The 52088-nt window shown below is 44.2% G+C and carries 47 protein-coding genes and 1 other RNA gene; 27 read left to right on the top strand and 21 right to left on the bottom strand.

What is annotated here, in order from left to right:
- The 9 genes from B3O12_RS07055 to B3O12_RS07015 all read right to left on the bottom strand — a co-directional run.
- On the bottom strand, positions 1-2256 hold a 2256-nt coding region (locus B3O12_RS07055; protein WP_422662580.1), incomplete at its 3' end, for a DUF7467 domain-containing protein.
- Positions 2257-2505: 249 nt separating this feature from the next.
- Positions 2506-3816 carry a DNA recombination protein RmuC gene (gene rmuC / locus B3O12_RS07050; protein ID WP_286755782.1) on the bottom strand — a complete coding sequence of 437 codons (1311 nt, stop codon included), beginning with the start codon at positions 3814-3816 and terminating at the stop codon, positions 2506-2508.
- Positions 3817-3858: 42 nt separating this feature from the next.
- Positions 3859-4440, bottom strand: a complete 582-nt coding sequence (locus B3O12_RS07045; protein ID WP_189628202.1) for a mechanosensitive ion channel family protein — start codon at positions 4438-4440, stop codon at positions 3859-3861.
- A gap of 111 nt (positions 4441-4551) precedes the next feature.
- Positions 4552-6915 (bottom strand): hypothetical protein, encoded by a 2364-nt coding sequence (locus B3O12_RS07040; protein ID WP_286755781.1) that lies wholly within the window; start codon positions 6913-6915, stop codon positions 4552-4554.
- Between the two features lie 28 nt (positions 6916-6943).
- Positions 6944-7282, bottom strand: coding sequence for a VOC family protein (locus B3O12_RS07035; protein ID WP_189628200.1), 339 nt, complete (start codon positions 7280-7282; stop codon positions 6944-6946).
- A gap of 44 nt (positions 7283-7326) precedes the next feature.
- Entirely contained in the window at positions 7327-7740 is a 414-nt protein-coding gene (locus tag B3O12_RS07030) for a RidA family protein (RefSeq protein WP_189628199.1), read from the bottom strand.
- Complete coding sequence (locus tag B3O12_RS07025) at positions 7737-8174, bottom strand: GNAT family N-acetyltransferase (protein WP_286755780.1); 438 nt, start codon at positions 8172-8174, stop codon at positions 7737-7739. Before B3O12_RS07025 ends, B3O12_RS07030 begins: the two co-directional genes overlap by 4 nt.
- Positions 8175-9464: an aminopeptidase P N-terminal domain-containing protein gene (locus B3O12_RS07020; protein WP_286755779.1), complete on the bottom strand. Its 1290-nt coding sequence runs from the start codon at positions 9462-9464 to the stop codon at positions 8175-8177.
- A 473-nt stretch (positions 9465-9937) separates the two neighbouring features.
- On the bottom strand, positions 9938-10945 hold the full coding sequence (locus B3O12_RS07015; RefSeq protein ID WP_286755778.1) for a glycosyltransferase family 9 protein: 1008 nt from the start codon (positions 10943-10945) through the stop codon (positions 9938-9940).
- A 190-nt stretch (positions 10946-11135) separates the two neighbouring features.
- On the opposite strand from B3O12_RS07015, the gene B3O12_RS07010 reads away from it, so the two are divergent.
- From B3O12_RS07010 to B3O12_RS06995, 4 genes are all read left to right on the top strand, one after another.
- Positions 11136-12371, top strand: coding sequence for a M16 family metallopeptidase (locus B3O12_RS07010; protein WP_189628195.1), 1236 nt, complete (start codon positions 11136-11138; stop codon positions 12369-12371).
- A complete protein-coding gene (locus B3O12_RS07005; protein WP_286755777.1) occupies positions 12371-13015 on the top strand; it encodes an O-methyltransferase in 645 nt (214 codons plus the stop codon). The genes B3O12_RS07010 and B3O12_RS07005 overlap by 1 nt, the downstream gene beginning before the upstream one ends.
- Positions 13012-14889: a LysM peptidoglycan-binding domain-containing protein gene (locus B3O12_RS07000; protein ID WP_286755776.1), complete on the top strand. Its 1878-nt coding sequence runs from the start codon at positions 13012-13014 to the stop codon at positions 14887-14889. Before B3O12_RS07005 ends, B3O12_RS07000 begins: the two co-directional genes overlap by 4 nt.
- Before the next feature lie 84 nt (positions 14890-14973).
- Positions 14974-15885 carry a DUF3078 domain-containing protein gene (locus B3O12_RS06995; protein WP_189628192.1) on the top strand — a complete coding sequence of 304 codons (912 nt, stop codon included), beginning with the start codon at positions 14974-14976 and terminating at the stop codon, positions 15883-15885.
- 22 nt (positions 15886-15907) lie between these two features.
- Here B3O12_RS06995 and B3O12_RS06990 read toward each other — a convergent pair whose 3' ends face one another.
- The 4 genes from B3O12_RS06990 to B3O12_RS06975 form a co-directional block, all read right to left on the bottom strand.
- Entirely contained in the window at positions 15908-16528 is a 621-nt protein-coding gene (locus B3O12_RS06990; protein ID WP_286755775.1) for a hypothetical protein, read from the bottom strand.
- Positions 16529-16587: 59 nt separating this feature from the next.
- Entirely contained in the window at positions 16588-17703 is a 1116-nt protein-coding gene (gene dnaX / locus B3O12_RS06985) for a DNA polymerase III subunit gamma/tau (RefSeq protein WP_286747203.1), read from the bottom strand.
- Positions 17704-18070: 367 nt separating this feature from the next.
- Positions 18071-18439, bottom strand: a transfer-messenger RNA (tmRNA) gene (gene ssrA, locus B3O12_RS06980).
- Positions 18440-18591: 152 nt separating this feature from the next.
- Positions 18592-20781 (bottom strand): helix-turn-helix domain-containing protein, encoded by a 2190-nt coding sequence (locus B3O12_RS06975; protein WP_286755774.1) that lies wholly within the window; start codon positions 20779-20781, stop codon positions 18592-18594.
- 116 nt (positions 20782-20897) lie between these two features.
- Between B3O12_RS06975 and B3O12_RS06970 the strand changes: the two genes are divergently transcribed.
- The 10 genes from B3O12_RS06970 to B3O12_RS06925 all read left to right on the top strand — a co-directional run bounded on the left by B3O12_RS06970 (position 20898) and on the right by B3O12_RS06925 (position 30598).
- Positions 20898-21116, top strand: coding sequence for a hypothetical protein (locus B3O12_RS06970; RefSeq protein WP_189628188.1), 219 nt, complete (start codon positions 20898-20900; stop codon positions 21114-21116).
- A gap of 50 nt (positions 21117-21166) precedes the next feature.
- Positions 21167-21745, top strand: coding sequence for a helix-turn-helix domain-containing protein (locus tag B3O12_RS06965; protein ID WP_286755773.1), 579 nt, complete (start codon positions 21167-21169; stop codon positions 21743-21745).
- Positions 21746-21828: 83 nt separating this feature from the next.
- A complete protein-coding gene (locus B3O12_RS06960) occupies positions 21829-22392 on the top strand; it encodes a helix-turn-helix domain-containing protein (RefSeq protein ID WP_286755772.1) in 564 nt (187 codons plus the stop codon).
- A gap of 66 nt (positions 22393-22458) precedes the next feature.
- Positions 22459-24720, top strand: coding sequence for a heavy metal translocating P-type ATPase (locus B3O12_RS06955; RefSeq protein WP_286755771.1), 2262 nt, complete (start codon positions 22459-22461; stop codon positions 24718-24720).
- A gap of 15 nt (positions 24721-24735) precedes the next feature.
- Positions 24736-25764: a ferredoxin--NADP reductase gene (locus tag B3O12_RS06950; protein WP_286755770.1), complete on the top strand. Its 1029-nt coding sequence runs from the start codon at positions 24736-24738 to the stop codon at positions 25762-25764.
- A gap of 82 nt (positions 25765-25846) precedes the next feature.
- A complete protein-coding gene (locus B3O12_RS06945; RefSeq protein WP_286755769.1) occupies positions 25847-26068 on the top strand; it encodes a heavy-metal-associated domain-containing protein in 222 nt (73 codons plus the stop codon).
- Entirely contained in the window at positions 26065-26523 is a 459-nt protein-coding gene (locus tag B3O12_RS06940; protein WP_286755768.1) for a DUF3347 domain-containing protein, read from the top strand. Before B3O12_RS06945 ends, B3O12_RS06940 begins: the two co-directional genes overlap by 4 nt.
- Positions 26524-26530: 7 nt before the next feature.
- A complete protein-coding gene (locus B3O12_RS06935) occupies positions 26531-28657 on the top strand; it encodes a multicopper oxidase domain-containing protein (RefSeq protein ID WP_286755766.1) in 2127 nt (708 codons plus the stop codon).
- 161 nt (positions 28658-28818) lie between these two features.
- Positions 28819-29646, top strand: coding sequence for an alpha/beta hydrolase (locus tag B3O12_RS06930; RefSeq protein WP_286755765.1), 828 nt, complete (start codon positions 28819-28821; stop codon positions 29644-29646).
- A gap of 97 nt (positions 29647-29743) precedes the next feature.
- On the top strand, positions 29744-30598 hold the full coding sequence (locus B3O12_RS06925; protein ID WP_189628179.1) for a lysophospholipid acyltransferase family protein: 855 nt from the start codon (positions 29744-29746) through the stop codon (positions 30596-30598).
- 16 nt (positions 30599-30614) lie between these two features.
- Here B3O12_RS06925 and B3O12_RS06920 read toward each other — a convergent pair whose 3' ends face one another.
- The 3 genes from B3O12_RS06920 to htpG all read right to left on the bottom strand — a co-directional run bounded on the left by B3O12_RS06920 (position 30615) and on the right by htpG (position 36306).
- Positions 30615-33113 carry an ABC transporter permease gene (locus B3O12_RS06920; protein WP_286755764.1) on the bottom strand — a complete coding sequence of 833 codons (2499 nt, stop codon included), beginning with the start codon at positions 33111-33113 and terminating at the stop codon, positions 30615-30617.
- A gap of 217 nt (positions 33114-33330) precedes the next feature.
- Complete coding sequence (locus tag B3O12_RS06915) at positions 33331-34302, bottom strand: TlpA family protein disulfide reductase (RefSeq protein WP_286755763.1); 972 nt, start codon at positions 34300-34302, stop codon at positions 33331-33333.
- 111 nt (positions 34303-34413) lie between these two features.
- Positions 34414-36306, bottom strand: coding sequence for a molecular chaperone HtpG (htpG, locus tag B3O12_RS06910; protein ID WP_189628176.1), 1893 nt, complete (start codon positions 36304-36306; stop codon positions 34414-34416).
- Positions 36307-36504: 198 nt separating this feature from the next.
- On the opposite strand from htpG, the gene B3O12_RS06905 reads away from it, so the two are divergent.
- Positions 36505-37026: an FKBP-type peptidyl-prolyl cis-trans isomerase gene (locus B3O12_RS06905; protein ID WP_286755762.1), complete on the top strand. Its 522-nt coding sequence runs from the start codon at positions 36505-36507 to the stop codon at positions 37024-37026.
- 268 nt (positions 37027-37294) lie between these two features.
- Here the strand turns inward: B3O12_RS06905 and B3O12_RS06900 are convergent, their stop codons facing one another.
- Complete coding sequence (locus tag B3O12_RS06900; protein ID WP_286755761.1) at positions 37295-37789, bottom strand: DUF4293 domain-containing protein; 495 nt, start codon at positions 37787-37789, stop codon at positions 37295-37297.
- Between the two features lie 153 nt (positions 37790-37942).
- On the opposite strand from B3O12_RS06900, the gene B3O12_RS06895 reads away from it, so the two are divergent.
- From B3O12_RS06895 to B3O12_RS06880, 4 genes are read left to right on the top strand one after another with little or no spacing between them, the layout of a single operon-like run.
- Complete coding sequence (locus B3O12_RS06895) at positions 37943-39142, top strand: acetyl-CoA C-acyltransferase (protein WP_286755760.1); 1200 nt, start codon at positions 37943-37945, stop codon at positions 39140-39142.
- Positions 39143-39186: 44 nt separating this feature from the next.
- The gene (gene truA / locus B3O12_RS06890) at positions 39187-39930 is read left to right on the top strand and encodes a tRNA pseudouridine(38-40) synthase TruA (protein WP_286755759.1); all 744 of its coding nucleotides are present in this window, start codon (positions 39187-39189) and stop codon (positions 39928-39930) included.
- 2 nt (positions 39931-39932) lie between these two features.
- Positions 39933-41711, top strand: a complete 1779-nt coding sequence (locus tag B3O12_RS06885) for an ABC transporter ATP-binding protein (RefSeq protein ID WP_189628171.1) — start codon at positions 39933-39935, stop codon at positions 41709-41711.
- Positions 41708-42235, top strand: coding sequence for a hypothetical protein (locus B3O12_RS06880; RefSeq protein WP_286755758.1), 528 nt, complete (start codon positions 41708-41710; stop codon positions 42233-42235). The genes B3O12_RS06885 and B3O12_RS06880 overlap by 4 nt, the downstream gene beginning before the upstream one ends.
- An 82-nt stretch (positions 42236-42317) precedes the next feature.
- Here B3O12_RS06880 and B3O12_RS06875 read toward each other — a convergent pair whose 3' ends face one another.
- On the bottom strand, positions 42318-44105 hold the full coding sequence (locus B3O12_RS06875; protein WP_286755757.1) for an ABC transporter ATP-binding protein: 1788 nt from the start codon (positions 44103-44105) through the stop codon (positions 42318-42320).
- Positions 44106-44251: 146 nt separating this feature from the next.
- On the opposite strand from B3O12_RS06875, the gene B3O12_RS06870 reads away from it, so the two are divergent.
- From B3O12_RS06870 to coaE, 7 genes are all read left to right on the top strand, one after another.
- Positions 44252-45355 carry a Glu/Leu/Phe/Val family dehydrogenase gene (locus B3O12_RS06870; protein ID WP_286746151.1) on the top strand — a complete coding sequence of 368 codons (1104 nt, stop codon included), beginning with the start codon at positions 44252-44254 and terminating at the stop codon, positions 45353-45355.
- A 99-nt stretch (positions 45356-45454) separates the two neighbouring features.
- Entirely contained in the window at positions 45455-46600 is a 1146-nt protein-coding gene (gene nusB / locus B3O12_RS06865) for a transcription antitermination factor NusB (protein ID WP_189628167.1), read from the top strand.
- A gap of 1 nt (position 46601) precedes the next feature.
- Positions 46602-46907, top strand: coding sequence for a YtxH domain-containing protein (locus tag B3O12_RS06860; RefSeq protein WP_189628166.1), 306 nt, complete (start codon positions 46602-46604; stop codon positions 46905-46907).
- A gap of 94 nt (positions 46908-47001) precedes the next feature.
- Positions 47002-47532: a DUF1573 domain-containing protein gene (locus tag B3O12_RS06855; RefSeq protein ID WP_189628165.1), complete on the top strand. Its 531-nt coding sequence runs from the start codon at positions 47002-47004 to the stop codon at positions 47530-47532.
- Positions 47533-47545: 13 nt separating this feature from the next.
- A complete protein-coding gene (yajC, locus tag B3O12_RS06850; RefSeq protein ID WP_189628164.1) occupies positions 47546-47866 on the top strand; it encodes a preprotein translocase subunit YajC in 321 nt (106 codons plus the stop codon).
- A 2-nt stretch (positions 47867-47868) separates the two neighbouring features.
- Positions 47869-48837 carry a hypothetical protein gene (locus B3O12_RS06845; protein WP_286755755.1) on the top strand — a complete coding sequence of 323 codons (969 nt, stop codon included), beginning with the start codon at positions 47869-47871 and terminating at the stop codon, positions 48835-48837.
- On the top strand, positions 48830-49429 hold the full coding sequence (gene coaE, locus B3O12_RS06840; protein ID WP_286755754.1) for a dephospho-CoA kinase: 600 nt from the start codon (positions 48830-48832) through the stop codon (positions 49427-49429). Before B3O12_RS06845 ends, coaE begins: the two co-directional genes overlap by 8 nt.
- On the opposite strand, the gene B3O12_RS06835 is transcribed toward coaE, so the two are convergent.
- Complete coding sequence (locus B3O12_RS06835; protein WP_189628161.1) at positions 49418-49678, bottom strand: hypothetical protein; 261 nt, start codon at positions 49676-49678, stop codon at positions 49418-49420. The two genes, coaE and B3O12_RS06835, sit on opposite strands and share 12 nt — an antisense overlap.
- Before the next feature lie 32 nt (positions 49679-49710).
- On the bottom strand, positions 49711-50088 hold the full coding sequence (locus B3O12_RS06830) for a hypothetical protein (protein ID WP_189628160.1): 378 nt from the start codon (positions 50086-50088) through the stop codon (positions 49711-49713).
- A gap of 288 nt (positions 50089-50376) precedes the next feature.
- Here B3O12_RS06830 and B3O12_RS06825 point away from each other — a divergent pair, with 288 nt between their 5' ends.
- Entirely contained in the window at positions 50377-51192 is an 816-nt protein-coding gene (locus B3O12_RS06825) for a pentapeptide repeat-containing protein (RefSeq protein ID WP_286746142.1), read from the top strand.
- Positions 51193-51261: 69 nt separating this feature from the next.
- Here the strand turns inward: B3O12_RS06825 and B3O12_RS06820 are convergent, their stop codons facing one another.
- Positions 51262-51798, bottom strand: coding sequence for a YceI family protein (locus tag B3O12_RS06820; protein WP_286755753.1), 537 nt, complete (start codon positions 51796-51798; stop codon positions 51262-51264).
- Positions 51799-52088: the final 290 nt, after the last annotated feature.

Here is a 52088-nt window from a genome sequence, read left to right as displayed (position 1 = left end):
GAGAGTAAGGGCTACATCCTGAACTTCCACTACAGGAGCGGCATTATCTACGACCTCTACAATGGCTGTGGTGGTTGTGGTATTGCCAGAAGCATCTCTTACGGTAACGGTTACTGTGTTTTCACCAAGATCAGAACAGTTGAAAACTGTTTTAGAGGTTTTTATCGAAATAATCTTGCAGTTGTCTGTAGTACAAGAGGTAAACTGGCTGAGGTCAGAGGTTACATCGAAATCGGCATAAGGGATTTCTTCTGTGTTAACAGTTGTAGATGTGGTACTGAATGAGCTCAGGCCGCCACCCAAGCCTCCCCCGAGTCCACCGCCAAGGCCTCCTCCGAGTCCGCCACCTAAGCCACCGCCCAGGCCGCCACCCAAACCTCCTCCGCTATCAGGGGCGTCTTCAATTACTGCGTCTTCGCATATGTACAGTACGTCTTTATGGTGAATCTTGGCATTACCGTTTTCATCCAGATATACTCTAATGTTTTGGGCTACTACCGGTGGGGCAGTATTGTCTTTAACCGTTACAGAGGCTGTTTTTGTAGTGGTATTGCCAGAGGCGTCTTTTACAATGAGTGTAACCGAATTACTCCCCAGGTTGGAGCAGTCGAATGCTGTTTTGGAGAGTTCCAGGCTTACCGGGCTGCAGGCATCGTAGGAGCCGTTATCAACCATTTCAGGGGTGATGTTCACGTTGCCTGTCTCGTCAAGGTAAACAGTAATGTTTTGAGTAAGTGCAATTGGTTTGGCACTGTCCATAATGGTTACGATGGCAGTAGCTGAGGTGCTATTACCACTCTGATCGGTTACTGTTACTGTTACTACATGTTGCCCTGCGTCTTCACAGGTAAAGGTTTCTTTGTCTATTTCATAAGTAACAATGGAACAGTTATCATAAGTACAGTCACTACCTATCCATAGTGTATTGTCTCCACTTCCTGGAACAGGCTCAGGTTCGGAAATTCCGCCTCCGGCACAGTTCATAACCAACACATCCTGCGGGGTAATGGTAACTGTACTTCCTGAGGTGATTACTTTATAAATGTCTTTAGTGACTACCACAGGCGCAATAGTGTCCTGAACATTGACCGTAATATCTTTTGAGCAGGTGTTGCCTTCGCTGTCAGTTGCAGTTACGGTAATAGTTTTCTCACCCAGATCGGAGCAACTAAAATTGGTTTGAGAAGCTGTATAAGTAACTTCTCCTACAGGTATATTAGACTGTTCACCACAGAAGTTGCCTTCCCCATCGGTATAGCTAATCACAGTAAAAGGGCCATATACATTACCTATAATCTGCTCTGAGCAAGAGGTGTGTACCTGATGTAAGGCACCATTGTTGAGCTGAATGTATGTTTTTGGACCTAGTCTTCCCTTAAAGTCAAAACCTTCTATGGTTATTTTGTCACCATTCTGGACATTGGTGTTGGTTTCCAAAAGGTTATTGTTCTGGTCGTAGGCCTTTACGGTTGCTCCAGACTCACCCACGTATGTAAAGGTAAAGTTCTGCATTTTACCTTCGCACTGGCAGTCGGCAATATCGGCCGGCCCGCAGTTGCTAAGGTCAAGATTGAAGTCGCCCTGATGGTAATTCACTCCATCCCAGCTGTAGGAAAACCAACCGGACAGGCCGTATTTAGAGTTCTTATTGTTAGCGGCATTTCCTACCTGAAAGCCAAAGTTATAGTTGGCAGGCATGTGGCTAATGGTGACTGTTTTTCCGGCATTGGCTTCAAGCCCAATAATCTGGCTTGTTTGAGACGGATCCATGATGTAGTAGCTCCAGTCTTTGTAGTGGTCTCCGGCTAAACCTTTTTCGTTTTTATAATCTCTACCTAGGGAACTCCAGGTAGTCCAGTCCATTTTTGAAGAAAGATATACGATTGCTTGCCATTTATCCGTTGGGTTAGAAGTGTTGTAGAGAATACCGGAGAGCATGGCCGATCCGTCTTCGAATTCATTGAATTCTGCACCTTCGGCAAAAATAAAATCAGTGGAGCTGCCGGGAAAAGGGTTGTCGCTTAACCACATGGCATGGCCATCGCCTGTAGCGGCAGAAGGAGTGCAAGCTCCGTTGTCTTCGAAGCAATCTAAATTCAAATTGCTGAAGTCAAGGGTAGCTTCACCATTGGCATCTAAGAAAAGCTCTTGTGTTTGCGCAATAGCACTGGCAGGCCAGTTGAGCACAAAGGCAACCAGGCCAATAGAAAAAAAATGTGTGGCAACCTTCAATAGCTTGCCAATAGGTTGTTGCATCACTCTCGTGTTTTGGTCAAAGATGTAGTTAGCTTAATGCTCACCTAAACCTGTAAATGGTTTAGCATACACCTTATTTATGACCACAATGCACGCGGTTTCTAAATTAGGTTTAGGTGATAGGACTTGGTGAAAGGACTGCAAATATACATAAAATTGCATTTCGTGGTCAATTTTATGCTTTTTATTTCCTTTCAAGTAGCTGTAATCAAATATGTTAAGTCTATTTGACCAAAGGAGAGATTCAAACTAATCTTCAGATCGGTCGAGCAGACGGTTGTCTATTTGTTTACTGGCCTTCGCCCCTAATTTTTTAAGCTTTTCGGCCCTCCTAATGAGGTTGCCGCTCCCCTCAGCCAGCTTTTTCATCGATTCCTGATAAGCCTTTTGAGTACCTGCCAGATGTTTACCAACATTCATCAAATCTTCGGTAAACGCCTGAAACTTGTCGTATAGCGCTCCGCTTTGTTGCGCTATTTCTATTGCATTTTTATTCTGATATTCTTGCTTCCAGATGCTTGAGATTGTTCTCAGTGTTGCAATGAGTGTGGTAGGACTAACTACCACAATGTTTTTGCTGTAGGCATCATTGAACAACTCCTGGTCGTGTTGAACAGCCAGTGTAAAGGCTGGTTCAATGGGTATGAACAGAAGCACAAAGTCTAAACCGTCAAAGCCATAGAGGTTTTGATAGTTTTTTTCTCCCAGGCCCTTTACATGGGCTCTCACTGAATTGATGTGGGCTTTGAGCTCACCAGCTCTTTCGGTTTCTGAGCTCGCAGTAGTGTAGCGTTCATAGGCCGTAAGGCTAACTTTGGAGTCTATTATAATGTGTTTGTTTTCAGGGAGCCTGACCACCACATCGGGCTGATATCTGCGTCCGTCATTTCCTATTTCAGACACCTGAGTTTCGTACTCCCGGCCCTTTTCCAAACCTGATTTTTCCAGAATTCTTTCCAGAATTACTTCCCCCCAGTTGCCCTGGGTTTTGGTGTCGCCTTTCAGTGCTCTGGTGAGATTTTCTGCTTCTTTGGTTATTTGTTTGTTCAGTTCACTAAGGTGCTGTATTTGCTGAAGAAGGGTAGCGTTGCGTTCGGCCCCTTCTTTATTGGAGTCTTCTACCTTCTTCTGAAAGTCAGAAATGCGTTCTTTTAGTGGGGTCAGAATTTCTGACAGATTCAGCTTGTTTTGTTCAGTAAACTTTCTGCTTTTTTCTTCCAGAATTTCATTGGCCAAATTTTTAAACTGAATAGAGAAACGCTCATTCATTTGCTCCATTTCAAGTTTTTGTTCAGCCAGTCGTTGTTGCAGGTTCTTAAACTCTGCCTGTGAGGTGGCCAACTGCTTGCTCAAGTCAACCCTCTTCTCTCTTTCTTGAGATAGCGTAGGTTTTAACTCTTGCAATTCAGTTATCAGCATTTTATTTCGTTCCTCAGCTAATTGAAGCTGATTCTTTAGTTGGTCAATGTTTTGGTTTGGCTTAGATGCAGTCTGTTTAGTCAGCAACCAGCCTATTATTATTCCTAATACTGTGCCCGTAATTAACCAGAGTATTTCCATGGTTTACCTGTTGTTTTGCAACAAATATAAACCATGCTTTCTCTATGCCATTAACTTGGCAGCAGCAGTGTTTTCGCTCGCAACTTTCACTCCCTGGCTTATTAGAAATTGATTAAGAAGGAGCTCAGTTTCTGCATCTACTTCTAAGTATTTTTCTAATGAGCACCATACTTTCACTCCCAGCTCTACGTGGCTATTCTTCATTTTCTTTACCACTACTTTTGGCGAAGGATTTCTGAGCACAAGCTTATTGTTGCTCAGATAATCGTTGATGAGCTTTTTGATTTTAGCCATGTTTTCTGAATAGCAGACTTTAGTTTCGAGGTCTACATTCACAATATTCTGATGGCTTAAATTGTGTAGATGCTTGGTGAAGAAGAGGGTGTTGGGAACGTGAACGGGTTCGCCATCGATGCTCCTCAGGATAGTGAACCTAATTCCCTTGTGTTCAACGGAACCGAGACGACCATCAATTTCGATAAAATCGCCTTTTCTAAACGGGCTCGTAGCTCTAATGAGCAACCCGCTAAACACTTCGAGCATTGGCTGTAGTGCTTTTCTGATTTTCGATTCTATTTGCCCCATAGTAGTTAGGTTGTTTGGTGGATTTAATTCAATCCACATACCAACTACGTATTTCGCCTATAATACCCTACCAACGGCAAAAAAAAAGATGTGAACAACAGTTGTGTTGTCCCATTATGGGAAGATGGTCTAATTGTTGGAGGAATTTCTTTACTTATGATAGCTTATTTTATCCATTATGATTACCCCTTGAGGCGACTGATCGAAGATGAAGCTTAATGATTGTATAGACTCTGTGTTGAATTGGCTATTCACTTTCTGAAGGTCGCTTAGCGAAATAAAGAAGGTGTTATAAACAGCTTCCGATGTTTTGTTGTCCTGAAGTTCAGGATTTTTGAATACATCTACCGTGAGCTGTCTCTGAAGGTAGCTGTAATCGCTCAACTTAATTCTCACCATTTGTCCGTTGGAGTCCTGGAATTCAATGCTAAAGTCAATGGGTTCCTTGGCTTTGGGTTCTTCTTCTTTGTCATCGGCCTGTTCTTCCGCTTCGGGTTCCTCTGCGTTGTTCGTTTCATTATTATTCTGCTCGTCTTTTGCCGATTCGTCTTCTTTTTCTTTGTCGCGATCTTTCTCGGGGTAGGTGTTTTCTTTAGACTCAGAAAGCTCAAAAGTGAGGTATGAGGCACTCTGAATCGATAGAGGTTTGGCCAGTGCTATTGTGTATCGGGCTGTATCTACAGGGTGAGCCAGGCTATCCCAGCCAATATAGACGGCCCGGGTTCCCCGGTTTCCCCACTTCATGCTTACCAGTTGTTCTCTCCAAACGGTTAGGTTTTGGGTAGTTATTTTACCGCCTTCTGAAGTAGTAGTAAGGTCTAGGTCTTCTTCAAAATTGGCAATGGTTTGCCAGTTGCTGTCTTCATATTGATTGAGGTAAATGGTTTGAGGTAACCATTCCAAGCCACTGCGAAAGTCTTTAAACAGGGAGCGGTATTCATTCTTACCGAGTAATGTGGCTTGCAGAAAAGCACTGATATAGACTTTGCCCACGGTGAGTTGCTCTTCCATGGGCATCAGGGCATCTACATTAAGCAGCGAACCATAAGGGTAACCAGCATCTCTATTGCCCCAAGACGTATTAAACTGCCCATGGTTGGCTCCATATACATAAATGGCCGATTTAAAGAAGTCGGAACTATCGGAAAACTCAACCCGCTCATACTGCCTCAAGCCCGCAAATGACTGAACGTCTCCGTCATTAGCTCCGTGAATAACCAGATAGTTCACATCTTTTAGCGGGGTACTTGTTTCTCCCGGTTTGTATTGGCCATCTACAGGAGCAATGGCCACCACTGCTTTGATGTTAAAACCAAAGTCGAATTTCTGATTGGCATTGTCCGGATAGTAATCCAGGGTGTTGAAAAATCCGGCAATGGCGGCTGCCTCCCCCCCTCGGGAGTGACCCATTACAGCCACATTGTTCATATCTACTTTGCCAAAAAAGGGATTTTCGGGGTCTTCATTCCATTTTCTCCAGTTTCTGAGGTGCTCTAGCAATAACCAGCCCCGAGCATCATTTTCCTCATCCAGTCCATTTCCAAAAATATCGGGCCAGCCACTGTTTATAAAGTTTTCGTCTACACTGGCTAAAATTATTCCCTGGCTAGCCAATAGTTGTCCAAGGTATTCGTAGCCGGGATCGGAGTAGTCGAACATGGAATGATTGCCATGTACAATTAGTGCAATTGGAAAAGGGCCATCGCCTTGAGGATACCATACTCGGCCATTTATGGGCAGGGCTTTGTCATCGTGGCCCCAATACCAGCTTCTTATTTTCCCGGAGAGTTTATTCCAGTCGTCTATTAGTCTTGAACCATCAACCGAGTCAGTCACTATATTTACATTTTCTCCAAATTCCGGGCGGTGTTTGTCTTTGCCGCTGCCATAGGTAAGAAATTCTACCGGGTATGGACCAGCTTCTGCAGGGTTGTTTAGTTCGATATGCTTTGGGCGATAGTCTGATTTTAGTGCGGCATTAATATGTTCAACTTCTGGTTTAAAGCCCGTGTCGGCTACCCATATTATGCCCCAAACCAGCCCGGCCAGTCCGGCCAATAGGCCTAGTGCCGCCACTATGGTTTGGGCTTTTGTGTTGTGCTTCCTCGTTTTTTTGAGCAAAGTGTATAGCCCGGCCCCGGAGAGGCCTGCAAAAAGTATGATGAACAGAGGAAATTGAATGCTGAGGCTACCACCATTGAAAATAAATGTGCCAAGAAAAAAAGCTCCCGGCACATACCAGAAAAATTTCTTTGGAAGAAGCTTTAGCAAGTTTACTACTAAAACAGTGCTTGCACTTACCAAAAAAGCAAGAATAAGCCCCAGAACCACGGGTGCAATGCCAAAGTAGGTATTGCCGTCCAATACAAACACCAAAAGCGATGTAATGAGCCAAATAACAATGGCTGTTGTGGCAATGGCCTTAAATGCACCGTCTTGGGCTATTGGACCCGGTTTTATAGTTTGAAAGAATCGGACGATACGATTCCAGAGGTTTTTAAAAAGTCGTTTCATGGTAGAAGGTGGTTGAGTGTTGTGGGTGTTAGTGCTGGTCCATCAATATTTCATTGCCATCCGGGTCTTTGAGCATAATATAGGCCGGCCCGCTGCTGTTTTCATCGCAGGTGCGGCTAAGGGTAATGCCTCGGCTCTGAAGGGCTTGTTGTACCGCCCGAACATCGGGAGGATTGAAGGTGATCACGTTTTTACTAAACATGTCCTGATAAAGGCCCAGTTGAATGTTTCCGTTTCGAACAATGAGCCATTTATCTTCTATGCTTCCGCAATTAGGGAGTGCTTCAAAGCCGAGTTTTTGATAAAAGGCATAGGAAGCCGCAATGTCTTTGACGGCTAAGGCGAGATGGTTTTTTCCTAAATTCATGGAAATCAGCTAAAAAGTGTTTCCTGAATATAGTCAATGCACGGCTAAATAGTAGCAATACACTTTAACTCAATGGCAATTGGGGTAGGGAGAGAGCTTATTTCTACGGTCGTACGGCACGGTTGATTGTCTTTGAAATACTCCGCGTAAATTTTGTTGTAAATGGGGAAGTCGGCCTTCATATTGGTGAGAAAAACGGTCACATCAACCAATTGATCCCAGCTGCTTCCCGATGCCTCTAGTATAAGTCGAACATTTTTAAACACCGAGTGGCATTGTTCTTCAATATCGTAAGACAGAATTTCTCCATCTTCTGACAACTGAACTCCAGGAATTTTGGAAGATCCGCGTTCTCTGGGTCCTACTCCGGAAAGAAAGAGCAGGTTGCCTACTTTTCGGGCATGAGGGTAAAGCCCTACAGGCTCAGGGGCTTGTTCACTATTAAAATGTTGGCTCATAGCAGGTGTTTAATGAGTGTTATCCGATAATTTTCCAGTTCGTCTTTAGGCTTTACCTGGCTTATTTGAAAGCCATTGTTTATGGCAAAAGTTAGCATGGCTTTGTGGCGATTGAGGGTTTTAAACCTAATGCCCCTGTAGCCATTTTTCAACGCCCAGCTTTCCTGATAGTCGGCCATGCGCCTGGCCAGGCCCTTTTTTCTATGCTGCGGTGCTACACCTCCCAGCCAGCTGTACAGCATGCCATCGTTGTCTCTGTCATAGGCCACTTTACATCCTGCCAACTCGCCATTTACTTTGGCTAGTAGAGTGAGTTGCTGCTTGTTTTTTACCCGCTCAAGGTAATGTTCTGTAGAGAGCAAAGGGTCAAATTCAGGTAATTTGCCCAGCACTTGCAGGGCATCGGGCAAACTACCTTCTATAATCTCAATCATTTACTGATTCATTATGTCTTCAATCTCCTCAGCTTCAATAGGTATGTTTCGCATAAGGTTGAACTGACCATTCTCTGTAATCTGAATGTCATCTTCCAGGCGAATGCCAATTCCTTCTTGCGGAATGTAAATGCCGGGTTCTACAGTAAACACCATACCGGGTTTGAATTCGGTGTAAATACTGGCAACATCGTGTACGTCTAAGCCAATGTGGTGAGAGGTGCCATGCATAAAGTATTTCTTGTAGGCCGGCCAGTTGGGGTCTTCATTCTTTACATCTGTTTGGTCGAGAAGGCCCAGACCAATGAGTTCGCTGGTCATTATTTTGCCAACCTCTTTGTGATATTGGGGAATACTATTGCCGGGAACCAACATTTCTGTGGCTGCTTTTTTTACCCGAAGTACAGCATTATATACCTCCCTTTGTCTTTTGCTGAATTTTCCGTTTACGGGAATGGTTCGGGTAAGATCTGAGGCATAGTTGGCATATTCTGCTCCAATGTCCATAAGCAGCAGGTCACCGTCTTTTAGTTGATCTTTGTTCTCAATGTAGTGCAATACACAGGCATTGGCCCCTCCGGCTATGATGGGCGTATAGGCAAAACCTTTTGATCGGTTTCTTACAAACTCGTGAAGTATTTCTGCTTCAACCTCAAACTCCCAAGCCCCCGGTTTGGTAAAAGCCATTGCCCTTCTAAACCCTTTTTCGGTAATGTCGCAGGCCTTTTGCATTAGCTCTATTTCGCGAGGCTCCTTTACAGTGCGCAGGTCGTAAATTACAGGAGCCAGACGCTCGTATTCATAGGTAGGGTATGTTTTGCGTATCCACTGACTAAAGCGATCGCTTCGGGTTTCTACCTCGGTTGAGTTTCTAATGTGTTCGTTATGGTATAGGTATATATGCTCGGTTTCGGCTAATATCGTTTTAAGAGTTTGCTCAAATTTATCGTTCCACATTATGGTTTTTATGCCAGAAGTGTTTTCGGCTTCCTCCTGGGTGTATTTGTGGCCTTCCCATACGGCAATGTGTTCGTTGGTTTCGCGAAGAAACAGTACCTCTTTCATGCGTTCATCAGGAAAGTCAGGGGCTATAATGAGGGTAGACTCTTCCTGGTCTATTCCTGATAGATAAAGCATATTACTGTTTTGCCTAAAGGGCATGGTGCCATCGGCATTGGTGGGCATAATATCATTTGAGCAGACTATGACTGCCGAATTCGGCTTGAGTCTGGCCTTTAGCTTTTCTCTGTTTTTTATGAAAAGTTCTTTACCGATGTGTTCGTATCTCATAAGCTCATTTTCGTTTGTAGCGAAGTAAGCAGGAAACAGGGAGAAAATAAAGAGAAGTGAGAGGAGTTAAGTCAGAACGAGATAGATTCAGCATTTTGGCCAATGTTTCGGAACCTTAGAAGATTGGTTATTGCAGAAAAGGCTGGTCTGCTTTAAATCTTTGGACGGAGGCCCTTAACCCTATTTAACTGAACTGACCGGTTTTGATCACTCTTAAATCATCAAGCCCCGCGAGCCATCGAATTAAATCGAGTTTTTCTGACTGAATATCTCTAGCATCAATTTAATAAGAGGTTAGGGTTACTCACTTAAGTCGCAAGAAGTGTATTTCTGAACCTTGCCTCCATTTGTGTCTTCACAAATGCTTATTAAAAGAAAGACACGGTGAGGGCACAGCTTGTGGCTAGTATGCTGGATCTAACAAGTAGAATCTAAATGAGTAACCCTATAAGAGATTTTAGCGAAATCAGCCTTTAAGGGGTATTGTATGCAGCACCGGTTAACCTATCGGTTTTAACCTCAAAACCACACTTAAAATGTCCTTCCGGGCAAGCTTTTTTGCCATGCAGTCCGCAGGGTCTGCAGGTGAGAGGCTCTTCGATTTGTATTACGCTTGAATGATCAGAAAGAGGCCCGAAACCAAATTCTGGAATAGTAGAACAGAAGATGGCTGCGGTCGGTGCATTCATGGCGCTGGCCAAATGCATAGGCGCACTGTCGTTCACGTAGTTCATTTCAGCATCTTGCATCAGCGCAGCTGATTCTAAAAGACTCAACTTACCGCAGAGATTCTCAGCATTTGGGTGGCCACTTTTCTGAATAATTTCATCGCAAAGGGCATGATCGGAAGGAGCACCCAGAGCGTAAATTTTTCCTTGGAAATCTGTGGTGGAAAGGAATTCGATCCACTTCTCTTTCGGAAATTGCTTGGTAAACCAAACAGAAGCCGGGGCAAAGCAAATAAAGGGGGCGGCTTTAAGCGAAGCGACCTTCTCAAAGTCTTGATTTGACGGATAAAGTTTTGGTTTGGATGGAGTGCCATCAGTAAACTCAGCAATCAGATCATGGTTCCGCTCAATTTCGTGCTTGCCATTATTGATCTCATGTGGCACTTTCTTGCCGAAAGCCCAGCTGAATGGATTCTTGTCAAAACCAACTTTGATTTTAGCTCCTGAAAAAGCAGTGAGAAAACCTGAGTTGGCAAATCGTTGAATGTTCACTACCAGATCGTAGCGTTCCGCACGAATGACCTTCAACATTTTCAGCAGGTTTCTGTATTTGCCGGCCTTTTTATCCCAAATAAGGGTTTGGTTAAGGAAAGGGTGGTTTTTTATCAATCCCTCATTGCCTTTGCGAACCAAAAAATCGAGCCGAGCCTTAGGGTAGTGCTGGTGAATCTTTTCTAAAACACCAGTGGCCAAAATTACATCGCCAATAAAAGCGGTTTGAATGACGAGTATTTTCTGAAATGGCTTTGTCATAGGCAGTTCAAAGATAGAAAAAGAGTTCATTTCGCCATTCCCGTGAAAACGAGAATCCGTCTGTTTGATATGGGGATTCCCGCCTGCACGGGAATGACGGTAGGGAGGGGGCGGAGTGATTATCTTACATGTAAAGTGTTCTTATTCTGCTCAATAAAGCCTTAACTTTGCAGCCGTTCCAAAAAAAAGCATGGTCGACTACAATCTTATTTCTTTACCCAACGGCATCAGAGTAATCCACAAAGAAGTTCCCAGTACTAAAATTGTGCACTGCGGCTTCATATTGGATATTGGGAGTCGCGATGAAACCGAGGAACAATTGGGTATTGCCCACTTTTGGGAGCACATGGCTTTTAAAGGAACCAAAAAACGCAAAGCTTTCCATATTCTCAATAAACTCGATTCGGTAGGGGGAGAGCTGAATGCCTACACAACCAAAGAGAAAATCTGCTTCTACGCCTCAGCGCTCGATAAGCACATGGAGAGTGCCTTTGAGCTTTTGCAGGATATTACTTTCGATTCGGTTTTTCCTGAAAAGCAAATTGAAAATGAAAGAGGGGTCATTTTAGAAGAGATGGCGCTATATCATGACAACCCTGAAGATGCTCTTCAGGACGAGTTCGATCGTGTAGTTTTTAAAGAACACCCTCTGGGTCAAAACATTCTGGGAACCCCCAAAAGTGTGCGGTCTTTTCACCGAGAAGATTTTCAGGAATTTCTAAAAACAAACCTTAGTACAGAGCGGGTGGTGTTTTCATGTGTGGGCAATGTGCCGTTTAAGAAAGTGAAGAGGCTGGCCGAAAAGTACTTTGGCCAAATTCCCCTTTTACAGGCCTCCCGGCAGCGCAAACCGTTTGAATTTTACCGGCCCGATCGAGAGATTATCAGACGAAACATTACCCAGGCACACTGTGCTATTGGGGCTACAGGCTATGCCCTGGCTGATGAGAAACGACTACCGTTTTTTATGTTGGTGAACATATTGGGCGGGCCGGGAATGAATTCCCGGCTCAACCTGGCATTGAGAGAAAAGTATGGATTTGTCTACAGTGTGGAGGCCGCATATCACCCATTTGCCGATACCGGTTTATTCGGCATATACTTTGGAACCGAAAAAAGCCAGGTAGAACGCAGCCACCGCATTATAGCCAAAGAGCTCAGACAGCTGCGCGAAAAGCCGTTGGGGGTGCTTCAACTGCACAAAGCTAAGGAGCAACTTATTGGACAACTGGCCATGGCCGAAGAAAACAACACCAGCCTTATGTTGATGTTGGGAAAAAGCATTCTTGATATGGAAAAGGTAGATTCTCTGGAAGATGTCTTTCAGCGTATTCGCCAAATCTCCGGTGCTGAGCTCATGGATATTGCCAATGAGATGTTTGACGAAAACCGATTGAGTTATTTAACCCTATTACCCGAAAACTAATGGATTTTATTCCCGAAGACATACAAAGGTATGTAGAAGAGCATACTGATAAGGAAAGTGAACTACTGAGCAGGGTAAATAGAGAAACCCATCAAAAAGTGCTCATGCCACGCATGCTTTCAGGGCATTTGCAAGGCCGGGTACTTTCTATGCTTAGTCATATGATCCAACCGCAAAGAATTCTGGAAATTGGCACTTATACGGGTTATTCGGCCATTTGCATGGCAGAGGGGCTGGTGGCCGGTGGAAAATTGATCACCATAGATAAGAATGAGGAACTGGAGGCTTCTGTAAGAGCTTATTTTTCTGAAGCCGGCCTCACCGATAGTATTGACTTTAGAATTGGCGATGCCATGCAGCTAATCCCTGAAATTGAGGGGCCTTTCGATTTAGTTTTCATCGATGCCGACAAGAAAAATTACCTGAATTACTTTAACTTAGTGTTGCAAAAAGTGCGTATTGGTGGTTTTATCATAGCCGACAACGTTTTGTGGAGTGGCAAAGTGGTAAAAACTGACAAGAAAATTGATACCGATACGCAAGCCATACTCGATTTTAATCGTTCTGTTCACGAAGATGATCGAGTTGAAAACGTTTTGTTCCCCATTAGAGATGGCCTGATGGTGGTAAGAAGAATACAGTGAGAAAGACTTTCACCGCACTACTCATTCTCCTGCTGGCTTCGCTACGTTCATTAGCGCAAGCTCCAATCACTGTCCCCAATGAAATGGAATTTGCCGGGGTCAGGCTCAAAATACAGTCCGATGCCAAGAAGGAAATTGAGCAAACCTTAGACCTGCTTACCCGCAGTCAGTACCATTTTCAGCGCCTTGTAGACAGGTCTCGCCTGTATATGCCTTATGTAGAAGAGGTGCTTCGCCAGGAAGGAATTCCGGAAGATTTTAAATACCTGCCCATTCAAGAGAGTCAGTTTGTATCCGATACGGTATCATCCTCCAATGCCGTGGGTTTCTGGCAGTTCAAAAAAGCATCGGCTCAGGAATTAGGCTTACGGGTAGACAACGTGGTAGACGAACGGAAGCACATTGTGGCAGCAACCGTTGGAGCTACCAAATATTTTAAGCGAAGCAACTTTGTGTTCGATAACTGGGTGCTTTCGCTTCAGTCGTATTTACAGGGACTCACCGGTACCCAGCGCTCTGTTGACGATAAGTTGTACGGAGCAAAGTCGATGGTAATTGATGGCAAAACACACTGGTACATAAAGAAATTCATAGCTCATTACCTGGCCTTTAAAGATTATGTGGGCAACGGTAAGTATCGTAGCGATATGAGTTTACACAGCTATGAAGGCCGAGGGAAAACCTTGCGGCAGGTGAGCCAGGCAACAGGTACCGATTTCAATGAGTTGAGGGCTTATAATAAATGGCTCAACCAATCTCAGATTCCGGACGATAAGTCTTATCTGGTATTCTATCCCAATGCTAAAAAAGGCGGACCGGTAGTGGTAAGACGCGATGAACCGCAGAAAACTAATGAAGCAGACAAGTCGCGTTCTGCCTCTTCGAATAACCGTTCGGAAAGTACCACAAAGGCCGAAACCAGACGCATGCGCTTCAGGCCAATTGCTGGTAACGTAGGGGCTTTTCCGCAGATTACGGGAAACACCGCCAAGGCCTATGAGCCCGGAAATATTGAGCTGAACGGAATACCTGCAGTTCGAGCTAAAAGCAATGACAATCTGCAAAGCCTTTCTGCTCGCACGGGGGTAAAAACGGAAAGGCTGATGAAGTTCAATGACATTGGTGACAGAGGCAATGTGAGAGCCGACAGGTACTACTACCTAAAGAAAAAGCGCAACAAGGGTAAGGTTCATTACCATATTGTACAGCCCGGAGAAACCCTGTGGGGCATATCGCAAGACTATGGCATAAAGCTGAAAAAGCTAATGCAAAAGAACAGGATGAAAGAGGCGGAGCAATTGAAAGTGGGGCGTGTGCTGTGGCTCCGATTTATCAGGCCTAAAGATATTCCCGTAGAGTACAGTCGGGTTTCGTTACCTGAGAGTACCCCCGAGCCGGAGCCTGAAAAACCTGTTCAGCCTGAAAGGACCATCCAGGAAAACGTGAGGCCAAAAACCGTTGAATTGCCTTTGCGCGATGATAATGAGGTGTTTATTGAACCTACACCCATCAGGCCGCTCACAAATACGGCCCGGGACACGGTGGTTGTTCACCGGGTTAGGTACCAGGAAACCTTCTTTGCTATAGCCAAGGAATATGCAGTAGAAATTGATGAAATTCTGGAATGGAATAATCTGAAACTAAGCGATGGCCTGCAAATTGGGCAAGAGTTAAAGTTGCTTGTTCCCAGAGAAAGGTATGCTCCCAAAGTAAAAGAGCCTCAAATCATTACTCATCAAGTGGCCAAAGGAGAAACTATGTGGTCGATATCCAAAAAATATGAAGTTGAAATAGAAGATATAAAACGGTGGAATAACAAGGCAGACCATACGTTGTCTCTTGGAGAAAAACTGATCATCAGAAAGCCCAATTAACGCACAATACCATTTTGGACAAAAAGCTTCCTTGAATTTTTAGGGGTTGGATTACTCCCGTACATTTGCAGCAGAATCATAGGAATGACTCAAAAGACTATTCTATTCTTATTCCTCTTTTCAATTCAACAGGTTTGGGCACAGAACGCTTCCTCCGAGGCAGCGGCCGACTCGGTGGTGTATTGGAAAAACGGAGGCTCTTTCGCATTGAACATTCAACAAGTGGGATTGACCAACTGGGCAGCCGGTGGTGAGTCTTCTTTGGCCATTGGAGGTACCTTGGAGGGTTTTGCCAACTACGAACGCGAAGAGGTGGTATGGGAAAACAGAGCCAAGTTTGGTTACGGAGTAATTCGGAAAGGAGATAATACCAATCGCTTTGAAAAGACAGACGATGCTATTATTCTCTCCAGCAAGTACAGTCAGAAGTTTAGCCAAATGATTCTGATGTCTGCCGCCATTAATTTTAGAACCCAGATGGACGAAGGGGTTAAGCTGGAAAATGTGGCAGGCCAATCGGAGAAACGCAGAGTACTCATATCGGACTTCATGGCTCCTGGATATTTGCAGGCTTCTCTTGGTTTGACCTACAGACCGCAAGCAGGCTTATCGGCTACACTGGCCCCCTTTACCGGCCGATTTACCTTTGTGCTCAACGACTCGTTATCAAGGGCCGGGTCGTTTGGAGTTATTGCCGGAGAAAAAATACGTTCGGAGGCCGGAATATCTCTCATTGGTACTTTTGAGAGAACTTTAATGAAGAATGTAGAGCTCAAAACCAATTACAACTTCTTCTCCAACTATGAAAAATTCCCCAACACGGTGGTGAATATAGAAGCTGGTTTAAACCTGAAAGTCAACGATTTTATACAGTCAAAAGTAAATACACAGCTCATCTATGATGATGATGTAAAGGTCACACGGTCCGATGGTACCCGGGGGCGCGATGTGCAGTTGAAAAACGTGATAACGGTTGGCTTTACCTTAAAGTTTTAGCCGGAATCCCGGGGGGCGCTGCTTAAAATTCAGGGTCTAACCCCAGTTTATCCTGAAGATCGCGCAAGGCAGGGTATTTTCGTTTGAGGTGTTCAAACTTTTCTCTATCGGTATAAAGCATTTTCTCCCGCTCCATTTCTCTTACCTCAGACCGAACAGTAATAAGGTCGTTTTCCAGCCTGTCTCTTAAAAATTGCAAAAGGTCTCCTCTGAATTTCTCAAAGGTTGGTTCAAGGGCTTCATTGGCTATGGTTACGGTAATTTGCTCTCCATTTAGAGTATAAGGCTCCTTAAGAATGAGTACTTCCTGAGTGAGCCCCATTTTCTGTCGTTGCTCTACAAAAGCCATCCATTCCCTTTGCAGAGTTGCCGCATCAAAGCTTTTCTGGCGAGTAGGTCCTGTAGGCTCCTTTTCCTTTTCCTGTATATCTTCTTTCGGCTTGCTAATCACCTTCTTGAGTGCACTCAGGTCCGTTGGAATATCCATGGTTTTGATGCTGAGAGGCTTTCTAAGCTTGGGGCGACTAGTAGCAGGCTCAGGTTTGGCGGCTTGAGCAACCTCCGCTTTAGAGGTAGAAGGGGCCTTTTCGGCAACTGTTATCGCTTCGCTGGTGGGTGCCTGAGTGGCATTGGTCTCCGGCACTAATGGTGAAGAGGAACGATCGGGCGTTTCGTCTTGAGGTTCGGTAGCCTCAGGCTGCGTTAGGCTTTTTTTTTTGATGAATCGTCTGCAACACTCACATCGGCCAACTGAATGGCTCTTTTTAGGTGAGCCATTTTCAAGAGAGCAAGCTCCACGTGTAAACGCTGGTTTTTACTGGCTTTGTAATGAATGTCGCATTGGTTGGCCACGTTCAGCGCGGTGAGTAAAAACGACATGGGCACTTCGTTGGCCTGGGCCTGATATTTAGCCTTTACGGTATCCGAAACCTCCAATAATTGAATGGTGGCATTGTCTTTACACACCATAAGGTCTCTGAAATGACCACTTAGTCCCACAATGAAATTATGACCGTCAAAACCTTTTTTCAAAATTTCATCAAACAGCAAGAGAGTAGCCGGGGTGTCTTCGTTAAACAACGCTTCCGTCATTCTAAAGTAGTAGTCGTAGTCCAGAATGTGAAGGTTGTCTATTGTGGCCTGATAGGTAACCTTTTTGCCATGAGAGAAGGTAACAATCAGATCGAAGAGGGAGAGGGCGTCACGCATGGCTCCATCTGCCTTTTGAGCAATCAGGTTCAGCGCTTCATCTTCTGCCTCAATGCCTTCTTTCTCAGCAATCATTTTCAGCTGACCTGAGATATCACTTACCTCAATTCTGTTGAAGTCGAAAATCTGACAACGGGAAAGAATAGTAGGAATTACCTTATGTTTCTCTGTTGTCGCCAGAATAAAAATGGCGTAAGAAGGCGGTTCTTCCAGGGTCTTCAAAAATGCATTGAAGGCCTGGTTCGAAAGCATGTGAACCTCATCTATGATATAGACCTTGAATTTACCCTGCTGCGGAGGATAACGCACCTGATCGATCAGGTTTCGGATATCGTCTACCGAGTTGTTGGAGGCCGCATCGAGTTCATAGATATTAAAGGAATCGTTGCCTAATAGGGGATTATCTATAGACTGTTCGTTGATGAGTCTGGCTACAATTCTGGCGCAGGTGGTTTTTCCAACCCCTCTGGGGCCACAAAAGAGCAGTGCTTGAGCCAGTTGCTCATTGTCAATTGCGTTTTTTAGGGTAGTAGTGATGTGCTCCTGACCCACAACTTCCTCAAAACCAACCGGTCTGTACTTCCTTGCCGAGACAACGAATTTTTCCATTGCCGCAAGATATAAATTTGAGTTACATGTTCAGAGTTCAAAGTTTAAAGTTTGAGGAAAAAGTAACAAGGAATTGCCAAGAGCCCGGAGTTTACAAAGGCGGGTTCTTTGTTTTCCATCCCGACCGAAGCAGAGGGATCTGCCCAATAAGAAGGCTTGGCCGATCTTTCGGCTGCGCTCAAGATGGGAAACTTAAAAGACCGCCTATGTCGAAGCTTCGGAGGGGAAATGTGAACCGGTGGATGGCTCATACGCACAAACATGCCTTACATCCTCTAACGAACCATAAGGTTTCAAGCCCTCTGCCCGGGGTTCTCAAAACCCTAAATCGGACAATAAAAAAGACCACAAGTGTGGCCTCTTTTTATGGTGGAGCCGGAGGGATTCGAACCCTCGTCCAGATAAGGAACACTAAGTGCCTTCTACATGCTTATTTGCTGATTAGTTTTCGAGTTTGTTAAGGACAGCAACCACCCTAATCCAAACCTTATCCGCGATTAATTTCACGCAAGTGTCGCGACATCCACTTACGCTAGTTCTGCATGATGATGTCTCATATTCCCACCCGGCAGAACGAGGGGTGAGAGAGACACATTGCTATCTAAATCTGATTAGGCAGCAAGGGCGTATTGTCTTTCGCCAATTAAAATGAGGAAAGTTTTATTTAAGGGAAATACTAACAACTCCCTGCATGCTTACACTTGCATTACACCTACTGTCAATTCCAGTCGGCCCCATAAGTTTCAATTTTGCCGTTTGCAAAAGGATTACAAATGTAAGGGCTTTTTTGTTCCGTACTAATGGCTGATTGGCTTTATGATACTAAATAAGATTCCGGATATTTTTCTTCCCTTTTTTGAAGTTGGAAGGAAAATCCCAGAATGACGTTTAATCCTTAACCCTGATTCTCTTCCACTCCGTCATGGCCACTCTCACATCTCCGTAAGTGTATTCATCGCCTAGCTGGCTTTTGATTTCGGTGAGGCTGGTGGTTTCTGGTGTGATGAGGTTGAGGATATTTTTGAGCTTTTCTTCCTCAATCAGATCGGTGGCTTTTACTTCTCCTGTTTCTATGTATTTGCAAAGATGACCTTCTATGGTGGAGTTCACCAGCCCTCTTTCCTTGGCGATTTCTTCCACAGTTTTACCCTCTTTATATAAGGCAAAGCTGATTTCAGCGGTGGGTGTTTTGTCTTTCTTCTTTTCCGTTTTGGGTATGATCAGTTCCTTCAGCACATCCTGAACATCTTGCTTAGTGAGAGTTTTGCCTTCTGCCAAAAACTGAATGTACAGACTGGCCCTTAACAAGGCCATTTGCTTGTTGAAGAGCAATTCGGAGAGTTCCTTCAATTCCTTTCTGTAGGTTTTGAGCCTGGTCTTGTCCTTCAGGTTTTTGTCGTGCTCCTTGATGGCATCATAGGCCGTCATTAGAATAGGAGTGAAATAGTCCTTGGCCTTTTTAACCCGTTCGGAAAGCTGTTGAATGTCTTGATCCTGATGGATGATCGAGTAGGCTTGACTCTGAAAACTCTTGCCTACTTTTTCGAGCGGGAAGATGGGGTTTGTCAACTGATTGGTCCACTCCAGAAATTGCTGCTTGAGCGAACGGTTTTCCTGCTTATCGAAGCTGGAAATATGGCTTCGGAAACTCCTGACCACCTCCTGAAAATCGAAATGATGGGAAATGAGCTGGAATAGGTACTGATTTCGGTCTTGAGAAAGCCTGCCTGAAAGCTCATCGAGAGAAGGCTTGGCAGCCGAGAACTCCCGCATGGAACTGGAAATATCGAAACCATCGGTCGGGATTCTGGATGAAAGTACCAGTCCATCCAAAGAAGTCAACCTGGAGAGTGCCACATAGACCTGACCTTGGGTAAAAGCTCCTGATAGGTCCAAAATGGCTTTTTCGAAGGTAAGTCCCTGACTTTTGTGCACAGTGACAGCCCATGCCAGTTTAAGTGGAAAGTGAGTGAAACTTCCCAAAACCTTCTCATCAATCTCATTGGTGTCCTTGTTCAGGGAATATCGCTTATTCTCCCAAGTATATTGAGGAACATCCACTTCCTCTCCATTGCTGAATTTCACTTTTATAGTTCCAGAAGACAAGTGAGAAACATGACCGATTCTTCCATTAAAAAACTGGCCTTCACCACTGGGATCATTCTTAATGAACATGACCTGAGCCCCTTCTTTCAGTACTAACTCTTCCGGGATGGGGTAAGAATTTTCTGGAAAGTCATTGACAATTTCTGCCTGAAAGGAATAGCTTTTGGAGTCCAAGGCCCGAAGTCGTTCGGAGTTAATATTATCAGCCTTTCGGTTGTGCGTTGTGAGGTGAATGTAACCATCAGCTTCCGCTTCAGTCATCTCAGGTTTGTAATACTGATTCAGGAATTCAATGTCTTCCCTGGTTTGTTTGTTCTCCCTAAACCGGTTGAGAATGGCAATGAACTGATCATCGCTTTGGCGATATATTTTCTCCAGTTCGACATGAATTAGAGATGCTGCAGAAAGAGCCCTGGCTTCAAAAAAATAGCTGGAGTTGTAATAGCTCTTCAGGATGTTCCACTCATCGTCTTTTACCACAGGAGGCAGTTGAAGCAGGTCGCCAATGAAAAGGATTTGGGCTCCGCCAAAGGGCACGTCCTTTCGTTTTCTCAGGTAGCGCAACATGTGGTCGATGCAGTCCAACAAATCGGCACGGAGCATACTTACTTCATCAATGATGAGCAGTTCCATCTCCTGAATGAGCTGTCTTTTGGAGCTATTGAAGCGAAGATTAGAAAACAGATTGTACAGCGTGGTGAATTGCGTGTTCACATCAGGCGGTACCACTCTTTCGGGAATAAATGCACCGAACGGAAGTTGCAAAAGAGAATGCAGGGTAACTCCTTGTGCATTGATGGCGGCAATTCCCGTGGGAGCCGCCACAATGGTTTTCTTGTGTGTATGCTGAACGATATGCTTGAGAAAAGTGGTTTTTCCTGTTCCCGCCTTGCCCGTTAGGAACACGTGCCTATCGGTGGTATTGATGAAATCGGCTGTGAGTTTGGCTATATCGTTCAGTTGGTAATTCATGAGATGGGTTGTGGTGTTGGTTAAAAGAATGAATTTTTGCTCAAAGCTTCAAACCAATTCCGCTATTCTATGCTTTACTTTACACAATGTCTTGCAGCAGCGGCAAATATCAGTATATGTCTCAAGATTTGGCAGAAACAGCCCTGATTGATCAGCATATTTACAAAGGATTTCTTCCACATGAAGGGCCGCAGAACGTTTACGAATGTCAGGTCTGCGGTTACTGGCACCTTACCTCAAAAGCCACTGAACAGAATCCCAGGCTTGCCGAGATGATAGCGTCCGGAGAAATGAAGCGCAAGCAGGAGGCCAGCAAATGGGAGCGGGGTTTTTGAGAGGTGGTGTTTTCACAGAATAATTAGTTAACTTTTTCAGGTTTATAGGCATGAGAACACAAACATCGGTTTTTATTAAAAACATGGTCTGCAGGCGCTGCATTCTTGCAGTAGAGGCTGTTTTTGAGTCAATGTCTATAACGCCCATGTCAGTATCGTTGGGAGAAGTGAAGTTGCCTGCACCGATATCTGAAGCCGAGCTTTTGGAGCTTAACGATGAGCTGAAAAAGAAGGGGTTTGAGTTAATAGGTGATGAGAAGAGTGTACTTCTCGAAAAAGCCAAAACCCTTATCATTGAAGTAATTCATCACAAAGATGAGTTCGACCTCAAAACCAATTGGTCCGATTTTCTCTCAGAGAAGCTTGGCGTTGACTACGCGTACCTGAGCCACCTTTTCTCTACTGTTGTGGGTATTACGCTAGAGCAATATATAATCCGCCAGAAAGTGGAGAAGGTAAAGGAGCACTTGTTTTACGATGAGTTATCGGTGAAGGAAATAGCCTATAAACTTGGCTATAGCAGTGTTGCACACTTGTCGAGTCAATTCAAAAAAGTGACCGGGCTTACCCCAACGGCTTTTAAGGCTACTCACGATATTCAAAAAAGGAACCCTTTAGATCAGATCTAAATCTTGTAACACTTCCTGATTATAATGTAACAGGTGAATGTGCCGAGAAAGGGATATTTGCCTAAAAGTTATTTTTCAACATCATGGATCAGGAATGCATATACATAAAAGGCATGGTGTGCAACAGGTGCATTACCACCATTCGCGACTTGCTGGAGACCTGGGGTTTTCGGGTGAATAAGGTGAGCCTTGGTCAGGTTGAGCTGGAAAAACCACTGCCTGCCGAAGGCCTGGTGACCATAAAGGAGCTTCTAAAACCTCTTGGTTTTGAGCTTTTGGAAGACCGAACTACGAGCCTCCTCAGGCAGCTCAAGGAAGCTATTAAAAGCCTGATAGAGCAAAATTCAGGGGCTTTGTCTTCCATAAAACTTTCGGAGTTCTTGTCATTGAGGTTTCATAAAAACTATGATTCGCTGGCTGAAGTATTTAGTCGCTACGAAGGAATTACTTTAGAGAGGTACTACATCGTTAGTCGGGTAGATAAAGTTAGGGAACTACTGGTTTATTCAGAGGAGACCTTAGAAGAGATTGCTTTCCAGACAGGGTTCAGCAGTCCCCAGCATCTTTCTAACCAATTCAAGAGTGTAACCGGTATCAGTCCTTCTCAATTTAGGTTGAACAGAAGGCGCATACCGGAAAACCTATAATGTTAGCCTGTAATCTTGTAAAGAAGAGGAGGGCACCACTTCCTAATTTTGAAACAAAAACTCAAAATGGAACAATCAATTAAGCAGAACACAGAGGCAAGGTTATCTGTAAATGCAAACATTGTAAAACAGACTTTTCCCGTAACCGGTATGACCTGTGCCGCCTGTGCGGTGAGTGTGGAGTCTATGCTGGCAAACACACCGGGAGTTATGAAGGCTGGGGTAAACTTTGCTACCCAAACTGCCTGGGCCGAATTCAACCCTGAGCAGGCAACTGTAGAAAATTTAAGGAGTTCTGTCCAGGAAATTGGCTACGACCTTATTGTAGATACAGAAGATGCTTCTCAGGCACAGGCCGATGAGCAAATGAGGCATTACAAAAAAATAAAGAGTCGGTTCATCTGGTCTGCACTGCTAACGGCTCCTGTTTTTGTTATCGGAATGTTTTTCATGGAATGGGAGCCGGGTAAATGGATTTCTATGCCTTTATCAGCCATTGTGCTGTTTTATATTGGCCGAAGTTTCTTTAGCACGGCATGGAAACAGGCCAAGCACGGCATGGCCAATATGGATACGCTTGTGGCTCTTAGCACATCAATAGCCTTTATATTTAGTGTATTCAATACTTTTTTTCCCGATTTCTGGCATCAACGGGGCATACACGCCCATGTATACTATGAAGCAGCAGTGGTCATCATCACCTTTATTTCTTTAGGCAAACTGCTGGAAGAAAAGGCCAAATCAAATACATCTTCAGCCATAAAGAAACTAATGGGGCTACAGCCTAAAACCGTCAAAGCCATTGTTGAAGGAGAGGAGGTAGAAATACCCATATCGGCTGTTAAAGAGGGATTTATATTGATGGTTAAACCCGGTGAGAAAATTCCGGTAGATGGTGTGGTCTCTTCCGGTCAATCCTACGTGGATGAGAGCATGATTACAGGGGAATCTGTTCCTGTGAGCAAATCGGTTGATGCTGAAGTGTTTGCCGGCACCGTAAACCAGAAAGGTAGCTTTCAGATGGTGGCCAAAAAGGTGGGCGGAGACACCGTGCTGGCAGGAATCATCAGAATGGTTCAGGAAGCCCAGGGGAGCAAAGCGCCCGTTCAAAAGCTGGTGGATAAAATTGCTGGCATTTTTGTGCCTATTGTGATTGCCATTTCGATAATCACTTTTGTGGTGTGGATGGTTTTAGGAGGCGACAATGCCTTTACCTATGCTTTGCTGTCGTCTGTGTCGGTGTTGGTTATTGCCTGCCCTTGTGCCCTTGGGCTAGCAACTCCAACGGCCATAATGGTTGGTGTGGGCAAAGGCGCTGAAAACAATATTTTAATTAAGGATGCTGAAAGCCTTGAACTGGGGCACAAAGTAAATGCCGTGATCTTAGATAAGACAGGCACCATTACGGAAGGCAGACCCGAGGTTAATGGCTTAAAATGGCAACAGGAAAACTTCGCGCTGGCATATCAGGAGATTCTGTTGAGTTTGGAAATGCAAAGCGAGCACCCTTTGGCCGAAGCCGTAGTGGGCAAGTTGAAAGGACAAGGAGTTAAGAGTACTTCCATCGATTATTTTGAAAGTCTTACCGGCCGTGGAGTAAAAGGTGTTCATGAAGGCAAGAGCTACTTTATAGGCAATAAGAGACTCTTAGAGGAAAATAGAATTGAATTGGCTCCGGAGCTTTCCCGTCAGGCCGAAGAATGGCAGAAGACCGCCAACACGGTAGTGTATTTTGCCAATACGGATAGAGTATTGGCAATCATTTCTATAGCCGATAAAATTAAAGCCACCTCCAAAGAGGCTATTTCTACGCTTCAAAAAATGGGCATTGAGGTGTATATGCTCACAGGAGACAACCTGCAAACGGCAACCGCAGTGGCTAAAGAAGTGGGGCTGTCGCAGTTCAAAGCAGAAGTGCTGCCATCCGACAAAGCCGCATTTACCCAAAAACTGCAAGAGGAAGGTAAAATTGTGGCGATGGTGGGCGATGGCATTAATGACTCTCACGCACTGGCTCAGGCCGATGTGAGCATAGCCATGGGAAAAGGATCTGACATAGCGATGGACGTTGCAAAGATGACATTAATAACTTCCGACCTCAACTCTATACCTAAGGCCATAAGGTTATCGCGAAGTACTGTTTCAGGAATCCGTCAAAACCTCTTTTGGGCATTTATATATAACCTGATTGGTATTCCTTTGGCAGCCGGGGTGCTTTTTCCGGTCAACGGATTTTTACTGGACCCTATGATTGCCGGAGCCGCAATGGCCTTTAGTTCTGTCTCGGTTGTAGCCAACAGCCTGCGTCTTAAGCGTGCCAAAATATAGCCGGAGTTAATTTTCATGAACAAGCAAATTAAAGTGCGGAGGGTGATCAGAGAGACACCCGATGCCATAACTGTGGTGCTTGAGCCAGACCCCTGGATAGACCACTATAAACCCGGGCAGTTCATTAATGTGTCTGCTCAGGTACTTGGCGAAGTAATAAGCAGGTCTTATTCCTTCTCCTCAACTCCGGGAGTCGATGACTTTCCGGCCATTACCATAAAGAGAGTGGCTAATGGTCGCCTTTCTACCCAATTGGTAGAAAACCTCAAGCCTGAAATGCTTCTGGAGACGAGTCAACCTATGGGGCGCTTTGCTTTAAAAGAAGATGAGGAGCACTCTGGTGACTTGCTTTTTATTGCCGGGGGAAGCGGTATTACCCCTCTTTTCTCCATGATTAAGTCGGTCTTGAAAACTAAACCAGAGAAGTCAATCAAGCTGATTTATGCCAATAAGAACGAGCAGTCAATCATATTTCTGGATCAGCTTCAACGGCTGGCCAAAGAGTCATCCGGTCAGTTTGAGGTTATTCATTTACTCGAAACACTTGCTTCAGAAAACCTTTTGGGAGCAAAGAAAGGGCAAGTTAATGCAGAGGTTTTAGTAGAGGCGCTAGGTGATGTCTCATCTTTTTCGGCAGTATACCTATGCGGTCCGCAGGGAATGATGGAGAGTGCTTGTTTAAGCCTGAACGACTTGGGAGTTGATCCGTCCTGGATTTATCAAGAGTCTTTTAGTGCTTTTAACACCACCACGGCACCTATCAATGAGGGAGTCGCCAGGGTTACCATAATCAAAGAAAACGGCAGTGAGCAAATCACTATACCCAAAAATCAATTGGTGCTCAATGCGATACTCAATGCGGGAATTGAGCTTCCATACTCATGCAAGGAGGCCATGTGCGGAACCTGCAGGGTCAAATTGGTTTCTGGCAAGCTAGTGATGAACGAGAACTATGCCTTAACCGATGAAATGTTAAACAGTGGGTTTGTGCTTACATGCTCAGGTCTTGCCGTGACAGACGAACTCACCATTTCCTATCTCTAATTCTGAAATACTAGTCGGCAATCATGTAAGCTGCTGGCGCTCACTTTAAAATAATTTTACACAAAAGTTAAAAACTCAAATAATGGAAACTCTAAAATTCAATTCAACAATCAAATGTACAGGATGCTTGGCCAAAGTAACCCCATTTTTAGATGAGGTAGCCGGAGCAGACAATTGGGAGGTTGATTTAAAAACCCCCAATAAAGTACTAACAGTTAAGGCCAATGGTTTAACTGCAGATCAAATTACCAAGGCTGTTAAAGATGCTGGTTATGCTGCAGAGCAATTAAAAACTAATGCATGAAAACCTTGGCAATAATGCTATTGGCTGCCCTGAGTTGGGGCAGCCTTTTAGCACAAACCACAAGTGAGGTCTTTGGGCAGTATGTGGGCTTAAAGAACTCTTTGGTAGATGGTGATGCAAAAAAATCGTCTGTCTCAGCTTCCGCGCTTTTGAGGTCTTTTGAGACAATGACCGTAGTGGACGACCAAAAAAACAGGGTTTCCACCATCATGGTGTCGTTGGGTAAGATTAAGGAAGAAAAAAAACTGGAAGCACAAAGAGCAGAGTTTGCAAAGCTCTCTGAAAGCTTTTGGCAGTATCTGCAGGGAGACCAGTTCTTTAAGGAAGCTCATTACTACATCTATTGTCCTATGAAGAAGTGGTACTGGGTCAGTGAGTCTAGCACGATAAGAAATCCATTTTACGGCAAACAAATGCTGTCTTGCGGAAAAGTGGAATTAACCGGAAATAATTGAAAAGAAGATGAAACGATTCTTTCTCATTATTCTAGGCATTATAACGGCCTATTGTGCGCTGGCCCAAAGAGTGGTAAAGTATGACCTTGTGGTAAGCGATACACTGGTTAATTATACAGGCAAGGCGCGCAAGGCCATTGCAATAAACGGTCAGCTGCCGGCACCAACACTGTATTTTACGGAAGGAGATACGGCTGAAATCCATGTTTACAACAAAATGCACCACGAAACATCAATTCATTGGCATGGGCTTATTCTTCCCAACGAACAAGATGGAGTGCCCTATCTTACCACCACGCCCATCAAACCAATGGGTAAGCACGTCTTCCGTTTTCCAATCGTACAATCAGGTACCTATTGGTATCATTCCCATACTATGCTCCAGGAGCAGGTAGGAATGTACGGGGCATTTATCATTCATAAAAGAGGTGAAGCTGTAGCCTCGGAATACACCATGTTGCTATCTGACTGGACGGATGAAAATCCCATTCAGGTGGAGCGATCATTGCATCAGGCAACTGATTGGTATGGAATAAAAAAAGGGGCAGTTCAAAGCTATTCAGAGGCCATTGCAGCTGGCAAAGCCGGCACTAAGCTGATGAATGAAACCAAGAGAATGCTGGCAATGGATGTGAGCGATGTCTACTACGACAAGCTTTTGGTAAACGGAAGGCCATGGGACGAAGCGGAGTTTAACCCGGGAGATACCGTCAGGCTTAGGATAATCAATGGCAGTTCATCGACATATTTTTGGATAGATTATTCGGGAGGCCAATTGATTGTGGTTGCCAGCGATGGAGCAGATGTTGAACCGGTTCTGGCAGACAGGCTGATAGTGGCGGTTTCAGAAACCTATGATGTGAAAGTAGTTGTTCCTGCCGAGGGGAAGTTTGAAGTAAAAGCCACTTCTGAAGATCGAACAAATAGCACTTCACTTTGGCTGGGCAAGGGCGAAAGAATAAAAGGAGACGAGTTGCCAAGGCTTCGCTACTTTGAGGGGATGTCTATGATGAATTCCATGATGACTATGGGGGGTAAAATGAACGATATGGGAATGGACATGAGCCTTCAGCAAATGGACATGAATAGCGTCATGTATCCGGAGGTAATGGATGCCACCGAACCATTGGTAACCCTGAATTACGCCATGTTAAAGTCGCCAGTGGAAACAACGCTTCCAAAAGGAACCACCAGAGAGCTAAGGTTTGAGCTTACGGGCAATATGAACAGGTATGTATGGACTATCGATAATAAGACAGTTTCGGAAGCTGATAAAATCTTGATTCGAAAGGGGGAGAACCTAAGAATTGTGATTTACAATAACTCCATGATGAGACACCCCATGCACCTTCACGGACACTTTTTCAGGCTACTGAACGGCCAGGGTGAATACTCTCCTCTCAAAACGGTTTTAGACGTGATGCCAATGGAAACCGATACCATTGAGTTTCATGCCTCAGAAGAATATGGTGACTGGTATTTTCATTGTCATATCCTCTATCATATGATGTCCGGTATGGGCAGAATCTTTACCTATGATACTCCAAATCCCAACCCTCAATTTACCAACCCACGCAAAGCCTTAAGGAAAGTGTATAAAGACGATCGCAGGTTTTATCTGGGTGGAGAAATTGGCTTGGAAACCAACGGTAGCGATGGTGAAGTGTCCTTTTCAAATACACGCTGGAGTTTCTCTGGCGAGTGGAGGCTTGGGATCAACAATGAAAAAGGCTACGAGTCAGAAGTGCATTTTGGCCGATATGTAGGCAGTGCTCAGTTTGTAATGCCATACATAGGGTGGGACGGAAGGAGTAGAGATGTTCATGAAACTGACCGAAACTTATTTGGTCAGGAGAATACAAAGAATGAGAGAAGTGTGCTTTGTGTAGGAGTTCTATATACCCTTCCCTGGTTCATAGAGTCAGACGTAAGGATAGACCATACAGGGAAGTTAAGAGTACAGTTTTTAAGAGATGATTTGCCCCTAACCCCCAGAGTAAGGTTGTGGGGTATGTGGAATACCGATTTGGAGTATGCTGTTGGAGCCTCTTACATACTGTCAAAATACTTGTCTCTTTCAACCCACTATGATAGCGACATGAAGTTTGGAGCCGGTATAAAGATCAACTACTAGTTTAGCATCAGGCAGAGCGCAACTCTGCCTGATGAATATAAACCTCACTTTCTCAGACCAGAAGAAGGGTAGAATATACAGGGAAGAGCCATAACGATTTTTGAGTGTATTCTTTAGATTATCCTTACTTTCGTGATTGTTTTTTAGGTTAAACTCAGATAATGAAAATACTTATAGCACTACTAATGACAACACTGGCCATCTCGGTCAATGCTCAGCAGAGCACCTCTACGGCAGCCGCCAATGTACATGTAGTCGATTCAGTATTTACTATAGAAGGTCTTGAGAGAGAACGGCAGGTGCGCATTTACCTTCCACCCGATTATGAAACTACCAACGACCGCTATCCAGTGCTTTACATGCACGATGGTCAGAATCTTTTCGATGACACCACCTCATTTGTAGGAGAGTGGGGAGTAGACGAAATTTTAAATGAGCTCTATACCGAAAAAAGGATGCGCTTTATTGTGGTGGGTATAGACAATGGTCAGGCCAACAGAATTCATGAATTAACCGCCTGGGATCACCCCAAATATGGCAAGGCCGAAGGGAAACCTTACATGGATTTTATAGTGCATACTGTGAAGCCCTACATAGACCAGACCTATCGAACCATAAACAATCCGCAAAACACGGCCATTATTGGCAGCTCACTTGGAGGGCTCATTTCTCACTATGCCATTTTTGAGTACCCTCAGGTGTTTGGTAAAGCCGGTATCTTGTCGCCAAGTTATTGGTGGGGCGAAGGCCCCTTTATTCAGGTGGAGTCTGGTGAACTGTGGGGCGGAGCCAGGCTGTATTTGCTCATGGGAGGTAAAGAAGGATCTCAAATGGTCGATAGCTTTCAGCGAATGCTGAGGCTTCTTGATGAAAAAGGCTATTCGCGCCAGCTTAAGAGTAAACTGGTGCCTGAAGGGGAGCACAACGAGCAGTTCTGGAGAAGAGAGTTCAAAGAGGTTGTTCTTTGGCTTTTTGGTGGCCCTTTGTAAAGGCTATTGGCCTATCTTTGCCGCCACTTAGACTATAAAAGCATTACGAACTAAATGCCCGGCAAAGCCGTTCACTTATTTCAATTTTTAATCATCAATGACACTCATACGGATAGTATCTCTGTTTCCCGCCCGTTGGATTTACTTTTGGTTTAGACTAGCCGCTCATTTCGCCTATTATATTTCCAGGTATCGAGGCGAGGTTATCCGCACCAACATCAGCAACTCTTTTCCGGAATACAGCAGAGAGCAGGTAGAAGCTACGGCCAAAGCCTTTTACTATCAGTTTATGGAGGTGTTTGCAGAATCAATCATTGCCTACCGCTTTTCAAAGGCCGACTGGGAAAAGCACTTTCACATTACAAACCCTCATGAGTTAAAAAGTTTGCTCGATGCCGGCCAGCCAATTATTCTTCTTTCCGGCCATACCTGCAACTGGGAGTGGCCTGCACATGCCATTGTCAGTCAGCTGAACGTACCCATGGAGTTTCTCTACAAACCCATTCAGAACGAGCGCTATGAGCGTATTATGTTTCAGTTGCGAACACGCCACGGAGGCCAACCCATTCCTAAAGACTCAGCTATCAGAGAGATTCTGAAACGAAAAAATGAAGCCCGTGTCATTGGTATTATTGGTGATCAGATACCCAGTAAAAGCACTGAAAAAAAATGGGTCAATTTCCTCAACCAGGAATCGGCCTTTTATGTTGGGGCCGAAAAAATTGCCAGAGCCGTTGGGTATCCGGTGTTTTTTGCGGAAACACACAGGGTGAAGCGAGGGTACTATTCTCTTACCTTCCGAATGATAGCCAAACCTCCCTATGGTGACGATCCTAAAATTATCGAAACATATACCCGGATGTTGGAAGCAAGCATAAGACGCCATCCGGCCGACTATCTGTGGTCGCATAGACGTTGGAAGTATAGTAGAGAACAAGCTAAGGCATCGTAGTCTCAACCGTAGCTATTTATTCATCGCGCAGTACTTCAGAAGGGTTCTGCCTGGCCGCATTAAGTGAGTGTACGCCAATGGTCAACCATGCGATGACTATGGATACGCCCCCCACCAGAACAAACACCCATACTTCAATTGACGTTTGGTAGGCAAAGTTAGACAGCCAGTTCTTTGTGAAAAAATAGGCCAATGGGCTGGCTATAACAATAGAAAGAACGATCAGGATGGAGAACTCTTTGGTAAAAGAGGCTATGATTTGTCTGGCAGTGGCTCCCAGTACTTTTCTAATGCCTAGTTCCTTTTTTCTTTGTTCAGCAGCAAAAGCCGAGAGCCCAAATAGACCCAGGCAAGCAATGGTTAAGGCCATTGCGGTAAAAATGTTCAAAACCTGCCCCATTCTCTGCTCTGTTCTAAAGTTTGCCTCAAACATCTGATCCATAAATGAGTATTCGAACGGAATGGCAGCGTCTACTTCCTTCACACTTGCTTCAATGTTCTTAAGGCTACTTTCCAGTGATGCTTTACTGGCTATCGCCCCACCGTTCAACCTAATGGAAAGGTAGTTGTTGCTGTGTTTCCACATGATATCATTTTCCTGATGAATGAGGAGCAATGGGCCTATTTCATAGCGTACACTGTTGTGGTTAAAGTTTTCGACTATACCAATTACCTCAAAGAGCGCCTCATTGCTGTTGGGAAAAGTAATGTATTGGCCTACCGGAGAGTTTTCAGGATTGACGGGATATTCCCACCCCAGAACTTTAACGGCCTCTTCATTCAATATTACTTTGTATTGGTCTGTGCCTCTGGTCTTATCGAAATTTCTGCCTTCCAGAAAATTTAAGCCCAGTAGATCGATATACTCTTCATTACATCTTATTCTGTTGAGTGTTACCGACTCGGTATCCGGGCCATATGCTTTGTACTTGTCTTCGTTCCAAACATTAGGCGGAATAAGGTCAGAAATTCCCACCTGTTCAAAAGCAGGATTGGTAGCAAGCATGGCTTGCAGCGTTTGCTGCTGCTCGTTGGTTAGCATTTCCATATTATGGACTTGCAATATGTTTTCGGTATTGAACCCCAAGTTCATATTCAAAACAAAGTTGAGCTGTTTCTGAACAAAGAAGGTGGCTATAATTAGCGCTACGGAAATAGTGAACTGAACCACTACAAGAGTGTTTCTCAGCATGCTTCCTTTAAAGCCGGAGCTTAATTTTCCTTTGAGTACTTTAATGGGGCTGAAGGAAGAAAGATAAAAGGCCGGATAACTTCCGGCAGCTATGCCCAGTAGTACCACAAAAGCAGCAATTAACCCGATGGCCGCAGGGTTGGTGGCGTATCGATAAAGGCTCAATTCTGTGTTGGCTATCAGGTTGAAAGCATCCAGAGATATTTCGGTAACAACCAGGGCTATTACGGTACTAACCGTAACATAGAGAATTGATTCGAAGATGAACTGCTGAACGAGGGCCCTTTTTTCCGATCCCAATACCTTTCTAATGCCCACTTCCTTAGCTCGGTTTGCCGATTTGGCAGTGGAGAGGTTCATAAAATTAATACTGCAAAGGAGTAAGATAAGGCCACCTACCGCAGAAAAAATCTGGATGTAAAGTATGTTTCCACTGGGGCCAATACGGTTGCCAGATGGCGGGGAGTACAAATAAACCTCACTTAATGGCTGAAGCTCGAGTGTCCAGGTTCTGTCTTTGATGTATTCTACGTAGCTCTGCCCAAAGATATTCTGTATCTCTTGTTCTGCCCATTTTGGAGGAATAGATTGAATCTTGGCTTCCAGTTTATCGATATCTACCCCCTCTGCTACTAGTCCGTAAGTGACAAAGGTGGTCCAAATCCATTGGTGCTGTCTTTGCTCTATATCATCGAAAGAGGCCATGGAAAGTAGCATGTTGAACTGAATATGCGAGTTGGTAGGAATGTCTTCTAATACAGCAGCTACCCTGAAAGCAAAGCTGTCTGTGCCCTGATTTACCAAAAGCGTTTTGCCAATGGCTTCCTCTGTGCCGAAATATTTAGTGGCTGTTTCTTGAGTGATCACCACGTTGCCGGGAACCTCCAAAGCTGTTTCTAAACTTCCCGTCTTGGCTTTAAAGTCGAATATTTCAAAGAAATTCTGTTCGGCCACAAAAGCTCTGCTTTCTGTGAATGAGATGGGATTGCCACCTTCGGGCAGATAGCTAACAGCCATTTCGCCCGGGGTATGCACCCGGGTTACCTCTTTAAATTCGGGAACATCAGCCCTTAGAGCTATGGCTAAGTTAGGACCAGTAGAAGCAAATGGTTCATTCCAATCGCCCCAGATCATGGGCTGGTTCACCCTATAAATTCTGTTTCCTTTGCTATGGAAATTGTCATAGCTATACTGGTTCATGACATATAGCGCAATAATTACTGTGGCGGTAATGCCTATGGTTAGGCCAAGTATATTGAGAATAGCGAATTGCTTGTGGCGAATGGCATTGCGCCAGGCTAGCATGAACATGTTGCGAAGCATGGAATCAAGTTAAAAGTTCACCGACCATTAGCCAAGGAGTATGCCATTTAACCTGTTTCGTCACCCTGAATTTATTTTAAGACTTTAATTGACTGTTAATCAATTGGTTATGCTTTTTAAGTAAGTTCTGAATGAGGTTTTAATTCAAGAGTTATTACATCTATTGAACCCGTGTATTGTTCTTTCAGGGACGTTGGTGTTCGCTGGCGGTCGGTTGTTAATCCTTAATATACTTAGCAAGCGTCTTCTCCAGTCTATCACCCCCAGACCCATACCACGACTCCAGAATTTCGCCATCCGGAGAAATTAAATAGTGCAAAGGCCATCCTTCTACATTATAGAGTTCAAAGATTTCCAACTTGTTCTCTGCCTTCCATAAAACAGGCCAAGGTAGTTTAATGCCTCTTTGTTCTGCCAGCTTGTTCCAGCCTTCAATGGCATTGTCCTGATTGTAGGTGATCACTTGCAAATTATCATACTTGGAGGTTTGCACTTGCATATCGGGATAGCCTGCCCAGCAGGGACCGCAGCCGGTGGAAGCGAAGTCGAGAAGTAAGTATTTACCTCTGTATTGCTTGGTAGAGTAGGTTTTTCCGTGCTGATCTTGTGCTTCAAAGTCTATGATTTGGCCGCCAACTTCTGCTTTTTTCAACCCGGCAGTGTTTATAAATGCGCTCAAGTCGGCCAACAGGTCTTTGTGCTTCTCAGGAGCTGAATTATAAACCTGTTTCAATTCTTCCAGACTGAGTTTTTCAAATCTGAACCTTTGGTTGAATATGTCTAAGGCTACCGGGTTTTCAATATTGGCCAAAGTATTGGTGAGAAAGTCTTTTTCATTTTTAGCATGGGCAATAGAAGAGTAGATGGCATGTGAATTGGAACCAGGTACCTCCAATGACGATGGGAATCCCTTTTTCTTTACAATAACTTCAGTAGCTCCATGCTCTACATAAAACCCTGAATATTTACTTTCAGGATTAATAACCATACCATAAACCGGCTTAGATAGGTCTATTTCACCGGAATAGATGAGCTCACCATTAGGGTTTACTTCAAGCATTTTTCCGTTGATGATGAGTCGGAGTTGATGATTCTCTCCAAACCCTTCCTGCTTTACAGTGATTTTAGCACTTTGGGAAAAGGCTACGCAGGAGATAAAGAAGAGTAGAATTGAAATTGACCTTTTCATGACCACGTGTTTAAGTTTATGATGAACGCTTCTTGAATTTAGTTCTAATTGTAGAAAACAAAAATGCCACACCTGACTAGGTGTGGCATTGAGTTGAATTATATGGCTCTGTTACTTACCCAGTAACTCTGTGCTTCTTTTAATAAAATCGGTTAAGGCTTTGCCTTCTAGTAGACCTTGAGACAACATGGCTAAGTCAACCGCTTGCTTGGCAAGACCTTCCTTAGTTTCATCGGCCACCGATTTTAAAATTTTATCGGCCAGTTTATGGTTGCCGTTCACTGTGACATCGTAGGTGTCGGGCATGCTGCCAAACATATTGAACCCTCCGCCTCCCGTGGCTTGCATTTCCTTCATTCTGCGCATAAACTCAGACATGGTAATGGTTACCGGAGCATCGTCTGGCGAAAGTGCTTCTACTTCTACTTTAAAGTTGTCTTTGCCAATGGCTTTGGTAAAGACTCCTTTTAGACTTTCCTTTTGCTCATCGGTAAGTACCAGTTCGCGCTTTTCGTCTTTGTCGATGAGCTTGTTCAGGTTGTCTGCATCTACCCGTTTAATCTGTGTCTTGTCCAGCTTCATTTCCATATGGTTAATGAAGTGGCTGTCAATTGGCGTGTCGAATACCAAAACATCATAGCCTTTGTCTCGTGCGGCCGCTATAAATGCATCTTGCTTAGCCGGATTGTTGGAGTAAAGCCACACCTTATTCTTGTCTTTGTCGGTTTGGTTGGCCTCTATGTGTTTTTCATACTCCTTTAGGGTGAAATACTTGCCTTCCGTGTTTTTCACAAGAGCAAAGTCGTTGGCCTTGTCATAGAATTTTTCTTCCGAAATCATTCCATACTTAACAAACAGGCCAATGTCGTCCCACTTTTTCTCATACGATTCTCTTTCTTTCTTAAAGAGCTCACCCAGTTTGTCGGCCACCTTTTTGGTAATGTAGGTGTTGATTTTCTTCACGTTGCCGTCAGATTGCAGGTAGCTTCTTGAAACGTTGAGCGGAATGTCAGGAGAATCTATGATTCCGTGCAAGAGCATAAGAAACTCAGGAACCACATCTTTCACCTCATCGGTAATGAAGACCTGACGAGAGTAGAGCTGTATTTTGTTTTTCTGTAGCTCGAAATCGTTTTTAATTTTTGGGAAATAAAGTATTCCGGTGAGCTCAAAGGGGTAGTCTACATTGAGGTGAATCCAGAACAACGGATCTTCCGAGAATGGATAGAGCTCTTTGTAGAACTTAAGGTAGTCATCATCGGTGAGGTCTGAGGGAGACTTGGTCCAAATGGGCTCGGTGTTGTTAATGATGTTGTCTTTTTTAACGGTCTTCCACTTTTTCTTACCGTCTTTGTCTTCACCATCCTCAATCGAGTCTTCTTTTTCACCGAACTTCACCTCAACCGGCAAGAACTTGGCATACTTGTCGAGTATTTGCTGAATTCTGTGGTCTTCTAAAAACTCTTCGGAGTCCTTATTCACGTGCAGTGTAACGGTGGTTCCTCTTTCTTTTCGCTTTCCTTCTTTAATTTCAAACTCAGTGCTACCATCGCAAATCCACTTAGCAGGAGCCGCTCCATCCTGATAACTCAAGGTATCAATCTCCACCTTATCGGCAACCATAAAGGCCGAGTAAAAACCCAAACCAAACTTACCAATGATCTCTTTGGCATCCCCGGCATCTTTAAATTTTTCAACAAACTCGGTAGCTCCTGAAAATGCGATTTGGTTAATGTATTTCTTGATTTCTTCGGCTGTCATACCAATACCACTATCGCTAATGGTAATGGTCTTTTTCTTTTTGTTCACAGCTACTTCCACCCGGGTTTGTCCCAGCTCTCCCTTGAACTCTCCCAGCGAAGCCAAACGCCTGATTTTTTGTGTAGCATCTACTGCGTTCGATACCAGCTCTCTCAGAAATATTTCATGATCGGAGTATAAGAACTTCTTAATGATGGGAAATATGTTCTCGGTATGTATCGAGATTGTACCTTTCTCTTGCATAACGTTTTGTCAGTTTTTGTTTCAGTCCCCGCAAAATCAAATGCCGTACCAAGCAAAAAAGGGTGACAGGCTGACAGTTTTAAAGTAGCCATAAGGTTTCTGGGCTTGTCGGGTGTTTTGTGGCAAGTCTATTCCAACTCAACGCTTGTAGGCGGTGTCATTGCTAGGGTTGAATAGTAACAGAATAAAATAGAGCCTATGAAATGGATAAAAGGAATAATGGTTACCCTGGTATTGTTGGGGGCCATGGCATGCAATGAAGATGTAGAGCCCTATGATGCCGAGGCGCAGCTACAAATAGACGGGGCAAAAATAGATCACCACCTCAGTACCAAAGGACTACAGGCTCAGAAATCGCAGAGCGGCATCCGGTACATCATAACCACCGAGGGAACAGGCGAATTGCCCAAACAGGGAGAAAGGGTGAAGGTGAACTATAAACTATACCGTTTTAGTGGAGAGCTGCTCGATACCAATATTGAGTCATTAGCCAAAGACAAAAACATCTATAATCCGCAAAGAGACTACAAGCCGTTGGAGTTTCAGCTGGGCTATGCCGATATTATTCCGGGCTTTCAGCTTTCTACCTATTTGTTAAAAGAAGGTGGTGAGGGAGACTTTTACATTCCATCTGTATTGGCCTATAGAAATGCTGGGGCAGGTAAAATCTACCCTAACGAGAACCTGAACTTTAAGATTGAATTGATAGAGATTAATTAATAGGCAAAAAACGTATCATCTAAAAAGGAGCTTTTGAATATCAGAGGCTCCTTTTTGGTTTTTAAAGCCCTCTGTTTTGAGCCAATTTTAAATGAATTTATAACCAATAAACCATGAATGAGCTCTTAACACTCGTAGCCATTGTGGTTTTTTATTCTAGCAATTCTCTTTGTGCTGAAAAACTTTGTCAACTCCGGTGTGAATGCAAGAGAAGCAATTCTTAGGAAATTGAGAGAGGTTAAGAAAGTAATAGAAAAAGAAAGGTTAGCTACCTTATTCTATCCACACTCTTTACCAGTTTTTCGTCTTTGCGAATAAAGCGGTTGGCCAATATATTTAAGATCATTGCTGCTGCTGGTAAGTAGAAGCCTGTAGTGATGCTACCTTGACCTTCAATTAAAGGTTCATTTCGATAAATGGTGTAGAAACTTATTCCAAGAGTGGCCGCCATGATCAAGGCATTTAAGGCACCAAGTTTCATTTGTGTCAGTCTGTTCTTAAAAGAGAAAATGGAAATAAAGGCAACAATAGAGGCCACAAAGGCCAAGCCACCGATAAACCATTTCGCTTCGGTTTTTACAACAGTGTCGTCAGATTTGTCATTTAGTGTGCCAGCCGTATCGATTAATTCAAGTTTAAAGCCTGAAAGCAATCTCAACTGGTCGTTTGTTCGGTCGAGTTCGCCCCAAATATTTGTAAAAGGCATCATAGCCATCGCGATACCTATAATTAAGAGAAGCAGGGTTTGAATTCGCTGAATCATGATTTCTTGATTTGGGTGCAAATATAGTAAACCGATTTACGATTGGGAGTGTTAGATGTACGATTTAAGGTCGTGCCTTTTTCAGCTTGGTCTAAATTCGGTTAATTCGCATATCAATTCGAAATTCAAACATCCTAATTCATATAGCTCACCATGGAATCAGCATATATAGTCGATATAGTAAGAACACCCATTGGAAAATTCGGAGGCTCATTGGCCAGTGTTCGGCCCGATGACCTGGCAGCGCATGTCATTAAGGCGCTGGTAGACCGAAACCCATCGTTCGACATATCTCTCATAGAAGATGTGATTTTTGGAGCCGCCAATCAGGCCGGAGAAGATAATCGGAACGTAGCCCGTATGGCTGCATTGCTGGCCGGTCTACCCCTTGAGGTGGGTGGAGTAACAGTTAACCGCCTGTGTGCCTCGGGTCTTCAGTCTATTATGGATGCTAGCAGAGGCCTGCTTTTGGGTGAAGGAAAGGCCTATATTGCCGGAGGTGTAGAAAGCATGACACGTGCCCCCTTTGTCATGGGCAAGTCGGAAACAGCCTACGGCAGAAATGCCGAAATATACGATACCTCTATTGGCTGGAGGTTTATAAACCCCAAATTGGCCAAGTTGCATTACCCTTTTGCCATGGGAGAAACAGCCGAAAATGTGGCTGAGCAATGGGGGATTAGCCGCGAAGCACAAGATGAGTTCTCGCACGGCTCTCAATTAAAATACCAGGCGGCATACGAAGCCGGAAAGTTTGCTCAGGAAATTGTGCCGGTAGAAGTGCCACAACGAAAGTCCGACCCGATTGTGTTTGCCAAAGATGAACAGCCCAGGCTTTCTTCGTTAGAAAAATTGGCCGGTTTGCGACCAGCGTTCAAAGAAGGCGGTACGGTGACAGCCGGAAATGCATCGGGAATTAATGATGGTGCGGCCGCAGCATTGATGGTCAACGAAGCCACACTAAAGCAGTTTAACCTTAAGCCAATGGCCAGAGTAGCCGCGGTGGCTATTGCCGGTGTTTCGCCACATATAATGGGTATCGGGCCCATTCCGGCTACACAAAAAGCACTGAAACGAGCTGGGTTAACCGTAAACGATCTGGATTTAATTGAGTTGAATGAGGCTTTTGCAGCGCAATCTATTCCCTGCATGCAAGAGCTGGGCTTAGATCCTGAAAAGGTCAATGTAAATGGAGGGTCAATTGCTATTGGACACCCTCTGGGGGCCAGTGGAACAAGAATTTCAGCTACCCTGCTGCATGAAATGCAGAAGAGAAATAATGTAAAATACGGACTGGCCACCATGTGTATTGGTGTAGGGCAGGGAGCCGCTATTATTTACGAAAAGTGTTAACCACAAAGAGTAAGAGGCGCTGTTAGGCTGCCGATAGAAGAGCATTGAGATACTTTCTTGAACTTTCTTACCATGGTGCAAACTACCATGGCTGGCAACGCCAGCAAAACGCCCATTCTGTTCAGCAGGAAATAGAAGAAGGGCTAACCAGAATACTGGGTCAGGAAACAGTCATTACAGGCAGTGGCCGAACCGATGCAGGTGTTCATGCCCATTTTCAGGTAGCGCATTTCGATACGTCTTCTCAGCTACCGCCCGATCAGCTCGCCTATAAACTAAATGCTGTTTTGCCGGATGACATAGCCATTGCCGCTTGTCGGCCGGTTAGAGAAGATGCCCATGCACGATTCGATGCCGAGGTAAGGGGGTACCACTATTTTATTCATCAGAAAAAGAACCCCTTTCTAAGAGGACAAAGCTATTTTTATTCTCGTCCGCTCGATGTAGACTTAATGAACGAGGCGGCTCATCAGCTATTGGGTCGGCAGGATTTCGAAAGTTTTAGCCGTGTAAAAACAGAAGTGAATCATTTTGAATGCGAGGTATTTAAAGCCTTGTGGTATTTTCAGAACGATCAATTGGTTTTTAACGTTAGGGCAAACAGGTTTTTGCGCGGGATGGTAAGAGCACTGGTGGGTACCTTGCTCGAAGTAGGTAGAAAGAAACTTACCATAGAAGATTTTGTTAGTATCATTGCAGCGAAAAACCGCACAAAGGCTGGTAAAGCAGCTCCTCCGCATGGACTATACCTTTCGGAGGTAAACTATCCAAACCATATCTATTTGTAGCATTGGAAAAAGATCAGGCCAAGGTAAAAAGTGGAAATGTTGTAGACTTTAAGGTGCTTAAGCGCCTGTTTCAGTATGCACAGCCCTACATTAAGCAGTTCTATTTACTGGTTTTTCTAACCGTATTTCTGGCCATTCTCACGCCCATCAGGCCCATGATTGTGCAAAGGGCTATTGATAATTATGTGCCCAATGGCGACTACGATGGTTTGGTGTTTATGATTACCATTCTTATTGGTCACCTTATTGTGTTGGCCATTGTGCAGTATTCACATACCTACTTATCTGGCTGGGTAGGGCAGGTAATCATTAAAGATATCCGAGTAAAGCTATACAATCACCTCATCAGGCTAAAACTAAAGTTTTTTGATAAAACACCTATTGGACGGCTGGTTACGCGAAATGTGTCAGATATAGAAACACTTTCCAATGTATTTAGTGAGGGTCTGGCCGCACTTATCGGAGACCTGTTGCAATTGGTGTTCCTTATAGGGTTTATGTTTTATCTCGATTGGCGCCTAACCCTGGTTAGCCTTTCCACATTGCCCTTACTGATTTTTAGCACCTATGTTTTCAAAGAGAAGATCAAAGTTACTTTCAATGAGGTGCGCAATGCCGTGTCCAATCTCAATTCCTTTGTGCAAGAGCATGTAACAGGAATGAATATAGTGCAGATATTTAATGCCGAAAAGCGCGAAATGGATAAGTTCAAGACCATTAATGCCGAGCATCGAAAGGCTCATATTCGTTCTGTACTATACTATTCTATTTACTTTCCGGTGGCCGAAATTATTCAGGCTATTGCCATAGGAATGGCCGTTTGGTACGGAGCCAGAGGCATCTTGGTCAACACCAGTGCCGGACCTGGGGTTATCATTGCTTTCATTATGTACATTCAGATGTTCTTTAGACCCATACGTATGATTGCCGACCGCTTCAATACACTGCAAATGGGCATTGTTAGCTCCAACCGAATTTTCGATTTGCTCGATAACAATGAGCACATGACCAATGAAGGGGCACATGCTCCCAGAGAGATTCGGGGAGAGGTAAGCTTTAGGAATGTATGGTTTGCATACAATGACGAAGATTATGTATTGAAAGACATCTCTTTTGAGGTGAAAGAGGGCGAAACCGTGGCCCTGGTTGGTGCCACCGGAGCCGGAAAGTCTTCTGTGATTAACCTGCTTTCGCGCTTCTATGAAATAAACAAAGGAGAAATTGCCATTGATGGCGTCAACCTGGAAGAATATGACCTGAGTGCGCTGAGGAGTCATATTGGGGTTGTTCAACAAGACGTTTTTCTCTTTTCAGACACCATAAGACAGAACATTACGCTCGGTAACCCCGATATAAGCGATGCCAAGATTGCCGAAGCGGCTGATTTGGTTGGGGTTAAGAAAATAATTGAAAGGCTACCCGGAGGCTACGATTACAATGTGATGGAAAGAGGTTCTACCCTCTCTGTAGGGCAAAGACAGCTTATTTCCTTTGTTAGGGCAATGGTTTATGACCCCAAAATAATTGTGCTAGACGAAGCCACATCTTCTGTAGATACTGAGACGGAAGAGATGATTCAACGGGCCATAGAGGTGCTAATGAAAGGTCGCACAGCCATAGTTATTGCTCACCGATTATCGACCATTCAGGGTGCCGATAAAATTATTGTACTCGATAAAGGTGAGATTAAAGAAATTGGTAAACATCAGGAACTATTAGATAAAGGTGGGTTCTATGCCCGCCTGTATAATATGCAATACAAAGAGGTAGTTACGCCATGAATAGAAAAACAAAGATTGTAATTGGATTAGTTGCTTTTGTAGCGGTTGTTTCACTCTATCTATACCTTGGAGGGCTCAATTCAGTAGAATATAGCGTAGAGTCTGTAGCCGATTACCATCTGGTAGGAACCCCCTTTAAGGGAGAGGGCGATAGCCCCGAGATAGAGGCTGCCTTTGTTGAAGCAAGAGGTTATGTGGAGTCGGGTAGCATATCCGGAATACTCACCATAGTACACTATCAGGATACTACCCTTGCCGAAGGCGAGTTGAGAATGTTTATTGGGGTGAAGCTAAACGAAGGGGCCTCAGACATTCCGGAGCACTATCAGCGAATGACCATCCCTGCCACAAATGCGGTGCGGGCTTCCATTAGTGCCCATAATGTGGTTATGCCCAGCCCCTCTACAATTGAAGGAAATATTAAAGCTACAGCAAAAGACAATGGGCTGGAGCTTCAGAATTTTACCGTGGAGCAGTACGTGTCAGAAAACCTGTTGCTAATCGATATGCCGGTTAAACAGTAACAAGCACATTGCTCCGGAGAGTGGGGTATAGCCCACCAAAAGCCTCAGGTCACGAGTTTATAGGGTTTGCATGGCCAATGGCCTATTCAACCGATTCTTTTTCTTTAAGCTGCTTATCGTAAAGCTCTTTATAAACGCCATTCAAGGCCAGTAAAGACTCATTTGTGCCTTGCTCTATGATTTTGCCATCGTCTAGCACAATGATCTTATCGGCCAGCTTGGCCGAAGATACCCTGTGAGAAATGATTACCGTAGTTCGGCCCTTCATTATACGCGAAAGGCTGTTCAAGATGGTGTTTTCAGTATTGGTGTCAACAGCCGAGAGGGCATCGTCTAAGATGAGAATCTTTGGGTTACGCACTATGGCCCTGGCAATGGATGCCCTCTGCTTTTGCCCACCGGAAAGGGTTATGCCTCGCTCCCCCAACATGGTTTGCAACCCTTTCGGAAAGTCCGTAATGTTATCGTACAAATCAGCATCCTTGGCCGCCTGCACCACCTGCTCGTAGCTAATACTGTTAATGCCAAAAGCAATGTTGTTCTGAATAGTGTCAGAAAACAGGAATACATCTTGCGGAACATAGCCCATTTGATCGCGCATATTGGAAATGTTGTACGCCCTAATGTCCTTCCCATCTATGGTAATAGATCCTGATGAGCTATCGTACAAACGCAGCATCAGGTTAGCAATGGTGCTTTTTCCTGACCCCGTAGTGCCAATAATAGCGATAGATTGTCCCGCCTTTACATCGAACGAAACGTTTTGCAATGCCCGGATACCCGAGTCAGGATATACAAAGCTCACATTATCGAAGCTTACATCTCCCTTAATGTCGCGTTGGAGATTTTCGGTACTTTGAATGTGGTTGGTTTCCTGCAAAAACTGATTGATTCGTTTTTGTGATGCAGCAGCCCGCTGATTAATGCTGGTTATCCAACCGAGAGCAGTCACCGGCCAGGTGAGCATGTTTACATAAATCACAAACTCCGCAATATTGCCGTAAGTTATCTCCCCTTGAATAACCTTGGTTCCACCAATATAAATAGTCAGCAAAACGCTAAGGCCAATGAGTGCCATTATGAGCGGAAAAAAAAGAGCATTGACAAAAGTGAGCTTTAGCGAACGGTGTTTATACTTTTCGCTCTCGTTGGCAAATTTGGCAGCCGAGTCTTTCTCTCGTACAAAAGCCTTGAGTACCCGAATGCCCGAAAAAGCTTCCTGCACTGAGGTAGAAAGGTCGGAAAGACTTTCCTGAATCTTTTCCGATCGTTTGTTGATGACATTGTTTACAAAGTAAATGCTCAATGAAAGTACAGGCAACGGAAGAAGAGCATAAATGGTAAGCTCCACGTTTACTCTTAGCATCTCATAAATCACCATTGGGAACAGCACCAGTAGGTTAATGCCATACATAATGCCCGGACCAAGATACATTCTTACCTGGCTCACATCTTCAGAGATGCGGTTCATTAAATCGCCCGTATTATTCTTTCGGTAAAAGCTTAGTGGAAGGTTCTGATACTGCTCGAAAACCTCGTTTTTCAGGTCATACTCGATTTTCCGAGACATTACAATGATCGTTTGCCTGACCAAAAAGAGGAAAAAGCCTCTCAAAAAGGCCATTAAAATCATTATTCCACCCAGAATAAGCACTCCCACCTCAAGTTTATCGAACACCGATTCGCTGAGTCCGGAACCTTCGAACAAACGATATACCCTAAAACTATCGGTCACATAGTCTATAGCATAACGTACTACTTTAGCCGGCCATACACCAAAATAATTGGAGATAACCAAAAAAATAAACCCAAGTATGAGTAGCCATTTGTACTTGAGAAGGTATTTGTTGAGGTGCTTAAGTTCTTTCACGATATTCTAAACAGCAGTGCTTTGCTAAAGGTTGCCGCCATCGTCATTATCCTTAGAAGATGTCGATCTTTTGGTTACTTTTGCGGTCTGTGATCCAATTTCGTTGGAGCCGCGGCAAATATAAAGTAAACTATATTATGAACGTAATGGAAGAAGTTAAGGCCGAGGGTAAAACCAAAAGTGTCTCAATTTTTGAAGAGGTAGCTGGTATGGGCCACGAGCAAGTGGTGTTTTGCAACGATGAAGCTACCGGTCTGAAAGCCATCATTGGAATTCACAATACAGTTCTGGGACCTGCACTGGGAGGAACACGTTTCTGGAACTACGCCTCAGAAGAAGAAGCAGTGATAGATGTGCTTAGGCTTTCCAGAGGAATGACATACAAAGCGGCTGTTTCCGGCCTCAATTTGGGAGGAGGAAAAGCCGTAATCATTGGCGATCCGAAGCAACTGAAAAACGAAGCATTCCTTCGCAGGTTTGGAAAGTTTGTGAATAGCCTCAACGGTAAATACATTACCGCTGAAGATATGAACATGAAAACCAGCGACATGGAGTACATCCATATGGAAACTCCTCACGTTACTGGTTTGCCCGTAGAAATGGGCGGAAGTGGAGACCCATCGCCTGTAACAGCCTATGGTGTATACATGGGTATGAAGGCCGCAGCCAAAAGGGCATTCGGTTCAGACTCACTGAATGGCAAAAAAGTCTCTGTTCAGGGAGTAGGCCAGGTAGGCATGTATCTGGTAGAGCATCTGGTAAAAGAAAATGCTCAGGTTTTTATAACCGATATTAATGAAGCCAGGCTTGCTAAAATAGCCAAAGAACAAGGAGCACAAGTTGTGGGCATGGACGAAATCTACGATCTTGATGTGGATATTTATGCGCCCTGTGCCATGGGAGCCACTGTTAATGATGAAACCATTGGCCGACTAAAAGCGCAGGTAATTGCAGGAGCTGCCAACAACCAGTTGAAAGATGAGGTTAAACACGGCCACATGCTGGTAGATAAGGGAATAGTTTATGCTCCTGATTTTGTGATCAACGCAGGGGGAATTATAAATATTTCTTCCGAGCTAAAGGGTGCTTACAATAAAGAGCAAGCCTACAGCTGGACAGAGAAGATATACGACACTACCCTGAATATTTTTAGCCTTGCTGAAAACGAAGGAATTCCTACCCAGCAAGCCGCTATGAGAATAGCCGAAAAACGAATTGCTGACGTAGGAAACGTAAAACTTTCATTTTAATTAATCAGTGAGTGGTTGGAAAAACCATTCACTGCTGTTTATTTTAACGTTCTCATACATTCTGAAATGCTCAACAGGAGATCTCTTAGAGTCAAAGTAATGCAGACCTTGTTCGCTCTGGGTCAGTGTAAAGAAGCCAATTACAACATTGGCTTAGCAGAAATAGAGGAGGCCTTTCAACCAGACCTCAACTCTATGGAGCCACAAGACAAGGTGAAACTAAAGGCCGATGCCAAACAAGCCAAGAGCTTGCTAAGGCACAAAGTATACGGTTCGCCACTCAATACTTCCGAAACATTTTCTGCAGAAGTAGAGCGGGTGGTAGAATTGGCTCATAAGAACTATCTGGAAAATTCGCGCAAAGACCTGGAAAGACTAAAGAAAGATATGATCATAGATGCAGAGTCTTTGGTCGATTACTTTCTATGGATTATCAGTTTGCTAGTTACCTGGTCCGACCACAGTAAAGTGGAAGCCGATAAGAAACAGAAGCTCTCACCCGAAAGGCTGTTAAGTGGCGATTTTAACCTTGCCAAAAACAAGGTGATCGACTTCTTTCGAAATAGCTCCAAGGTGCAGGTGGCTCTGGTAAAGCGAAACATCTCCTGGGAGGAGGAAGAAGACAACTACAAAAACTGGTATAAGGAAATCGTTAAGAAAGACGAAACCTTTGGCGAGTATAGAAGAACCGCCAATCCGACTTTCGAAGATGATAAAGCTGTGGTAGATCACCTGATCAAAGACCTGGTGTTTAAAGCAGAAGTGATACTGTCGTTTTTTGAAGAAAAAGACATTCACTGGAAAGAAAATAAACCTATTGTCAGGAGTCTCGTTACCCGTTCTATCAGGGACGTTGAAGAAGACTCAGATCCGAAAGGGTTCGATTTACCCGATTTCTCCAATAACTGGGAGGAAGACAAAGAGTTTTTTGAGAAAATACTCGATTGCACAGTAGAAAACGAGGAGGAATATGCTCAAATGATTGCCGCCAAAACTAAAAATTGGGAGGTAGATCGTTTAGCCAATACCGACCAAATTATTCTGAAAATGGCCATTGCTGAAATGCTGAATTTCAGAAATATACCTGTTAAGGTGACCATTAATGAGTATATTGAGCTTTCGAAAAATTATAGTACCCCAAAGAGCAAACAGTTCGTAAATGGCATTCTGGATGTGATTTCCAATGAACTAAAAGAGCAAGGGGTCTTGAAGAAATCAGGAAGAGGATTATTAGACAATAAATAGTATGAATAGAGGGTCGAGCAATTTATTAGCATTCGTATTAGGAGCGGCCACAGGAGCAATCCTTGGGATCTTGTATGCTCCGGATAAGGGCTCCAACACCAGAGACAAGTTGAGCTACCAGTTAGATAAGTACAAAAAGCAGCTTGAAGACTTGCTTGAAGACCTTATCAATGGCAAGGTAGAAGTGTCTTCTTCGGCCAAAGAAGAAGGTAAGAAGGTGGTTTCTGATGCCCGTAAAAAGGCCGAACAACTACTGACCGATGTCGATGACCTGATAGGTCAGATTAAGTCTGGTGAAAAAGCATAATCAAAGAACCTAAGAGTAAACCAGTGACGTTGGAGGAAGCAGGAATTCAGTTTACTCAGTTTCGTTATATCAATAAAAACTAAAACGATTACACATGAAAACTAAAGTTTCTATTCTAAGCCTGGGGGCATTCTTACTGTTGCTGTCCGGCTGTGGAAATTCCGAAATGGAAAAGCGATTGGCCAATCTGGAAAGAAGGGTGAATCAGTTGGAAAATGGCAACGTGTCTAGAGGGGTGGTATCTACTCCCAATACTAACGGGTCGGCCCAGGGCATAGAAAACAACCTGGCTTCCAATGCCTCTTTCGATTGGGAAACCACAGTATATAATTTTGGAACCATTAAGCAGGGCGAGGTAGTAAACTATACCTTCAAGTTTACTAACAATGGCACAGAAGATCTTCAAATTCAGAGTACTTCGGCCTCTTGCGGTTGTACAGTACCTAACCATACCAAAGAGCCTATTCCTCCGGGAGGTACAGGAGAAATTGTAGTGCGCTTTGATAGCAAGGGAAAATCAGGGCAGCAGAGCCCGGTAATTACCGTAGTGGCCAACACTAACCCACGACAGGTTCGTTTGAGCCTGAGAGGTTTCGTGGAAACCAATGCCATTCCGGTGCCATAATCCTTAAAAGAATATGATACATAATATTTTAGTACAGCAACCGGCTCCACAAGGTGGTGGATGGATTCAGCAGTTGGTATTGTTTGGTGGAATTGCTCTTGTTTTTTATTTCTTCATGATCCGTCCGCAACAGAAAAAGCAAAAAGATCAGAAGAATTTTATCAATGAGATAAAAAAGGGAGATAACATAGTGACCATTGGAGGTATGCACGGTAAGGTTTATGCCCTTACTGACGATACGGTGACACTAGAGGTAGATAAAGGAGTGAAAATCACTTTCGAGAAATCTTCCATTTCTTTAGAAGCTAGTAAAAGAGCCAATGAAAAAGCATAGTCTTGAGCAAGGCTGAAGACATACTCGATAAGCTCAGAAGGTCTTTCAACGCTCCGAGCACGAAAGACGAAAAAATAAAGGTGGTACTGATATGCTTTGCGCTGTCTACCACCTTTTGGTTTTTCAACGCCCTGAATAAGAACGATTACGTAACCAGGATCAACTATCCAGTGGCCATTGAATACGACCAAACACAATACATAGCCACAGAACCCCTGCCTACGCGAATTCCCATAGAGGTTTCCGGTGGAGGCTGGGATTTAATGACGCGTTCATTCGGTTTCAAAATGAAACCGGTTCAAATTCGGATAGATCGCCCAACAGAATCGGGCTATTTGCTCACAGCCGGTTTGCGCTCGGAAATTATGCCCGAACTGGAGCCCCTTTCTGTCAACTATTTTTTAAGTGATACGCTACGCTATAAAATAGAGCGGAAGGTAACCCGTGAGGTTTTTGTGCAATACGATACGGCCGCTGTATCGCTCAACGAAAACTACATTAGGAGCTCAGACATGGTCTTGTCTCCGTCTACCATTACGCTCACAGGCCCACAGTCTGCTCTGGAAGAAATTGGGGATACCCTTTGGCTCAGAAAAGCAATTGATGATGTTTCGGCCGACTTTGAAGATGATATAGACCTGCCACAACTACCGGAATGGGTAGAGGCCTCTACCAATTCGGTACAAGTGAGTTTTCTGGTTGTGCGCATGCTATCTATGGACTCAGAGCTTGCTGTTGAGACAAGAGGATTTCCGCAGGGTTATGGCCCAAGCCCTCAAAAAGTAAGGGTTCGTTTTAAAGTACCCGAAACAGCGTTTGATGCCACCGACTCATTGCCAATCATGGTACAGGCCAGGTATCGGGAAATGTCGGCAGATTCTACCATTCGCTTGAGAATACAGGTTTTGAACAAGGCATACCGTCAGGTGAGTGCCGAGCCACAAACAGTGAAAGTAACCCGAAATGAATAAGCCACGCTTAATTGGTATTACCGGGGGCATAGGTTCCGGAAAATCTACCGTGACCAAAATGTTTCAACTGCTGGGTGTGCCGGTGTATTATGCAGACGATCGGGGTAAACAATTAATGATAGAGAGCGATACCCTGAGACAGGGCATTGCTGAAGCCTTTGGTGCGGAGAGTTATTTGCCAAATGGCGAATTGAATAGAAACTATTTGGCTTCAAGAGTATTCTCCAACCCTCAAGAGCTGGCTATACTCAATAGTTTGGTACACCCGGCTGTGGCTCAGGACTTCGATCAATGGGCGGCTGGTTATCAGTCGGTGCCTTACGTGCTCAAAGAAGCGGCACTGCTTTTTGAAACAGAGAGCTACAAGCAGTTGGATCAGACCATTTGCGTAATGGCACCTAAGGCGGTACGGCTGGAACGTGTGTTACTCAGAGACGAGCAGCGCAACAGGCAGCAGGTAGAAGATATTATGGAGAGACAGGTGGGGGATGCTCAGCGGAAAAAACTGGCTGACTATCTGATAGACAATTCGGGAAATACACTTGTAATACCAAAGGTGCTTCAAATTCATAAAAGTTTACTAGGCCTTTAGCAAACTTCCAATCTGTATCTGATCGGCATAAAACTTCATACGCGAATGCTGGTAGTCTAACGGTTGAATGCTTTCTATGCGGTCTAGTTTGTGATTGTAGAACACTTCCACAAAGATATTTTCCAGCAAATAGAGATTTACTTTGTAGCCATAGTAACGAATGGCCAATTGAAAGGCGCCATTTCTATACAAATATTCAATCTGCTCGCTCAGTGGTTGTTCAAAAAAGTGCTCTAACTCTTCGTTCATTGCCTTATGAAGATAAGGAAATCAGAAAAAGTCTAATAGTGAAGCGTGTGATAAAAGAGATTTTTTGAAGGGCATGGGGCTTTGTATACGAATATATATACACCCTTGCCTGAATATTGGTTAAGATTCGACTTAAAAATGAACGGATACTTGGTGAGCTTGCTCAGGGTATGTATAGCCAGCCGGAAAGATTCGCAACGCCAGTATTTAAAGTGCTTACATTCATAATCGCTCCGTACCTTACCGGCAACTTTTACAATGTCCTCACTGGTGGCAAGACCCACCTTCCAGATAAACCTATTGTCCATCATCATCATATTAGAGTCGACCCATTTTTTTATCTCCTCAAGGAGCGTCTTTTCAGTGGGGTCATATTCTATTACATGCGACAATGCATAGGTTGTCTTCATTCGTTAAGTCTGGTTTTTAGTGAGTAAACTAAATTTTACAAGAAGTTCGCTGAATTAGGGAACGACACGAAGGAAATATTTAAAGCGCACAAAATCAAGTATATAGCCCTTAAATTCCGCATAATGTCCGATATGTGTGATGAAAGGAAAAGTTGCTTATTACAATTGCTTGCAACACCTTTGACCCAAAAGAAGGGCTATTTCTACATATACCCAGATTTAGGTATTGTCAAGTCCGGGCAGACCGACTAATTATGGGGCATTGTTTTTGTTGCAAAAGGCATTGGCATGAGGACCATCAATAGCAGACAATTTCTCAAAATACTGAAAGGTGAAGATCTGGAGTTTCGTATATCGCAATACCCGGTGCGGCTCGTGGACAAGGTAAAGCTTGAGGGTCTACATTTTCCATACGACATTCATTTCAGAGACAGTGTTTTCCAGGAGTTGAGCTTTCGCAATTGTCGTTTTTCAGGCGACCTGAGTTTTTCAGGTTCCAAAATTGGGAAGCTTAGTCTTCGAGCCTGCGATTTTAGACATCTGTCTGTAAAGCAGACGGAGGTGCTTCAGTTCGAAGTAAAGAAGTCTGTTCAGGCCAAGTCGGTGACAATTGGTGCCTCTGCCATTAATTCGCTGGTCATTGAACACAACGAGGTGTTTGAGTCCATCGAGTTGGGTTGTGAAAACCACATAATGCAAGCCAGTCTGAGCTACAACGGAGACATTCAGAAGAATTCGTTTAAGTCTACCATATTTATTTGCCCGGAAAGGTTCGATATCCTGAAGCTCAAAAACAATTGCGCTGAAATATTGCATGTAGGCACCATTGGTGAGCATGCCCAATTTGAAGTGGAAAACCTTTCGGCCAACCTGCTACTTTTTTCCAACTGCAATGGAGAATCTACTAACGTGGCTCTTCGCGGCCTGCGGCCTATCGATCCGGCAGTGGCATCTGTGTGCATTGTTAATTCGGAGCGAATTGTACGACTCAACGATCAGGGAGTGTTCAATGCCTTTAGTCGCATAAAGCGATATAAACATAGCCCCAGCGATCTGCAAGAGACCAAGAAGGGGCTGTTGGGCTTAGAAGGCAGACAGTGTTAAAGGGGCTATTGAAAAGCCCCGTCCCAAAAGTTGGGAGCAGGGCAGGAGCTTATGGACTAGCATAGGTGTTTAGGCTTGAGTAAGCTGAATGTTTAGCTGAAGCTTTACCCGATCGCCAACTACTACACCACCGGCCTCAGTAACCATGCTCCAGGTTAAACCAAACTCTTTTCGGTCAATAGATCCGCTAATCTCGAATCCAGCCTTGGTTTGTCCGTAACCGTCTACCATAGTGCCTCCATGTTCCACATCGAGCTCCACTTCTTTGGTAATGTCCTTGATGGTGAGTGGTCCGGCCAGTTTGTATTGGTTATCGGCTACTTTTTTCAAAGAGCCCTTAAACGTAATGTGAGGGAATTTTTCTGCATCAAAGAAGTCGGCACTTTTTAGGTGATTGTCCCGATCGGATTGGTTGGTATCTACACTGGCGGTTTCCAGAGTGAACCCCGCAGTGGCGCCATCAAAATCGTCAGACTCAGCCTCAAGGCTGCCTTCAAAACGGTTGAATTGCCCAGTAACGGTTGAAATAACCAGGTGTTTTACTTTAAACTGAACCTCGCTATGCGTTGGATCAATTTTCCACAATGTTTTAGTTGCTGTTTCCATTTTTCTTTTGTTTCAAGTAATAATCATCAAACTGTATGTACGTACATATAGTTCAAAGAAGCTTTAAATTTTCGAAAAGGCGGTAGGGAGGGATGATGCATATACACCTGAAGTCAAAGGGGATTAAAGCAAGGTTGCCGTAGAGCTATTGATGGGTTGGTGGGTTGAGTTTGTTTCTATCTCCTAAATGAAAAATGTTTCTGCAAATAAAAAAAGCCAGCTACTTGCGTAACTGGCTTTTAAGGGTGGAAGATGGGACTCGAACCCACGACCTCCTGAACCACAATCAG

Origin of the sequence: Roseivirga sp. UBA838 (assembly GCF_002296035.1) — a bacterium.
Classification (GTDB): domain Bacteria; phylum Bacteroidota; class Bacteroidia; order Cytophagales; family Cyclobacteriaceae; genus Roseivirga; species Roseivirga thermotolerans.
This window is presented reverse-complemented; position numbering and strand designations above follow the sequence as displayed.

Bases quoted from the DNA above. Each gene is read 5' to 3' on its own strand.
- B3O12_RS06820 (WP_286755753.1), bottom strand. From the start codon at position 51,798: ATGGAAACAGCAACTAAAACATTGTGGAAAATTGATCCAACGCATAGC.
- B3O12_RS07025 (WP_286755780.1), bottom strand. From the start codon at position 8,174: ATGATTGAGATTATAGAAGGTAGTTTGCCCGATGCCCTGCAAGTGCTG.
- rmuC (WP_286755782.1), bottom strand. From the start codon at position 3,816: ATGGAAATACTCTGGTTAATTACGGGCACAGTATTAGGAATAATAATA.
- B3O12_RS06870 (WP_286746151.1), top strand. From the start codon at position 44,252: ATGGAAGAAGTTAAGGCCGAGGGTAAAACCAAAAGTGTCTCAATTTTT.
- B3O12_RS06825 (WP_286746142.1), top strand. From the start codon at position 50,377: ATGAGGACCATCAATAGCAGACAATTTCTCAAAATACTGAAAGGTGAA.
- B3O12_RS06975 (WP_286755774.1), bottom strand. From the start codon at position 20,781: ATGAATTACCAACTGAACGATATAGCCAAACTCACAGCCGATTTCATC.
- B3O12_RS06995 (WP_189628192.1), top strand. From the start codon at position 14,974: ATGACTCAAAAGACTATTCTATTCTTATTCCTCTTTTCAATTCAACAG.
- B3O12_RS06960 (WP_286755772.1), top strand. From the start codon at position 21,829: ATGGATCAGGAATGCATATACATAAAAGGCATGGTGTGCAACAGGTGC.
- B3O12_RS06970 (WP_189628188.1), top strand. From the start codon at position 20,898: ATGTCTCAAGATTTGGCAGAAACAGCCCTGATTGATCAGCATATTTAC.
- B3O12_RS07030 (WP_189628199.1), bottom strand. From the start codon at position 7,740: ATGAGCCAACATTTTAATAGTGAACAAGCCCCTGAGCCTGTAGGGCTT.
- B3O12_RS06905 (WP_286755762.1), top strand. From the start codon at position 36,505: ATGAAATGGATAAAAGGAATAATGGTTACCCTGGTATTGTTGGGGGCC.
- htpG (WP_189628176.1), bottom strand. From the start codon at position 36,306: ATGCAAGAGAAAGGTACAATCTCGATACATACCGAGAACATATTTCCC.
- B3O12_RS06920 (WP_286755764.1), bottom strand. From the start codon at position 33,113: ATGCTTCGCAACATGTTCATGCTAGCCTGGCGCAATGCCATTCGCCAC.
- B3O12_RS06880 (WP_286755758.1), top strand. From the start codon at position 41,708: ATGAATAGAAAAACAAAGATTGTAATTGGATTAGTTGCTTTTGTAGCG.
- B3O12_RS06855 (WP_189628165.1), top strand. From the start codon at position 47,002: ATGAAAACTAAAGTTTCTATTCTAAGCCTGGGGGCATTCTTACTGTTG.
- B3O12_RS06835 (WP_189628161.1), bottom strand. From the start codon at position 49,678: ATGAACGAAGAGTTAGAGCACTTTTTTGAACAACCACTGAGCGAGCAG.
- yajC (WP_189628164.1), top strand. From the start codon at position 47,546: ATGATACATAATATTTTAGTACAGCAACCGGCTCCACAAGGTGGTGGA.
- B3O12_RS06935 (WP_286755766.1), top strand. From the start codon at position 26,531: ATGAAACGATTCTTTCTCATTATTCTAGGCATTATAACGGCCTATTGT.
- nusB (WP_189628167.1), top strand. From the start codon at position 45,455: ATGCAGACCTTGTTCGCTCTGGGTCAGTGTAAAGAAGCCAATTACAAC.
- B3O12_RS07005 (WP_286755777.1), top strand. From the start codon at position 12,371: ATGGATTTTATTCCCGAAGACATACAAAGGTATGTAGAAGAGCATACT.
- B3O12_RS06940 (WP_286755768.1), top strand. From the start codon at position 26,065: ATGAAAACCTTGGCAATAATGCTATTGGCTGCCCTGAGTTGGGGCAGC.
- B3O12_RS07040 (WP_286755781.1), bottom strand. From the start codon at position 6,915: ATGAAACGACTTTTTAAAAACCTCTGGAATCGTATCGTCCGATTCTTT.
- B3O12_RS06965 (WP_286755773.1), top strand. From the start codon at position 21,167: ATGAGAACACAAACATCGGTTTTTATTAAAAACATGGTCTGCAGGCGC.
- B3O12_RS06945 (WP_286755769.1), top strand. From the start codon at position 25,847: ATGGAAACTCTAAAATTCAATTCAACAATCAAATGTACAGGATGCTTG.
- B3O12_RS07010 (WP_189628195.1), top strand. From the start codon at position 11,136: ATGGTCGACTACAATCTTATTTCTTTACCCAACGGCATCAGAGTAATC.
- B3O12_RS07035 (WP_189628200.1), bottom strand. From the start codon at position 7,282: ATGAATTTAGGAAAAAACCATCTCGCCTTAGCCGTCAAAGACATTGCG.
- coaE (WP_286755754.1), top strand. From the start codon at position 48,830: ATGAATAAGCCACGCTTAATTGGTATTACCGGGGGCATAGGTTCCGGA.
- B3O12_RS07020 (WP_286755779.1), bottom strand. From the start codon at position 9,464: ATGAGATACGAACACATCGGTAAAGAACTTTTCATAAAAAACAGAGAA.
- B3O12_RS06950 (WP_286755770.1), top strand. From the start codon at position 24,736: ATGAACAAGCAAATTAAAGTGCGGAGGGTGATCAGAGAGACACCCGAT.
- B3O12_RS06830 (WP_189628160.1), bottom strand. From the start codon at position 50,088: ATGAAGACAACCTATGCATTGTCGCATGTAATAGAATATGACCCCACT.
- B3O12_RS06955 (WP_286755771.1), top strand. From the start codon at position 22,459: ATGGAACAATCAATTAAGCAGAACACAGAGGCAAGGTTATCTGTAAAT.
- B3O12_RS06895 (WP_286755760.1), top strand. From the start codon at position 37,943: ATGGAATCAGCATATATAGTCGATATAGTAAGAACACCCATTGGAAAA.
- B3O12_RS06860 (WP_189628166.1), top strand. From the start codon at position 46,602: ATGAATAGAGGGTCGAGCAATTTATTAGCATTCGTATTAGGAGCGGCC.
- B3O12_RS06930 (WP_286755765.1), top strand. From the start codon at position 28,819: ATGAAAATACTTATAGCACTACTAATGACAACACTGGCCATCTCGGTC.
- B3O12_RS06915 (WP_286755763.1), bottom strand. From the start codon at position 34,302: ATGAAAAGGTCAATTTCAATTCTACTCTTCTTTATCTCCTGCGTAGCC.
- B3O12_RS06925 (WP_189628179.1), top strand. From the start codon at position 29,744: ATGACACTCATACGGATAGTATCTCTGTTTCCCGCCCGTTGGATTTAC.
- B3O12_RS07045 (WP_189628202.1), bottom strand. From the start codon at position 4,440: ATGTGGATTGAATTAAATCCACCAAACAACCTAACTACTATGGGGCAA.
- dnaX (WP_286747203.1), bottom strand. From the start codon at position 17,703: ATGGAAAAATTCGTTGTCTCGGCAAGGAAGTACAGACCGGTTGGTTTT.
- B3O12_RS07015 (WP_286755778.1), bottom strand. From the start codon at position 10,945: ATGACAAAGCCATTTCAGAAAATACTCGTCATTCAAACCGCTTTTATT.
- B3O12_RS06900 (WP_286755761.1), bottom strand. From the start codon at position 37,789: ATGATTCAGCGAATTCAAACCCTGCTTCTCTTAATTATAGGTATCGCG.